Here is a 57671-nt window from a genome sequence, read left to right as displayed (position 1 = left end):
TTCGGGAGTGGACGAACGATACCAAGACGCCGCTACGATCATTCGCCGTTTGCTCTGATAGCCAGGTTGGGAAGCGCAGGATTGCCAAAGACGATGTTGCTGAAATTAGCACCCTCGATCTCGCATTCCCGGCTACCACGAGTGCGTCCGTTTTGGCGGATGGCGTGGCGGATCCCGCCCCTGATCAAATGACTGTTGTGTTTGCGACATACCAGTCGATTCAAACAGTATCTGACGCGCAATCTAAATGTGGCATGGGACGCTTCGATCTCATCATTTGCGATGAGGCTCATCGAACGACTGGAGCGACACTAGACGGACAAGAGGAAAGCAATTTCGTTCGTGTTCATCGTGATGATGTCGTCGGCGGTAACAAGCGGCTGTATATGACCGCGACCCCGCGGATCTACGGCGACGGCGCGAAGGCGAAGGCGAATGACACAGGCGTCACGCTCGCAACGATGGATGATGAGAGCATCTTTGGTCCAACGTTGTTTTATCGCGGTTTCGGATGGGCGGTGCAAGAAGGACTTCTGACAGACTACAAGGTCATTGTCTTGACCATGGATGAGGGGCTGGTAGCTCGCTCGCTTCAGAAGAGGATCGAAGACCCAACGACCGGTCTGATTTTGGATGACGCAACACGCATCCTTGGCTGCTACAAAGCGCTTAGTAAGATGGATATTCAGGCTGACCTCGGGGCTGATACGCAACCCATGCGTCGAGCTTTGGCATTTTGCCGCGATATTGCATCTTCTAAGCTCGTCAGAGATGAATTCTCTGCTGTGGTCGACGAATATCGTGCGTCGTCTGAGGTCCAAAGCCGAGACGCTGACGTGTCGAGCCACGAATTGAATTGTGAAATCAACCATGTCGATGGCACATTCAATGCCAAGTCGCGAAACGAGCTGCTCGATTGGCTGAAGGCCGAAGCTCCAGATCAGACATGCCGTATCCTTACTAATGCTCGGTGCCTGTCGGAAGGAGTGGATGTTCCGTCTCTTGATGCCATAATGTTCTTGCATCCCCGCAAGTCTCAAATCGACGTAGTTCAGTCTGTTGGCCGTGTTATGCGACGAGCACCAGATAAGCGCATGGGCTACGTCATTCTACCGGTAGGAGTTCCGGCTGATAAAACCCCCGAAGAGGCCCTCAGCGATAATGATAAGTATCGGGTGGTTTGGCAGATCCTGAACGCGCTCCGTGCCCATGATGAGCGCTTCGACGCAACAATCAATCAGATGTCGCTGGGACAGGACGTCTCTGACAAGATCGAGATTATTGGCCTCGATAGCAAAGAACTTCAATCTGTAACCGCCACCGTCGAGAAGCTTCCTACCAAGACCGCTGCAAAGCGATCTGGCATCGGAGGGCAGGGTGGCGATCGACTTGATGATGATTTCTACCTTGAGGAAGAGCACCAGCCCGAGCTGCCTGGCATCATACTCGATGACTTCAGCCGCGCCATCATGGCTAAGATCGTCAAAAAATGCGGTGATCGTGAATACTGGGATAGATGGGCGGCAAGCCTCCGAGATATTGCCATAGCGCACATCACTCGGCTCGAGGCGATCCTGTCGGTGCCGGCTAGCCCACCTCGAGTTGCCTTCGATAGTTTTCTGGCGGAGATCCGCGATGATCTGAACAGCGGCATCACCGAACAAGAAGCGATTGAGATGCTGGCTCAGCACATCATCACGCGACCTGTTTTCGATGCCCTGTTCGAGGGGCACGCCTTCACTCAAGAGAACCCTGTTTCCCGCGCTATCCAAGGTGTTCTAAACGAACTTGAGGGCGCGCATCTCGAGAAGGAGAGTCGCGACCTTGATGAGTTCTACCATAGCGTCCGCCTCAAAGCGCAGGGGATTACTAATCCTGCGGCCAAGCAGGAGCTGGTCCGCCAACTCTATGACAACTTCTTCGGCGTTGCCTTCAAAGGCACGCGTGACAAGCTGGGCATCGTCTATACGCCGATCGAGATCGTTGATTTCATCATCCGCTCTGTCAACGACGTGCTGGAGGACGAATTCGGTCAGACGCTCGGCTCCAAAGGCGTTCACATCATAGATCCCTTCACAGGCACCGGGACATTCATTACACGCCTGCTGCAATCAGGCTTGATTCAGGCTGAAGAGCTTGAGCACAAGTTTCGTTACGAATTGCATGCGAATGAGATTGTTCTGCTAGCTTACTACATCGCGGCAATTAACATCGAAGCTGTCTACCACGGCCTTAGTGGCAGCGAATACACACCGTTCAATGGCATCCTATTAACTGATACCTTTGCTATGGCGGAAGGACACGACGAGCTGGCTTTGGTTATGCCCGATAACTCGGAGCGTCGGCGTCGCCAACAAAAACTGGATATTCGCGTCATCATGGGCAATCCGCCCTACGCTGTGTCGCAGCACATTGGTTATCCGCATCTTGATGGACGAATCAGCGAAACCTTTGCTGCTCGGTCCACCGCGACCAACAAAAACGCCCTCTATGACAGTTACATCCGCGCTATCCGTTGGGGTGCAGACCGGGTTGGTGATAGTGGCGTATTAGCTTATGTCACCAATGGCGGATGGGTTGACGCCAACACGGCGGACGGAATGCGCAAATCGCTTAGCGAGGAATTTTCATCCATCTACATATTCCATCTTCGGGGAAACCAGCGGACCAGTGGCGAGACCTCGAAACGCGAGGGCGGAAAAATCTTCGGGTCTGGCAGCAGAGCCCCGATCGTTATCACCTTGTTCGTCAAGAACCCGAAGGCTAAGCAGCAGGGCCAGATTTTCTTCCACGACATCGGCGATTATTTATCACGCGAGGAGAAGCTGAAAATCGTAGCCGAATTCCGGAGTATCCGCGGCATAGCTGACAAAAAAGGCTGGCAGACGATTGTGCCGGACGATCATGGTGATTGGCTGAAACAGCGCGATGACAGCGTTTCAGGTTATATCAGCATGGGGGACAAGAAAGATAAGAATGCTCTCGTATTATTTGAGACGTTCTCTCGTGGAATCGAAACCGCTAGAGATGCTTGGTGTTTTAACTCTTCAGAAAAACGCCTTGCGGCGAACATCAATCGCAGTGTGGATTATTATAATGCTAAGCTTGAGGAATACATTGAGGATAATGCAATTGATTCCTCAACAAAACCGGAAAAATTTGTAGTTGACGCGCCGCGTGAAATATCTTGGACAGCAAATTTGCGAAAAGATTTCGCAAATCAATTTCCATTATATTTTAGTGAAGGCAGAATTGTATCTGCTATATACAGGCCGTTTTTCCGCCAGCGACTATTTTTTAGCAGAAGTCTCAATAATAGACTTGGAAAATGGCTATCATTTTTTCCAGACCCGAGTGTAACTAATCGGATCATTGCAATTAAGACGCGGCCAGCAGGTGGCCAGTTTGCGCTAATGGTAGGCGATATTTTTGAACTGCAGACAGATGGAGGTGTTCAATGCTTTCCGTTGGCACTCTACGATCGCGCAAATACGGGAGGAACTGGTGACCTCTTTTCGGTCGAGGACACAGCTGCACTTGATGTGACCGTGCGGCACGGCATTACCGACGATGGCCTTGCACACTTTAAAGCCGCTTATCCTGGTGAGGCGATAACTAAAGATGACATCTTCTACTACACTTATGGTTTGCTCCACTCAGAAGATTTCCGCCGTCGATTCTCTGATAACCTGACAAAAGAGCTGCCACGCATTCCTTGCGTTAAACGCGCCACAGATTTCTGGTCATTTGTCAGTGCTGGCCGCCGCTTAGGCGATCTTCACATCGACTATGAAAACGTTGAGCCGTTTGCCGTCACCTTGAAGCAGGGCGACCTTGCGCTAGCAACCGTTTCGGATCCGGTAAAGTTCTTCCGGGTGGAAAAGATGGCATTCGGCAAAGGGAAGGACCGCTCGGTCATCCATTATAATTCGAACATCACATTAATCAGCGTTCCCTTGGAAGCCTACGACTACGTTGTAAACGGCAAGCCTGCGATCGACTGGGTGATGGAACGGCAGGCGGAACGGCGCGATCCTGTCAGTGGTATCGTCAACGATGCCAACGACTACGCCAACGAAACCGTAGGAGATCCGCGCTATCCATTTGACCTCTTATGTCGAGTGATTACGGTCAGCTTGGAAACGATGAAAATCGTAAGGTCTCTACCGCCGCTGGAGATCTGAGGAGCATTCATCGTGAGCGATATCAAGCTATTTCAATTCGAAGCTAACCGAGTCACCGAGCTGCCGGGCACCGCTGTGCAGGTCGAAAGGTCGCTCCAGCTTATGTTCGAGGCAAATCTTGAGGCTCTGCTTGGTGTGCGCTTTCTGGCTAGCGAACATTCGACCGGTCCCGTGCATGGCGGGCGGATCGATACGCTGGGCGTCGATGAGGACAATTCGCCTGTCATCATTGAATACAAGCGCTCGGTGAATGAGAACGTCATCAATCAGGGACTGTTCTATCTCGATTGGCTGCTTGATCACCGCAAGGAGTTTCAATGGCTGGTGATGGAGCGGCTGGGTCAAGATGTCGCGAACACGGTCGACTGGTCTGCACCTCGCTTGCTTTGTATCGCCGGTGACTTCACACGGTATGACGAGCATGCTGTGAAGCAGATTGCTCGCAATATCGAACTGATCCGCTACCGGCGATTTGGCGAGACGCTGTTGATGATGGAACTGGTGCATGCACCGAAGACCGCAAAGGTAGCCTCGACGAAGACAGAAGTGAAAGCCAGCGATAACCCAGAACAGGCCAATGAGATTGGCGCTGATCCCTATCTCAGCCAAAGGATGAGTTATAGGTTATCCCAATCGTCATCTGGATTGCGCGATATCTACGACGCGGTCCATCAGTTCGTTGTCGGTCTCGGGGACGACGTTCAGGTTAAAGAGCTCAAGCTATATACCGCTTTCAAGCGGCTGAAGAATTTCGTTTGCATGGAGATTTATCCGCAAAGCCGAACGGTGACGTTGTTCCTGAAGTTGGACCCCAATCAGATGGATCTTGAAGAGGGCTTTACGCGTGATGTTCGCAACGTCGGCCATTTCGGAACAGGTGATCTTCAAGTGACGCTGAAATCGATGGTGGATTTCGAGAAGGCACAGCCTCTGCTGCGTCAGGCGTATGAACTAGGATAATTTCGCTGCCCAACATAACTACTTCCATCGTTGGTTTCGATTCAGCATGGACTGATAACCCTAAAGCTCCCGGAGCATTATGTGTCATTCGTCAGAATGAGGATGGCGCGCATTTGTATCTCCCGCCTCGACTTACCTCGTTTGCAGATGCGCTGGATGTTATCCGAAGCGAGAGCCGTGATGCACAGAAGTGTGTGGTCGCTCTGGATCAGCCGACAATCGTTCCGAACCTGTCCGGCTCGCGTCCAGTAGATAAGGTGGCTGGATCGCTAATTTCTTGGATCGGTGGTGGAGTTCAACCTGCCAGCCGCTCGAAGATTGGTATGTTTGATGATGGCGCTCCGATCTGGAGATTCAAACAGGCGTTGGGTGCGATAGAAGATCCCGAGCAGGCGCGAACCGCCTTGAGCGGCACCTTTTTACTCGAAGTCTTCCCGGCGCTGGCGCTGGCCGCAATTGAAAGTGTCTTCTGCTCAAGGCTTGCAGCGCCAAAATATAACCCGGCCAACCGAAAGCGTTTCAAACTCGCGGATTGGCAAGCAGTCGTTGAGGCAGTCCGTCGCTTTGGTTTGTCAGCCCCCTTGCGCCACGTGGAGGAATGGTGCTCGTTCGCGGCAAGACACGAGACGCCGAGCAAAAGCGATCAAGACAAGCTTGACGCATTGATCTGTGGTTTGATCGGGCTGCATTGGCTGGTCGCACCTCGTGACCAATCGATGATGATCGGCGATTTACAGCATGGCTATATGATCTCGCCTGCGGTCGGTGGCGTTCATGAGCGGCTGATTGCGGCTGCAAAGCTTAGAGGTGTTCCTCTCTCGTGATCCGGCACGCCTCGGCCACAACGCCAGTGCCGAAGACTTAAATTGCCAGCCTGATTTTTCGCCGCTATGAGACAGCCCGCGCACATTGCGCCGACCAGCAAAGCGGAGAGGTGGCTGAGTGGTCGAAAGCACCGCACTCGAAATGCGGCATACGGGCAACCGTATCGTGGGTTCGAATCCCACCCTCTCCGCCATATTCGCCATTGGATCGTGATATCTGCTAGCCCTGTGAGTTTTTGTCTTTACCGGCTCACTGCTCGCAGAGGATAAACACGCTCGAACATTCGAGAATGTGGCTTGGCAGACAATGAATGGTTTCCCGCACTGTTTTTCTGGACGGATGGCGAAAACCGGCGTGTGTGATCAAGCGAAGCACGGAGGACACACCTTCAAAGGCTGCGCCCGATATCGCATGAGTTTGCAACATCGAACAGAGCTCACGCTCTTACCTCAAATACCATATTGAAAGGGGTTTCCGTTGCTCGGTGAAAGTGCGTAAATCCTGCATCGAGCGCAACCCTGCGAAGCCGTAACTCTCCAGCCTGTGCGCCGAGCCCAAGTCCGACCTCTTGAGAAAGCGAGGCCGGCGTGCAGATCATCGTTGACGCTCCGTAATAGACACGACCCACCGGGTTGAGATTGTCCTTGAGTTGATCATGCGCGAAGGGTTCAACGATCATCCATGTTCCGCCCGTCGCAAGTGTTTCCCTGACATGCCGCCCTGCACCGACCGGATCTCCCATGTCGTGAAGGCAGTCGAACATCGCAATGAGGTCATAGTCACGACCCGGGAAAGCAGCAGCGGGTGACTGCTCGAAAGTTACCCGTTCCGCCACTCCTGCACTCTCGGCGGTCGCTCTTGCCCTCTCGATCGATGGTCCATGGTAGTCGAACCCGATGAACCGCGAGGCCGGATATGCCTGCGCCATCAGAATGGTCGATGCGCCGTGGCCGCATCCGATGTCCGCAACACTGGCCCCAGCCTTGAGTTTTGCCTCTACGCCATCGAGAGCTGGGATCCAGTCGGCAACGAGGTAGCTGTTGTAACCGGGACGGAAAAACCGTTCAGTCCCTCGGAAGAGGCAATTGCTGTGCTCATGCCAACCGACCCCCTTACCCGTTCGAAACGCGTCGGCAATCTTCGGTTCATCCATCCACATGGATTGAACGACTTCGAACGCTCCGACGAAAAAGGCAGGGCTATTTTCTTCGGCGAAAACCATGGCCTGTTCAGGCGATAGGCTGAAGCGATCCGTTCGCTCGTCGTAGCAGATATAGTCGGCAGCAGCCTGGGCACTTAGCCACTCCCTCAGATATCGCTCCTTCACACCTGTTTTAGCCGCCAGTTCAGCCGCCTGGACAGGCTCACCATCCGCCATTGCCCTGAAAATACCCACGTGGTCACCCAGCACGACCAGCGCTCCCGTCACGGCTGCACCGACATCACCAACAAGGCGGCTGACCAATGTGTCGAGTTTCTGCATATCCGGTTCACGCATCGAAGCCTCCCAGTTGCAAAGCGCCCACTTAAATTAGCACATCAACACATATAAATCCAATCAAACGCAGTCCATTCAGACTGCTCGACACGTCTTCGAAAAAGGATTCTGGATCGGCCCTTTATTTTCCAAGATCTGTTACGTTGAGGAATGCGGCAATGAGAGAATTTAATGAAAATTTCGCCCTTTAGGCATGACTTGCGCCGGATCGGTCCCTTGTGGATCTATGGGATCGGAAATCTGATTAAGGGGCAAGCCAATGGAATGCGCCTTGGGTCTCCACGATCCACCGCCGGACTTGATAGCCTCATCGGATCTTGGGTCTCTAAAATGTCTGGCTTCCTTCTGCAGCAGGCCCAGCATCGGCGTCATATCCTCGATATGCTCGACGACCGTATGAATGACCCCGCTCTGGCTTTGCAGCCTCCCCCGGATCTTCACCAATCGTGCGCCCATGACAACGGAACGATATTTTTCAAAAGTCTTCGGCCAGACAATCGCATTGGCAACACCCGTTTCATCTTCGAGCGTTATGAAGATTACGCCTTTTGCCGATCCGGGGCGCTGTCTCACCAACACGATGCCGCCGATCGTTACCCGCTGGCCATTTCGGATGTTGAGAAGATCAACGCTTGGCACAATGCCCATAGAGCGGAATTCCTCGCGCAGGAAGGAGACCGGATGAGCTTTGAGGGAAAGTGACAGATGACGATAATCTTCGATCACCTCTTCTCCCGGTAGCATCAAGGGCAAGTGAGCCTGAGGCTCCGGTCGAAGATCCGCAGGCCCGGCTATCTCAAACAAGTTAGAATTGTTGAGAGCGGCTTTCACATCCAGCCCCCTCACCGCCCATAATGCCTGACGGCGGCTCAAGCCGATCGAACCGAAACCATCGGCATCGGCAAGCCGCTCGAGGCTGGCCTTATCCAGTCCGGACCGGAGCCAGAGGTCATGAACGCTCCGGTAACCCTCATCGCGATTGGTAGTGAGCTTGTCGCGCATGTCATCTTCGCTCAAACCTTTGACCTGGCGAAAGCCAAGCCTTATTCCGTAGCGGGTCTTGATGACATCCCGCATGCTTGCATGACGCAGGTTTACCCTGGCCGGATCAAATGGTACCGCTTCCAGAGTGCAGTCCCATTCCGAGTGATTGATATCGACCGGAAAAACGCTCACGCCATGTTCACGCGCATCCCGGATCAGCTGCGCCGGGGCATAGAAGCCCATGGGCTGTGAATTCAGCAAAGCTGCACAGAAGACATCCGGATAATAGGTCTTGATCCACGAAGATGCATAGACGAGGAGAGCGAAGGATGCTGCATGACTTTCCGGAAATCCGTATTCGGCAAACCCCTTGATTTGCTCAAAGCACTGCTTCGCGAACTCCTCCCTGTAATCGTTTTTTCGCATGCCCGCGATAAAATCGCGTTCGAATTCACTGACACGTCCCGAACGTTTGAAGGTCGCCATTGATCGGCGTAGTTGATCTGCTTTCTCCGGCGGAAAACCGGCTGCCTTGATGGCGATTTGCATAGCTTGTTCCTGAAAGAGCGGCACACCCAGCGTCCGTTCCAGAACCTCTTTCAACTCAGGTCGCTCATAGCGGATTTCTTTGCCGGCATTCCTCATCTCTCGGCGCTTGAGATAAGGGTGAACCATGTTGCCCTGAATAGGACCGGGTCGAACGATCGCCACTTCGACGACAAGATCGTAGAATTTTGCGGGTCTGAGCCTGGGTAACATGCTCATCTGCGCCCGGCTTTCGATCTGAAAGACACCAATCGTATCGGCCCGGCAGATCATATCATAAACGTTCGGATCCTGCTTCTTTTGAAGCCCGTCCAATGTCTCATATAAATCGTAACGTTCTCGCAAAAACGAAAATGCCTTTTTCAGGCAGGTCAGCATGCCCAGCGCCAGAACATCGATCTTCAAAAGGTGAAGCGTATCGAGATCGTCCTTGTCCCATTCGATCATGTAGCGGCCCGGCATTGCCGTTTTCATGATCGGCACCACTTCGTCGAGCCTGTCGCGCGTAATGAGAAACCCGCCAACATGCTGGGTAAGGTGTCGCGGGAATCCCATCAGTTCCCGTGCATGGGCTATGACCTTTTTCGTCAGGGGATCAGTAACATCGAGACCGGCTACCTTGGCATCACGCTCCGATAGCCCATCCTCCGACCAACCCCAGACTGTACTCGAAAGTGCGGCCTGAACATCTTCCGACAATCCGAAGGCCTTGGCGACTTCACGGCCGGCCATACGGGTTCGGTAGCTCGTCACCGCAGCGGTCAGCCCGGCATGGCGATAACCGTAATGGCTGTAAATATACTGGATGACCTCTTCGCGCCGACCATGTTCGAAATCGACATCGATATCCGGCGGCTCGTTCCGCTCCGTTGAAATGAAGCGCTCGAAAAGCAGGGTGGTGAAAGTCGGGTCAACTTCAGTAATCTCCAGACAGTAGCAGACCGTCGAATTGGCCGCAGATCCGCGCCCCTGACACAGGATTTTCAGCTCATATCGAGCATGCCACACGATATGGCGGACAGTCAGGAAATAGGGCTCGTATTTCATCTCCTTGATGAGATCGAGCTCGTAACGAATCTGCCCGGAAACCTTTTCCGGTATCTTCTGCCCATAACGACGTGTCGCCCCCTCCCAAGTCAGCCGCTCGAGTGTTTCCGAAACGGTTTCTCCCGGCACGCTTTCGTCCGGATAATTATGCTCCAGTTCCTTTAGTGAGAAACTCAGCTGGCCGAAAAATATAGCCGTGTTCTCCACCGCATCTGGATAGGCATGGAAGAGCCGCGCCATCTCGTATGCTGGTTTGAGATGGCGATCTCCATGCGGTGCAAGCCGAAATCCTGCTTCCTGTATCGTCACATGATGACGAATTGCGGTCACCACATCTGCTAACGAGCGCCGATAGGGCAGGCTAAAGATCGGAAGGTTTGTCGCAATCAGCGGCACGCGGTTTTGCCGCGCTATCCGGGAAAAGACAGCAAAAACGAAGGGATCGCGCCCGTCATAGGTTAGCGACAAAGCAAGGTAGATATTCTTGCGGAATCTTTTTCGATACGAACCAAGCCGCTCATCGAGATCCGCCAGATAGGCCTTGTCTTCGGCGCGGGAAAAATCCGGCACGAGCGCCAGCATCATCTCGTCACACCATTCCAGAAGATCCCATTCTTCCAGAATGCAGGCCCCCTTCTGCGCTCTCAGATTGCCGGTACTGAGCAGCCGGCAAAGATTGGCCCAGCCCTTCCGGTTCTTCGGGTAAGCAAGAATATCCGGTGTAGCGTCTGCAAAACCGAGCCTGGCGCCGGGGTGAAACCGGCAGGGCTCGATGGCTTCGTCCTCACCAGCCTCCCTGCCCTTTTCCTTCTGCCGCTCGAAAACTGCGGTCATCTCCCTGAACTGGTTATAGGCTCGCACCACGCCGGCAACGGAATTGCGATCGGCAATTCCCAATCCGGAAAGTCCAAGCATGCTGGCGGACACGATCATCTCTTCGGGCCTCGCCGCACCTTCGAGAAAGGAGAAATTCGTCTTGGCGCCGATCTCGAAAAATCTGGGTTCATCCATCATGCGAAGACCCCATGGATACACCATGTGGGAGGCGGGTCATCTCCGTAACGACCAAGCCGAAAGACCCAAAAAAGTCGCCCAAACTCGCTTTCGAGACGAAAATAATCGCGTTCCTTTGCGTTCTTATCGTCGAGCCACCATTCCGCTGCGATCCGCTCCGGCCCCTCGGCTCGGGTGACAATGTGCATGACATGTCGCCAGCGGAATTTCTGCGGTGGCCCATCGGGGACGAGGGCTGCAAAAGCCTCGACAGGCTCCGGGCTGCGCAAAAGCCGCAAGGGGCGATTGGCTTGCGGCAGGAATGGCATAGCTTCGCCACGCTCAGGCGGCCTTTCCACTGCTGCAATCGCCGGAAGGAAGATTTCGGCACGTTCCGGAATGTGGCTTTGCCGATGCTGATAGACTTGGAGGCAACCTGCGCCGAACCGGGCGGACACCCTGTCGATGAAATCAGCAAGCGATGTCTCCCGCCCTCCTTCTCCCGAAAAATCCGCCTGAAGCTCATCGAAGACATCATGCTGCAGCACGTTGAGACGCAAAAGTTCGAAACCGAAACCTGCATCCAGATCGTCATGAATGGCATTGAGGCGCTCCGAAAACAGGCCGGAGATCCGCTTCGGATCTCTCAACGGACGCGAAGCGCCTGCCGAAATCCGAAACACCCGCCCGTCGACGCGGAAGAGAACAAGTTCGAACACCTTGCCGCCGGCACCGCGATTTTCCAGGCTCAGTTTGAGAGAGGATGCAATCTCGGCTGTCATGCCGAGAATATCCTCCTCCGTCTGGATCGGCTCACCCAACCGGCGCTCGGTGGAAAGCGGCACCACCGGGCGTCGTGGCGATATAGCTTCCTCGTTCGTTCCCAGTGCCTGATCGAGCCGCATCAGCAACTGCGCACCAAACCGGCGGGCAAGCGGTGCCCTTGGCATGGACATCAGATTTGCAACGCGTTTCAGGCCAAGCTTCAAAAGTGAAGCAACCGTTTTTTCATCGAGACGAAGCGCGTGCACGGGCAAGGCGCCCAGCGCGGACGCCATACCCTCCCTTGCGATCACTCCGCCGTGCCCAAACCGGCTGATCGCGCTGGACAGGCCCGGCGTGCTCGAAATCGATCCACGCACGTCGAAACCCATCTGAAAAAGCCGAGCAAGAATATCTCGAAGCATCGCATCCTCTCCTCCGAAAAGATGGGTGCAGCCGGTAATATCGAGGAACAGCCCGTCCTTTCCGTCCAGGGCAACAAGCGGTGTGTAACGATCGCACCAATCGGCAATCGCTTCCAGAAGGGCAAAATCGGCTCTTTCATCCTCGTCGAAGACATCAATGTCTGGATACATGGCCCGCGCTTCGGCAAGCCCCTGCCCTCGCTTCAGGCTGCGTGTCCGCGCCACTTCATCGATTGCAACCAGCCGCGATGCGTTATCGCGCCTGCCGGCACAGATGATCGGAGGATGGTCAGGACGCTCTTTCGAACGCCACGACATCCCCCAGAGCTTTCTGGCGATCCTGTCGGTCGGCAGATACCGAAAGTGAAGCGCCAGAATGCGCTGGCCACTTGTGGAAAGAAGATTTGCCTGGATTTCGGGCGAGTTGAAATTGGCGGTCATGAAGGTTCCACTCCAGACGAAAGCTGAGAGGGGCCGGATTTCGGCTCTTCTCCAGGGTGATGTTGAAAACTGGATGCCCGATGCTGCCGCCAAGCATGCTGCCATCCGGGAGGGGTCGCTCCAGAGCCGGAGCCGGCTCGACAAGGAGACGCACGGAAGCACTGCTGGCCTCCTCGCCCCCTGCATGCCGCAGCAGGAAAAGCGGCCGCCCTGCCGCCTTTGCCCGGAGACTGAGCCTGCGGCTTTCAGCCAAGCCAAAGGATTTGGGATTTGCATGAACTTCAAGGATCGTCGCTATAAACGCCTTGCTTTCAAGCGCCCCCTCCGCAAGCCACAGGGCATCCTCCAGCCTGCGAGGCGATGCATGAAATATCGTCCGGGAATCGATGCCGAACTGCCTGATGCCTCCGGCATAAGGAATACCCATTTCGCCAGCGGTAAACCCGTCAGCAATCCATAACATCGGACCTGTAGCGGCTTTGCGCGCCTTCATCAGCCCGACAAGCGAAAGGGAAAAACCGGTTGCCGCGCCAGCATCGGAAAATGATCCGGAACGGATTTCGGTAATGCAATCGAGCGGCAGACCACCGCTCAATGCATCATCGAGAGCCGCGATATCGAAGGACAATTTCTCTTCACCACCCAATCGGGCGGCAAAATTCTCCATCTTCGCCGCCGCCATTGCCGGCAGGCTTCTGCCTTCCAATCTGGCGATCTGTTCGCGCAGGGCAAATAGCTTCTCCTGCGCCGCGGCTGCATGGGCCATGGCGTCAGCTCTCCATCCTAAATGTTCACTTTATGTTCTCATAGATTCCAGAGCCCGGCAGGAGAGTCAATCGTCACCGGACAGGAATCTTTTCCTCATTTGCTATAGCGATGATTCTTATCTCGAAAAAAAGGATCATCGGCCTTATATGTCTCTCACAAAGGGAGAACCAATGGCTCGCATTGACCAAACAGACGACTGGCAGGATCGCCATGCGCCAACGATAAGCACGTTCGAGTCGCTTGCGATCGATGCCTATGGTCATCTTCCGGAAGAATTCAGGGCCCTCACCACCAATCTCACCATTGAGATCGAAGATTTCCCGGACGACGACGTTTTCGAGGACATGGCGCTGGAAACGCCGTTCGATCTGCTTGGCCTTTTCGAAGGGCGTGGAATTTCCGAACGGTTTACCGTGGAAACGGGAGAGCTTCCGAACCGGATCCGGCTCTACCGCCGCCCGATCCTGGACTACTGGGCTGAAAACGAGGAAACCCTGGGTGATATCATCACCCATGTGCTGATCCATGAAATCGGCCACCACTTCGGTCTGAGCGACGAAGACATGGAGCGGATCGAGGCCAGCGCCGAGAATGCCACCCAGCGCTGACCCGCGGCATCCTATTGTTCGCCGAGCTTTATATCCGGATGATAATCCTTGCCCTCTACGGTCTTCGTCACCGCCTGACCACACTGCATGATCCCGGTTGCAGCGTTGAAGGCATAGGTCGGCGAACCGTAAAGTTCCCATCCCTTGTTCAGGGCGGCCGTTACCTTGTGGCAGAATGAGGCATCGTCCGGAGCGGTCAGCAGTCGATAAAGTTTCATTGGGACTTCTTTCTTGCAAAAATCATGGCGGCCTGCGCCAGAAGTGTCTTAGCCTCCTCGAAGTGAAGGCGCTCGATCATTTTTCCATCAAGGTTGATAACGTTGAGGCCTTGCGCCTCCGGCCTTTCGAAAGCCGAAACGATCGCCTCCGCTTGGGCGATGGCCTGCGGATCCGGCCCGAAATGCCGGTTGGCAATGTCGATCTGCGCCGGGTGAATGAGCATTTTTCCTGAAAAGCCCATTGCCCTGCCCTGCGCACATTCGGCGGCAAATCCGGCATCGTCCTTGAAATCGTTGAACACGCTGTCGATCACATCGACGCCATGGGCGCGGCCGGCAAGCACGATCTGCATCAGCCATGGCACGAGATAAGCACGCCCCGGCTGAGGCAGAACCCCGGTCTCCTTACGCAGGTCATTCGAGCCGACCACAAGACATTTCGGGCCGTTCTCGGCCACCGCAATCGACGCGGCATTCAGAACACCTTTCGGGGTCTCGATCATCGCCCACAAAGCGATCGATCTCGCCGGAGCAAACCGGGTAAGCATATCGCCCACCGCAGCGATTTCGTCGGCATGTTCGACCTTGGGAAGAGCAACCGCATCCGGCAGGATCTGCGCAACCAGTTTCAGATCATCTTCCCCGAATCCGCTTTCGAGCGGATTGATGCGGACGATCCGTTCCTGTTGCGACTGGCATTGTTGCGAGAAAGCATTCGCGAGATTGTCGCGTGCTTCCGCCTTTTTCTCGGGCGCAACGGAATCTTCGAGGTCGTAGATCACGCCATCGCAATCAAGGCCCGGCGCTTTTTCCAAGGCACGCTTATTGTCGGCAGGAACGCTGAGAAGCGAACGACGAACCGGCGCGATATGATTTTTCAAGAACTCCATCGCCTTCTTTTGCCAATATTTTGCGATCCCGGCAATCAAACCCGCATGAGCCTCTTGCAAGCCGGGATGACAAGGCCCACATTTTCACACGAAGAAAGGTTTGGACATGCAAAACATTCGGTCCTTTTTCGTTATCGTCACGGCAATTGCCCTGCTCGCTGCAGCAGCTCTTTTGACTGCATCGCTGACGATTGCATTCATGGGAACGCTTGCCATTCTTTCCATCGGAAAGATGCTCTCGAACAAACTGAAACCTGTGCCGGTTCGTGCCAAGAGCAGGCAGAGTGAGATGCGCGTCTGGAACGACGGTCGCGGTACCATCATCGACATGTAAGTCCTTAAATCAGCCGGTCATGGTGCGCCGCCGAACGGCGTACCGATTGGTACTGAATCGGACTTCAAATTCTCCTGAAAATACTTTATGGCAGCGCTATAAAGTCTTCGTGGAGGCCGATCATGGAAAAATTCGAAAAGCTGACGGGCGTTGCCGCCCCCCTTCCGGTTGTCAATGTCGACACCGACATGATCATTCCGAAGGACTATCTAAAGACGATCAAGCGCACTGGTCTTGGAAAGGGCCTGTTCGCCGAGGCTCGTTATCGCGAGGATGGTTCCGAGAACCCTGATTTCGTATTGAATAAACCGGCTTATCGCGATGCCAAAATCATCGTTGCCGGCGACAATTTCGGCTGTGGTTCGTCCCGCGAACACGCTCCCTGGGCATTGCTGGATTTCGGCATTCGCTGCGTAATCTCCACCAGCTTCGCCGACATTTTCTACAATAACTGTTTCAAGAACGGCATCCTGCCGATCGTCGTCAGCCCCGAAGATCTGGAGAAGCTGATGGATGACGCAGAGCGTGGCTCGAATGCCATCCTGACGGTCGATCTTGAAGCCCAGGAAATTACCGGCCCGGATGGTGGCCGTCTTCATTTCGATATCGACGCCGGTCGTCGCCAGATCCTTCTCGAAGGGTTGGATGACATTGCCTCGACGCTGAAAAGCGATGCTGCAATCGCGAGCTTTGAGACGAAGAACCGCAGCGATCGTCCTTGGCTCTAATGGATAAGGCCCCTTGTCCTGCGGCAGGCTCGGATAAGGGGTTTTCCAGGCGCAGCAATGCTGCGTGAGGGATTGTGAGCCTGCAGAACCTGCAAGGACAGCAGACGAATGGCAAAGAACCTCTTCCTTCTTCCCGGTGACGGTATCGGCCCTGAAGCCATGGGCGAAGTGCGCAAGATCATCGCCTACATGAATGATGCAATGAAGGCCGATTTCTCGCTCGACGAAGGCCTTGTCGGCGGTAGCGCCTATGATGCACACGGCGTTGCGATTTCCGAAGAGGACATGGCCAAGGCAATGGCGGCGGATGCCGTTCTGTTCGGCGCCGTCGGTGGCCCGAAATGGGATACGGTTCCCTATGAGGTTCGCCCCGAAGCCGGCCTCCTGCGTCTGCGCAAGGATATGGAGCTTTTCGCCAACCTGCGCCCGGCAATCTGCTACCCGGCACTGGCCTCCGCTTCGTCGCTGAAACCGGAACTCGTCGAAGGCCTCGACATCCTCATCGTTCGCGAACTGACCGGCGGCGTTTATTTCGGTGAGCCGAAAGAAATCATCGATCTCGGCAACGGCCAGAAACGCGGCATCGACACGCAGATTTACGACACTTACGAGATCGAACGTATCGCCGGTGTTGCCTTCGAGCTTGCCCGCACGCGCAAGAATACCGTTTGCTCGATGGAAAAGCGCAATGTCATGAAGTCCGGCGTTCTGTGGAACCAGGTCGTGACCGAAACCCACAAGCGCTCCTATTCGGACGTCAAGCTGGAGCATATGCTGGCCGATGCCGGCGGCATGCAGCTGGTGCGCGCCCCAAAACAGTTTGACGTCATTGTCACCGACAATCTCTTCGGCGATATGCTGTCGGATGTGGCCGCCATGCTGACCGGCTCGCTCGGCATGCTGCCTTCCGCCTCGCTTGGTGCAGCGGATGCCAAGACCGGCCAGCGCAAGGCCATGTATGAACCCGTGCACGGTTCGGCACCGGACATCGCCGGAAAGGGAATCGCGAACCCGATCGCGATGATCGCCTCCTTCGCCATGTGCCTGCGTTATTCGTTCAACATGATTGCGGAAGCCGATCATCTCGAGAAGGCGATCGCCACGGTTCTCGACAAGGGCATCCGCACCGGCGACATCATGGGGGAAGGTTGCCGCCAGGTCGGCACGACCGAGATGGGCGACGCAATTCTCAAGGAATTTCAGGCACTTTCGGCCTAACCCGCGAAAAATAACGAAAGAGCCCGGCACGATGTGCCGGGCCCTTTTTTATGCTGATCCGCCTCAGTTCGCCAGATCGACGTCCCGCTTCTCGCGGACGAAGAGGGCACCGATAACGACCGTCATCAGCGCGAATAGGACGGGATACCAAAGACCCGCGAAGATATCGCCGGTAGAGGCGACGATCGCGAAGGATGTGGCCGGTAGCAAGCCACCGAACCAGCCGTTACCAATGTGGTAAGGCAGCGACATCGCCGTATAGCGGATGCGGGTCGGGAAGAACTCGACAAGTGCAGCAGCGATCGGGCCGTAGACGATGGTCACGTAGATGACCATGACCGTCAGGATTGCGATGATTTTCAGCGACTGACCGTTGGCAAGCGCAGCGAAGAACCCGTCGACCTTGACCTTTGCCGGGTCATTGGCTGCCGGATAGCCGGCCGCCACCATGGCAGGACCGAGCGCTGCACTGAAAGCCGGAGCATCCGTGAAGACGATCGGGGTACCGCCGTTGATGATGAGCTGGGCCGGCGAACCGACAGGTGCGCTCACCTGTGTATAGCGGAAGGCCTGCTGCGACATGGTTCGGCGCATCACGTCGCAAGGTGTCGTGAAGGTGCGAATCCCGACCGGGTCGAACAGCGAGCCGCAAGTAGCGGGATCAGCCGATACCTCTGCCTTCACTGTCTCGATAGCGTTGGCATAGGTCGGATTGGCAGCCGTTGTTAGCGCACTGAACAGCGGAAAGTAAGTCGCTGCCGCAAGGATGCAGCCCGCCAGGATCACCGGTTTGCGTCCGATCCGGTCAGAGAGCGAACCGAACACCAGGAAGAAGGGGGTAGCGATGATCAGCGCCCAGGCGATCAGCACGTTGGCAGTGAGAAGATCGACCTTCAGCACGGTCTGCAGGAAGAACAGGGCATAGAACTGCCCCGTATACCAGACGACCGCCTGACCGATCACGAGGCCGAACAGCGCGATTAGCACGATCTTGCCGTTGTTCCAGGTGCCGAAAGCTTCAGAAAGCGGCGCCTTCGACTGGGTTCCTTCTTCCTTCATCTTTTTGAAGAGCGGTGATTCATGCATCTGCAGACGAATGTAGATCGAGATGATCAGCAGGATGATCGACAGGAGGAAGGGAATGCGCCATCCGCCTTGAAGGCCGAATAAGATCGGCTGCGTCGTCTGGAATGCCTCCTCACCGAGATTCATGCGCAAGGTCACGATCACGAACAGTGACAGAAGCAGGCCCAATGTGGCCGTGGTCTGGATCCAGGCAGTGTAGAAACCGCGCCTGTTGCGCGGCGAATGCTCGGCAACATAGACCACCGCACCGCCATATTCGCCACCCAGCGCCAGGCCTTGTGCCATGCGAAGCAGCACAAGAATGATGGGGGCAATGACACCGATCTGGTCATAGCTCGGCAGAAGACCGACAGCGAAGGTCGATAGACCCATGATCAAGATGGTGAGAAGAAATGTGTATTTTCGGCCAACCAGGTCACCGAGGCGACCGAAGACCAGGGCGCCGAACGGCCGGACCAGGAAGCCTGCGGCAAATGTCAGGAGTGCGAAAATCGCCTGCGTAGCCGGTGGGAATTGCGAGAAGAACTGCTTGCCGATAATCGCAGCCAGCGTTCCGTAAAGATAGAAATCGTACCACTCGAACACAGTACCGAGCGAGGAGGCGATGATCACCTTCCTCTCTTCGGGCGTCATCGGCTTTGTTCTGCTATCAGCCGCCGTTGCGACATTTGCCATTGTCGTCCTCCCACAAGGTGAAACCACGCGCCCTAGTAACTGTTTTGGCCTTTCCTCCTTTGCCAAAACAACCGTAACGCGATGCTCTCAGATTGACAGAAATCAGGACATCCGGTGAGTGATGCTTTGGGATTATGACTTTCGTCTAAAGAGCGGCTTTCAAGCGAGGCCGCATGGATGCTCCACGCAGCTTGACTCCATTCCAAAATGTTCTAAACACATGCGCGAACGGGAAAACGCCCAAATGATCGCCTGCGACTTTGACATCGCTGCATCTTGCCTGCCGGCTGATCAAGCCGGACAGCGTTTTTTCGCTTTCTCCAAAACCATGGCCAAAACGACGACGAAAACCGTCTGACGTCTCTGGCCGCCGCTCTCTCCCCGGTAAGGCCGGGGACAAGGAACACCGTGCCAAATGGCTCGGCTTCCCCCTCACAAGACCGAGGAGAGACAGAAAGAGAGCATAGACATGGGTTTCAAGATTGCAGTCGCCGGTGCTACCGGCAATGTCGGCCGGGAAATGCTTAACATCCTGGCAGAGCGCGGCTTTCCGGCTTCTGAGGTTGTTGCGCTGGCTTCTGCCCGTTCACAGGGCACCGAGGTCTCCTTCGGCGACAAGACGCTCAAGGTTTCCAACCTGGAAAACTACGATTTTTCGACGACCGACATCTGCCTGATGTCCGCCGGCGGCGATGTTTCCAAGAAGTGGTCGCCGAAGATCGGAGCGCAGGGCTGCGTCGTCATTGATAACTCGTCCGCATGGCGTTATGATGCCGAAGTGCCGCTCATCGTTCCAGAAGTAAACCCGGATGCGGTCTCTGGCTTCACCAAGAAGAACATCATCGCAAACCCGAATTGCTCGACTGCCCAGCTCGTCGTGGCACTGAAGCCGCTGCATGATTTCGCCAAGATCAAGCGCGTCGTCGTCTCCACCTACCAGTCGGTCTCCGGCGCCGGCAAGGAAGGCATGGACGAACTCTTCACCCAGACGCGTGCCGTCTTCGTTGCCGATCCGATCGAATCGAAGAAGTTCACCAAGCGCATCGCCTTTAACGTCATCCCGCATATCGATGTCTTCATGGAAGACGGATATACGAAGGAAGAGTGGAAGGTTCTCGCCGAGACCAAGAAGATGCTCGACCCGAAGATCAAGGTAACCTGCACCGCAGTTCGCGTTCCGGTCTTCATCGGTCACTCCGAATCGGTCAACATCGAGTTCGAAAACGAGATCACTGCCGATCAGGCGCGTGACATCCTGCGCGAAGCACCAGGCTGCCTCGTCATCGACAAGCATGAGAATGGTGGCTACATCACACCGGTCGAATCCGCCGGCGAAGATGCGACCTACATCTCCCGTATTCGCGAGGATGCAACGGTTGAGAACGGCCTCAACATCTGGGTCGTCTCCGATAACCTGCGCAAGGGCGCTGCCTTGAACGCCATCCAGATCGCAGAATTGCTGGTCAACCGTGGCCTCATCAAGCCGCGCCAGGCTGCAGCCTGAAAAATCAGAAATTGTTAAGCATATCGATTTAGAAAATCCCGCCATTGGGCGGGGTTTTCTTTTCGTAAGGATGTCCTCACGAACTATTCATGGTGCCGGGGCGGTGTTTTCTTGCAACCGGCCGCGTTTGCAATGAATAGTGGGGTAGGGATGCACCGCCGCTGAACGGCAAACACGGATTAAAGCATGAAAAAGCTTCTACTCGCAGGACTGGCCTTCACTACATTGGCTATTGCAGGCCCAGCTGCTGCGCAGCAATGCGGCAATGATTCATCCGGCTTCGATCGCTGGGTGCAGGATTTCAAGAGCGTTGCTCCTTCAAACGGTATCAGCCCGGCTGTGCTTGATCGTGCGTTCGCCAACGTTTCCTACAATCGCCCGACCATCAGCGCCGATCGTGGCCAGAAGAGCTTCAAGCTTTCCTTCGACGAATTCCTGAAAAGGCGTGGCGCCACGACCATCATCTCGCAAGGCAAGAAGATGAAGGCGGCCAATGCGGGGCTCTTCGACCGCCTCGAACGCCGTTATGGCGTGCCCGCCGGTCCGATCATCGCCATCTGGGGCATGGAAACCGGCTTTGGCCGTTTCATGGGCAACCAGCACACACTGTCCGCCGTGGCAACGCTTGCTTATGATTGCCGTCGCTCGGATTATTTCACCGAACAGCTCTATGCTGCGCTCAAACTTGTCGCCCGCGGCGATCTGAGCACGACCGCCAAGGGCGCCGCCCATGGCGAAATCGGCCAGACCCAGTTCCTTCCACTCAACGTCATTCGTTACGGTGCCGATGGTGATGGCGACGGCCATATCGATATGGTTGGCTCGCGTGCCGATGCGCTTGCATCCACCGCGAACTTCCTGAAGGGCCATGGCTGGGTGAACGGCGCCGGCTACCAGCCAGGCGAACCGAGCTTCGTAGCCATCCAGGGCTGGAATGCAGCAACGGTCTATCAGCGCGCCATCGCCTATATGGGCGCGCAGATCGACGGTAAATAAGCATCAGGGGGCTGGCGCTTCGTCCTCCTGGAGGGGCGCCAGTTCTGCTTCGAGATCCGGGCGCATGAAGTCGCCCTTCTCATTCATCACCCAAAGTTCTCCACTCGATATGTCGAACCAGGCGCCGTGAACCGAGAGTTCACCCTTTTCGGTCAAAGTCTTGATAAACGGGAAACTCGCCAGATTGGCGATCGAATTGCGGATGGAGACCCGCTCGAGCGCCGTCTGACGCTCCGACGCCGTCATCAGGTCATTGCTCTGGATCTGTGAGGCCGCAGGCCTGACAAGACCGATCCACTTGCCGATGAAATCGCCCGGGGAAAGCGGCTCGAGCGTCGGATCCAGCGCCGCCTGAATGCCACCGCAGCGGCCATGGCCCATGACAACGATATCGCGGATCTTCAACACCTGGATTGCATATTCAAGCGCAGCTGACGTGCCATGGAACTGGCTGTCCGGCTCGTAGGGCGGCACCATGTTGGCGATGTTGCGAACCACGAAAAGCTCACCCGGACCACAGTCGAAAATCGTTTCCGGCGCGGCGCGTGAGTCACAACAGGCAATCAGCAGCGTGTGAGGCTTCTGCCCGTTTTCGGCAAGAACACGGTAACGCTCGCGCTCATCGGTGTAGCGGCCGCTCATGAAGTTGCGGTAACCCGCAAGCAGTTTGGCTGGGAAATAGGTCATGAGGGCTACGAATATTATGCCTTTGAACCAAGATCAACGGCCCGTTACGCGCAATCCGGTTGCTCACTCGCTTTGGCCTCATAGTATTTTGAATTGGACCTATTTGCAGATCCTATGAAGATATGAGGCGATGAAGGGCTATATTCATGATCACATGCTGAAAAAATCGAGTTTATTGTCGTGGCAACAATTCTTTGCCAATTCCTGTCAAGATTGGTGAGCAAAACAGTGCTAACTGCTCCGCCGTGGACGGATTCGCGCCGTTCTCTGCAGCATTCAGCCAGAAAAGGGAGAGATCATGGTCTGGAAGAATAGCCCCAAGCGCAGCAAGCAGATGGATGGGGCGCGATCATTCGCGAGCGAAGCCGGCAAGGACTTTCTCGATCCAGCCATTCTGTTCGGACGTGCAAGCGACGACGATCTTTCAAGCTACACACCGGAAATGCTCGGGATCGCTGCAGCCCATGCTGCAGCCCGCGTCAAGGCGTGGAACCGCGTCCGTGCCGATATCACCGTCACCCAGATACCCGGCATCGAACCCGACGGGATACCCGTCTGGGTTTTGACCGTAATCGACCGGAACATGCCGTTCCTGTTCGATTCCGTGATGGGCGAAGTAACAGCCAGCCACCGTGGTATCGTCATGGCCGTGCACCCGATCTTGACGATCGAACCGGGCAAGGAGCCGGTACTGCGCAGCAATGACGAGCCGACCGACCCAGCGCATCAGGTCAGCCTCATCCAGCTGCATATCGCTCAGTTGAACGAGGAGCAGGCCAATCTCCTGATCGAGCGCATCCGCTTCATCCTCGATCAGGTGCATCTGTCGATCACCGATTGGTCCGCCATGCTCGACACCATGGATGGCGCCGCCAAGCAGCTTTTGAATGCCAAGCCCCGCAAGGGCGCCAATCGCGAAGAGGCATTGGCCTTCCTCGATTGGCTACGGGACGACAATTTTACCTTCCTCGGAATGCGTGAATACGTCTACTCCGGCAAGGGATCCAAGGCGACAGTGGAACGCGGCAAGGGCAGGGGCCTCGGCATGCTCTCCGATCCGGATGTGCTGGTTTTGCGCCAAGGCAAGGATCAGGTAACGACCACACCGGAAATTCTCGAATTTCTCGATGGGCCACAGTTTCTCATTGTCACCAAGGCCAACGTAAAATCCGTCGTCCATCGTCGCGCCTATATGGATTATATCGGTGTGAAACGCTTTGATGAGAACGGTCACGTCGTCGGGGAACTGCGGATTGTCGGCCTCTTCACCGCAACCGCCTATACCCAGTCCGTGCGTGAAATTCCGCTGCTGAGAACAAAGGTCGAAGGCATCGACCAGCATTTCGGTTTCGATCCCTATAGTCATTCCGGCCGGATGCTGGAAAACACGCTCGAATCCTATCCGCGTGATGATCTTTTCCAGATCGATACGGACCTTCTGGCGAAATTCTGCGAACAGATCATGGAGCTGAGCGAAAGGCCGCGTGTTCGCGCTCTCGCCCGCATCGATCATTTCGACCGCTTCGTCTCGACCATCGTTTACGTGCCGCGCGAGGACTATAATTCACTGGTCCGGGAAAAGGTCGGTGCCTATCTGGCGCGCGTATTCGAGGGCCACGTATCGGCCTATTATCCCGCTTTCCCAGAAGGCGGTGTGGCACGCGTACATTTCATCATCGGGCGCCGCGGCGGCAAGACGCCCCGCATAAGCCAGGCGAAGCTCGAGGAAACAATCCGCCTGATCTCCACGCCATGGGAAGAGCAGTTCTCGCTTCTGGCCGAAAACGGCCCCCGGCTTTCTGTAACCAATGCCTTCCAGGAAGCCTTCACGCCGGAAGAAACCTTTGCCGACCTGCCGGACATCGCCGCCTGCGCTTCCGGCGAAACCATCCGTATCGAATTCTACAAGCGCCCGACGGATGAAGCCAACAGCGTCTCGCTGAAGATCTTCCATGGCGACCACCACCTCTCGCTGTCGCGCCGGGTGCCGCTTCTGGAAAACCTCGGCTTCCGGGTGGTCAGCGAGCAGACTTTCGAAATCCACGTCGGTCCGGATGCTAAACTGATCGTCCTGCATGACATGGAATTGCAGCTCCGAGATGGACGCGAGATCGACCTTTCACAGGAAGGTCCGCTGTTGGAAGAGGCGTTTCTTCTGGCATTCGAAGGATCGGTCGACAATGACGGCTTCAACCGCCTTGTTCTGCTGGCCGGCCTCTCTGCCCGCGAAACCACTGTTCTGCGTGCCTATGCCCGTTATCTGCGCCAGACCGGCATCGTTTATTCCCAGGCCTATATCGCCGATACGCTGGTAAAATATCCCGAAGCGGCAGCGACCATCTTCAAGCTTTTCCAGACCAGTTTCGACCCGGATCTCGCTGAAAAGGCACGGACGAAGAAGCTGATACAGCTTCATGGCGCCATCGAGATCAGCCTTTCGGCCGTGCCCAGCCTCGACGAGGACCGGACGCTGCGGCGCTTCGTCAACGCCATCGATGCGACGCTGCGCACCAACTATTTCCAGCGTGATGAAAACGGCGCACCAAAGAGAATGCTGGCCTTCAAGTTCGATCCCGAGCTTCTCGACGGCCTGCCGCAGCCTCGTCCCTTCCGCGAAATGTTCGCTTACGGCACCGAGGTCGAAGGCGTGCACCTCCGCTTCGGCAAGGTTGCTCGCGGTGGCCTGCGCTGGTCGGATCGTGGCGAGGATTACCGGACCGAAGTGCTTGGCCTCGTCAAGGCCCAGCAGGTGAAAAACGCCGTTATCGTACCGGTTGGCGCCAAGGGCGGATTCTTCCCGAAAATGCTGCCCGCCGGTGGCTCGCGTGACGAAGTCTTCAATGCCGGCAAGGAAGCCTACAAGACCTATATCCGCACGCTCCTTTCGATCACTGACAACATCATCGAGGGCGAGATCGTCGGACCGAAGGACACGATCCGCATCGATGGCGACGACCCCTATTTTGTTGTCGCCGCCGACAAGGGCACTGCAACCTTCTCCGACACTGCCAACGGGCTGGCGCAGGAAGCCGGCTTCTGGCTCGATGACGCATTCGCTTCCGGCGGATCGGCAGGTTACGATCACAAGAAGATGGGCATTACCGCCCGCGGTGCATGGGAAGCGGTCAAGCGACACTTCCGTGAAATGGATGTCGATATCCAGACGACCCCGTTCAACGTTATCGGCGTCGGCGACATGTCCGGCGACGTCTTCGGCAACGGCATGCTGCTCTCGCCAAAAATCCGCCTGATCGCAGCCTTCGATCACCGCGATATCTTCATCGACCCCGATCCGGATATCCAAAAATCCTTCAAGGAGCGCAGTCGCATGTTCACCCTGCCGCGCTCCAGCTGGCAGGATTATGATCGCAGCACGCTGTCCGAAGGTGCGATGATCATTTCGCGCTCGGAAAAATCGGTAAAGCTGACCAAACAGGCGGCATCGGCGATCGGGCTCGACAAGACGGCGGCCACGCCATTCGAAATCATGACGGCGATCCTCAAGAGCGAAGCCGATCTCCTCTGGTTCGGCGGCATCGGCACCTATATCCGGGCGGCAGCCGAAACGGATACGGAAGTCGGCGATCGCGCCAATGACCCGATCCGCGTCACGGCGGGCGAAGTGCACGCCAAGGTGATCGGCGAGGGCGCCAATCTCGGTGTCACCCAAAAGGGCCGCATTGCCTATTCGCTCGCGGGCGGGCGCTGCAATTCAGATGCGATCGACAATTCCGCCGGCGTCAATTCCTCAGACGTCGAGGTCAATATCAAGATCGCGCTCAATGCCGCCATGCAGGACGGCCGTCTGCCGCGTGACAAGCGTAACAAGCTTCTGGCGTCGATGACCGATGAAGTGGCGGAACTGGTGCTTCGCAACAACTATCTCCAGCCTCTGTCGATCTCGCTGATCGAACGCAGGGGCATAGGTAACCGCGAACAGCTCTCCCGTATGATGTCCGTGCTGGAAGGCCAGGGCAAGCTCAACCGCAAGGTGGAAACCCTGCCGGATGACGCAGAACTCGCCGAACGTTATGCGGCAGGCAAGCCGCTGACCCGCCCGGAAATCGGCGTTCTGCTCTCCTATTCGAAGATCGTTCTCTTCGATGCGCTTCTCGAAAGCGCCATTCCGGACGACCCGTATTTTGCGGCGATCCTGAAAGCCTATTTCCCGGCCAGGATGCAAAAACCCTATGCCGGCGATATCGAAAACCATCGCCTGCATCGCGAAATCGTTGCGACTGCTCTTGCAAACGAAGCGGTCAACCGCGGCGGTCCCGGCTTCATCCAGATGATGAGCGACATGACCGGCGCAACGGCCGCGAATGTCGTCAAGGCGATCTTCCTCATCCGTGACGGCTTCGACCTGCCGCGTCTCTGGGCCGAGGTTGATGCGCTGGACAATCGCATTCCCGGATCGGTTCAGAACGATCTGCATGCGCAGATCAACCGCATCATCACCATAGGCACCTATCTCGCGCTTCAGACGCAGATCAGCGCGGCTCCCCTGACCGAGGCCGTTGCAAGGCTGAAGTCTGCAATCAAGGGCCTGCATGGCACAATGACCGAGGAAGTGATTGCCGAAACGGCGCCGCTTGCAGCTGAACTTGAGGCTCAGGGCGCTCCGGCAAGCCTGATCGCCGAGATCCGCACGCTGTCCGCTCTCGTCATCGCTCCGGAAATCATGCTGATTGCCGACCGAACCGGCGAGAGCATGGCGCGCGCCGCCGAAAGCTATTTCGGCGTCACCAAGACCTTCCGTGTCAACCGTCTGATCGTTGCCGGTGAAAGGATCAGCACGTCGGACCACTACGAGAGCCTTGCGCTCTCCCGTGGTCTGCAGCAGCTTGCCTCCGCGCGGCGTGACATCGTCATTACGGCGCTCACGGAACATCGGAAGGACAAGAAGCCGGTACAGGCCTGGATTGCCGCCGATCGCGTGCGTGTGAACCGCATAGGAGCCGAACTGATGGCACTCAGCGATAGCGGCGACCTGACCTTGCCCAAGATCTCCGTCGCGGCCGGCCTGCTTGGAGACCTCGCGCACGGTCGTCTAGCATAGAGCAATTCCAGCAAAAGTGGAAACCGGTTTTGCGTCCGGAATTGCGGTGAAATAAAGAGATAGAGTAATTTCGCTTTTCAAAGAAAGGCGGAAGTACTCCAGCGCGAGGGACTGGATGGGAGGTCACGACATCGATAAAGCGCCGGCGAAAACGAGCCGGCGCGGTATCTGGGGCTGGATGCTGTTCGACTGGGCGGCGCAACCCTTCTTCACCGTTGTCACGACCTTCATCTTCGGCCCCTATTTCGTCGCGCGTCTGACCGACAACCCGATCTCGGCCCAGGCGGCATGGAGCAACATGGCGACGGTCTCTTCGATCGTCATCGCCATCCTGTCGCCGGTTCTCGGCTCGATCGCCGATCAGTCCGGTGCACGCAAGCCGTGGATCGCAAGCTTTGCCGCCGTGAAGATCGCGTGTCTGCTGATGTTGTGGTTCGCCGCACCCGGCTCCCCGCTGATCCTGCCGATCACCCTGATGATCTTCGCCTCGATCGCGGCGGAATTCTCCATCGTCTTCAACGATTCCATGATGCCGCGCCTCGTCTCCAGGGATGAGGTCGGCAGGATTTCCAACATCGCCTGGGGTCTCGGCTATCTCGGTGGCATGATCGTGTTGATCGCCGTCGTGACGCTGCTTGCCGCAAATCCCGAAACCGGCCTGACGCTGATCGGCATCCCCCCGCTTCTCGGCCTTGATCCGGCGCTCGGCGAGGATGCCCGCATTACCGGCCCGATTGCAGCGATCTGGTATCTTGTTTTCATTCTGCCGATGTTCCTCTTCACACCTGATGCGAAAAAGGGCCTACCCTTGGCAGCCGCCGTCTGCTCCGGCTTGGCAGAGCTGCGCGGCACGCTTGGCGAGTTGCGTCGGCGTCGGAGCATCACCCGCTTCCTGATCGCCCGCATGCTCTATCAGGATGGCGTCAACGGCCTGCTCATCCTCGGCGGCGTTTTCGCCGCCGGCATGTTCGGTTGGGCGACGATCGAGATCGGCCTTTACGGCATCATCCTCAACGTTGTCGCCATCTTCGGCTGCATGGCTGCAGGTGCGCTGGACAGGGTGTTAGGCTCCAAGACCGTCGTGCTGATCAGCCTTGTCCTGTTGCTCATAGCAACGCTCGGCATCATCTCCACCAATCCGGGTAGTGTGTTTTTCGGGATGATTCCATTGTCGCTGGAAGACAGCCAGGGCTGGTTCGGCACCGCGGCGGAAAAGGCCTATGTCCTGTTCGGCCTGTTGATCGGCATTGCCTTCGGCCCGGTACAGGCCTCGTCGCGCTCCTATCTGGCGCGGTCGATCGAACTTGATGAAGCCGGGCGCTATTTCGGCATCTATGCACTGTCGGGACGGGCGACGAGCTTTCTCGCCACCCTGTCCTTCTCCATCGTCACCTATGCCACGGGCTCCGCCCATCTTGGCATGGCAACGCTGCTGATCTTCCTCGTGGCGGGGCTGGCGCTGCTGATTGCAACACCATACCCGGCCGACAAAGCCGGAGAGACTCCGGCTAAGTAAGTTGCCACCTTAGTGCCGGAAGTGACGCATGCCGGTGAAGACCATGGCGACGTTATGCTCGTCGGCAGCGGCAATAACTTCCGCATCGCGCATCGAACCGCCCGGCTGGATGACGGCGGTAGCACCGGCCGAAATCGCCGAAAGCAGGCCGTCCGCGAACGGGAAGAAGGCTTCCGAAGCAACCGCCGAACCCTTGGTCATCGGCTCTGCCCAACCCATCGCCCTGGCCGCATCCTCAGCTTTCAGGCCGGCGATCCGGGCGGAATCGATACGGCTCATCTGGCCAGCGCCGATACCCGCCGTCTGGCCTTGCTTGGCATAGACGATGGCGTTCGACTTGACGTGCTTGGCCACCTTGTAGGCAAACTTCAGGTCTTCCATCTCGGTCGCCGTCGGGGCGCGCTTGGTGACGACCTTCAGCTCGACATCCTCGATCACGCCGCTATCGCGGCTCTGGACCAGAAGGCCGCCGGCAACCGTTTTTGCGGTAATGCCGCGCGACCGCGGGTCAGGCAGGCCGCCTGTCACGAGCAGGCGCAGGTTCGGCTTTTTGGCAATGATCGCCTTTGCCTCTTCGGACACTTCCGGCGCGATGATGACTTCGGTGAACAGCTTGACGATCTCTTCCGCCGTCTCACCATCGAGAAGCTGGTTGAGCGCAATGATGCCGCCGAAGGCAGAGGTGCTGTCGCAGGCCAGTGCCCGCAGATAAGCGTCCTTCAGCGTCGAGCCGGTGGCAACGCCGCAGGGATTGGCGTGCTTGATGATCGCGCAGGCCGGGCCCTGATCGGCCGCAAACTCACCGATCAGCTCGAAGGCGCCGTCCGTGTCGTTGATGTTATTGTAGGAAAGCTGCTTGCCCTGCAGCAGCTGAGCTGTCGCAACACCCGGACGGTTCTCGCCCGTCACGTAGAAACCGGCGCTCTGATGCGGATTTTCGCCGTAACGCATGGCTTCCTTCAGCACGCCGCCGATCGTCCGGTAAGCCGGCGTCTCGATTTCGAGCGCTTCGGCAAACCAGTTGGAAATCGCCGTGTCATAGGCCGCGGTGCGAGCATAGGCCTTGGCAGCCAGCTTCTGGCGGAAAGCATATTCCGTCTCGCCGCCATTGGCCTTCAGCGCCTCGATCAACGGCGCGTAGTCGGCCGGATCGGTGACGATCGCGACATAGGCATGGTTCTTGGCAGAGGCGCGGATCATCGCCGGGCCACCGATATCGATATTTTCGACCGTCGTCGGATAATCACCGCCAGCGGCGCGCACTTCCTCGAACGGATAAAGGTTGATGACGGCAAGATCGATGCCCTCGATGCCATGCTGCTTCATCGCGGCGACATGCTCCTCATCGTCGCGGATCGAAAGCAGGCCCCCATGGACATTCGGATGCAGCGTCTTTACCCGGCCATCCATGATTTCCGGAAAGCCGGTGACTTCGGAAACATCGGTGACAGCAAGGCCGGCTGCGGCGATCGCTTTGTGGGTGCCGCCGGTCGAGAGCAGCCTGACGCCCTGTTCGGTAAGCGCCTTGGCCAGTTCGATAATACCGGCCTTGTCCGACACGGACAGCAATGCGGTGCGGATTTTCACGCGATCGGGAGCGGGGATTTTTTTGGAAGCAACGGCCATCGGTCTCTCCTGAAAGAGCTTGCCACAAAGGGGCGGGAAGGGGATGGGCCGCGGTTAGCACAGCTGGCGCAAAGAAGAAACGCCTATTCGCTCCGCCGCAACATCCAGCGTATCTCCCGAAGCCCCTGAACCGGCGCTTCGATCGCCAATTGCTGGCTTGGTCTCATACCGGAAACATCGGCGAAGAAGACGTCCTCGTCGATCAGCACGTCGAGCCCTGGTGCCGCAAAAATCCAGGTCTCACCATCTGGAGCGCCCAGAACGATGCTTTCACCATCCCTGCGGAAGAGATTGATCGCCGGATGAATATGGAAACGCACGATCGCCGTCAGGCTATCCTTGCCTTGTCCTTCTTCGGGGATCAGCCGGTCGCATCCCTTGATCTTGTCGCCCGCAGCGCTGAGCGCGATCTCGCGCTCATGGGTATAGCCGAAATTCTCGGCGTAACCGTTGTGCCGGGCACGCAGCCAGTCATTGCCGTGTTTGTCGTCCCAGCGCTCGACATCGATATTCGAAACGCCCGGCATCAGGATAGAGCCGGCGAAAGACGAGTTGATCACCCGGCTGGACGATGTCTCCTCAATGATGACGGTCGAGTGGGCTGCGGTTGAACGGGCAAGATGCTTGTAAAAGCGGTTCGCGAATTTCGGCGAGCCGGAATTGACGATGAAACGATTGCGACCCGATGACATTTCGAACGAGAGGCAACCGGCATGTGCACCCCTTGATGCCACGATCGAACTCGGACATCCTGTGTCGACGATGATTATCGTATTGTCCGCGTTGAGCCGATGATAGTTCATCTGCGGCAAAGCCTTGAACGGCTTTCCGGCGGATTCGTCGTAACGCAGAACGGACATCAGCTCGCTGGCAGAGGTCGAGCCGGCACCGTTGAACAATGCGAGATCGCCATCCTGGTGACGGAAGAAGCGCAAGGCCGGATACATCCGGTCGATCGCCGGAATGAGCTTCTGGGGTACGTCATGACCGAGGTTTATATAGGTCTGTCGGAGCGGCAAAAGGTCGATCAGGATATCGAGGATTGCGCGCGGACTACGCGAAACATGTCCCCCGTCGGCAAGAATCTGCCGATCGAGTTCCCGGTCGAGAAGCAGCGCCTCCCGCTTTATCCCCGTGACGCGCGTCGGTACGGATAGGGATGCCATCGCCAGCGCCGTTCTGACTCTGAGCCGGCTTTCGGCATCCGGGCAACTGCCGGCAATCTTCCGCAGATAGCTGATCTGATAAGCGAGGTTCTTCATGAACCGTCGGTAGAAACCCGCTTCGGCCGCATGCAGAATGATCGTTGAGTGGGAAAGCCAGGCGATCACGCGGGTCGCCACGACATTCGGCTCCCAGCCTATGCCTCGGCGCCTGCGGCCATGGATATTGATCCAGTCCGACACGATATGCCGAGCATGGGCGCAGCCCGCTTCCGTCCTGTCCGCCCGGATATGCCGAAGCCATCCAAAACCGTGCAGGCGCTCCGCAAAAGCCCGCGAAGGCAGTTCCAGTTCGAACGGTGAATCTCCCAGCGTCTCGAGCACTCGCCCAGCCAGGGGGAAACGCCCGTCGAGAATTTCATGCGCGATGAAGGTATCAACCGGACGCAAGTCCGTCGGGGCGACGATCAAACGCTCGGGAACCGATGTCAGGGGAGCAGACAAGGCGACGCGATAAGGCGCGATGCGGAGGCGTAAACGCCGCCGCATTTCCTTCATACCGGAAGCCAGAAGCCTTCGGCGATCGGCGAGCCGCATGGTCACTCTGGTTTCTCCGCCGGAATGGTTGTCGCTAAATCAGCTGAATCAATTTTAGATGGATGAGAACTATGCTGTCGGTATGGTGAATAAAGCCTTACTTGACACACAGCACGCTGGCAAAGAAACCATCCATGCCGCCGGCAAAACCATCCGAAGGCGGGATCATCGCCGGCGTCGTCCTGAAATCGCCCTGAGCCGTGATGGCATTTTCAAGCCCGGGCCAGTTTGCCGGATCAACCGGCATCCGTTTCACAGATGGAGTGTCAGTTAGAACCCGTTCGATCAGCTCTTCGCCCTCCATCGGGTCCAGCGAGCAGTTCGAAAAGACGATCATACCGCCACTTTTCACTAGGGTCACCGCATGTCGCAGCATCTTTTCCTGAAGGGCCGCCAGCTTTTCGATATCCTGCATGCCCTTGGTCCAGAGCACGTCCGGATGCCGGCGTGTCGTGCCGGTGGACGAGCAGGGCGCATCGAGAAGAATGCCGTCGAGCTTTTCAATGGGCGAATATTTGAAGAGGTCGCCTCCAACCAGCTCGGCTGTCATGCCCAGACGTCCAAGGTTTTCCTCCAGACGTGCAAGGCGGTTGGAGGACTGCTCGACAGCCGTCACTTTCGCACCGGCCGCGATCAGCTGCGCAGTCTTGCCCCCCGGCGCAGCGCAGAGATCGGCCACATGCTTGCCCTGCAGGTCTCCGAAAAGTTTTGCCGGGATGCTTGCCGCAACATCCTGAACCCACCATTCACCCTGGTCAAAACCTTCAAGCGCGGTGACGGAGCCCCCGAACTGCCCGAGGCGAACACTTCCGGTCGCCAGAACCCTGCCACCGAGTTTTTCGGCCCATGCCTGCGGATTATCCTTGACCGTCAGGTCGATGGCCGGCGGCGTAAGCTGCGCCTCGGCGATCCGGGTTGCTTCCGCTTCGCCATAGGCGCTCACGAGCCTCGCGCGGAACCAGTCCGGCACCGGCGAAATGGAGGCGGTGGCAGCCAGCACTTCATCCTTTTCTCGCACCAACCGGCGCAAAACGGCATTGACCAGCTTGGCGAAACGACGATTGCGCGGGTCGCGATTGGCCTGTTCGACGGCAATATCGACCGCCGCATGGGACGGCACGTCCAGATGCAGGATCTGCGCCGCAGCAACGATCAGGACATGCTGGAGGGCACGCGCGCCTTCCGGCAGCGGCGTTTCGATCATCGAGGCAATTGCCGCCTCGAGCCGCGGCAGATGGCGAAGCGCAGTGGTCAGGATGGCGCGTGTCAGCGCCCGGTCGGCATCGTTCAGTGCCTTGTAGGCGGGATTGCCATGGGTCAGGTCCAGCATGCCATCGAGCGACGTCTTGCGATCGACAGCGGCCGCAAGCAGCTTCGCGGCCGTTGCCCGAACTTCGAACCCGGGTTTTCTCGGCTCGGTACCTGCACGATCAGGTACCGGCTTCCTGGGCGAGTTTTTGTGCGGTTTTTTGTTTTTTGGCTCGTTCAAGACCAGGGACCTTTGCGCGGTTCATTCGATCCGCGGCCCCAAGGATTGTTTGCACCTGAATTCGGCACTGAGCGCGCGGTGCGCTGGGGTCTACCAGCCGAAAACGATCCCGTCGACCCACCACCGCGAGACTCACTCGCCATTTGCTGGAGAGCGGCGATGCGGTTTTCGGTATTCGGATGCGTCGAGAACAGGTTGTCCATGCGCTCGCCGGAAAGCGGGTTGATGATGAACATATGCGCCGTCGCCGGATTGCGCTCCGCCTCGTAGTTCGGGATCGCATGCGCTGAGCCGGCGATCTTGGCAAGCGCGGAAGCAAGCCACATCGGGTTGCCACAGATTTCTGCACCACGACGGTCGGCCGAATATTCGCGCGTACGGCTGATCGCCATCTGCACCAGCATGGCAGCGAAGGGTGCCACGATCATCGCAACCAGCACGCCGATAAATCCCAACGGGTTGCTGTTATTCTCGCGGTTTCCGCTAAAGAAGAAAGCGAAATTGCCGAGCATGGAAATCGCACCGGCAAACGTCGCGGTGATCGTCATGATCAGCGTGTCACGGTTCTGCACATGCGCCAGTTCATGCGCCATGACACCCGCGACTTCCTCATGCGTCAGACGCTGCAGAAGACCGGTCGAAGCCGCGACTGCGGAGTTTTCAGGGTTACGGCCGGTCGCGAACGCATTCGGCTGAGGGTTGTCATAGATATATACTTTCGGCATCGGCAGGCCGGCATTGGCCGAAAGATCGCGGATCATCCGGTAGAATTCCGGCGCCGTGCGCTCATCCACTTCCTGGGCATGGTAGGCGCTGAGCACCATCTTGTCCGAGTTCCAATAGGAAAACAGATTCATTCCGGCTGCGATCACCAACGCGATCATCATCCCGCCCTTGCCGCCGATCAGAAAACCGACCCCCATGAACAGGGCAGTCATGAAGGCCAGAAGCATGGCGGTGCGCATCACATTCATCGTCATCTCTCCGTTGCCGATTTCATCCCTTAAGCGATCCGAATAATCGCCCAAGGGTTTTCTAGCGGTTATGAACGTCTTATCATGTGGTCAATTCGACCTGATTTTTCAATAAACCTTGCGGTGATGCGGCATATGCAAAGCGCGGACAACGACAACATGGAAAAACTCCCTGAGGATGGCGTAGCGAAAAAGCCGATTTCACCCGCGGCGCAACGCGCCCTGAAGGAAGCAGAAGAACGCCGTCAGGCCGAGACCGAGGCTAATATGCCGGAAGAATTCGGTGGCCGCGGCGGCGCAGATCCAGCCCGCTTTGGCGATTGGGAAATCAACGGCCGCGCCATCGACTTCTGAGCCCGCACTCAAGAGGTAAGATAAAATTCCTATTGACTTCGATCACTGATTGGAATTTATTCCTTTCATGGTCAGGGCGATGTTTTCCATCTCAGTCATTCTGGCGGTCTTCGCGTCCGAGGCGCTGGCACGTGACGAAATCTCCGGCCCGGTCTCCGCAGAAATTCTCCGCGTAATAGACGGAGACACACTGCTGGTCGAAGCCCAGCCATGGCCGCAGCAGAAGATGGAAGTCTATGTCCGCATTCGCGGCATCGATGCACCGGAACTCAAGTCGAAATGTGAAGCGGTGCGAGCGGAGGGGCAGGATGCTCGCCAATCGCTCGAAACCATGGCCGCGCAGTCACCTACCATTCAGCTGATACGAATTTCTGGTGACAAATATTTCGGCCGCATCGTCGCCGATGTCATCCTCTCGGATGGCCATAGCGTGGCGGACAGCCTGCTGCTTACCGGCCTTGTCCGCAGCTATGATGGCGGCCGCAAGCCAAGAGAGACTTGCGGCAGCTGAGGGTTCTCAAATCAAGCGTCGACCTTGTTCTGACGATTTGCGATCAGGTCATCCACCACTGCGGGGTCGGCAAGCGTCGATGTATCCCCAAGTGCTCCGAAATCGTCCTCGGCGATCTTGCGAAGGATACGGCGCATGATCTTGCCGGAACGGGTTTTCGGCAGGCCCGGCGAAAACTGGATCTTGTCGGGCGCTGCAATCGGGCCGATCTCGTTGCGCACATGCTTGGTAAGCTCCTGCCGCAACTCGTCGGTACCGGCATTGCCCGCCATCAGCGTCACGTAGCAGTAAATGCCCTGACCTTTGATGCCATGCGGATACCCGACAACGGCCGCCTCCGACACGAGATGATGCGAGACTAGCGCAGATTCCACTTCCGCCGTACCCAGGCGATGGCCCGACACATTAAGCACGTCATCGACGCGGCCGGTAATCCAGTAATAGCCATCCTCATCGCGCCTGCAGCCGTCGCCGGTGAAATATTTCCCCTTGTAGGTGGAGAAATAGGTCTGAATGAAACGTTCGTGATCGCCGTAGACGGTGCGCATCTGACCCGGCCAGCTATCGGTGATGCAGAGGTTTCCATCGGCAGCCCCTTCGAGAACATTGCCCTCGTTATCGACGAGCTGCGGTTTCACCCCGAAGAACGGCTTGGTGGCCGATCCGGGTTTCAGGTCCGTGGCGCCGGGCAACGGCGTAATCATGTGACCGCCGGTTTCGGTCTGCCACCAGGTATCCACCACCGGGCAGCGCTTTTCGCCGACCACGTTGTAATACCATTCCCAGGCTTCCGGGTTGATCGGCTCGCCGACCGTGCCGAGCAGGCGAAGGCTTTCGCGCGACGAGCGCTTGACGAAATCGTCACCAGCCCCGATCAGTGATCGGATCGCAGTCGGTGCCGTGTAGAAGATGTTGACCTTATGCTTGTCGACGATTTCCCAGAACCGGCCCTGATCGGGAAAATTCGGCACGCCTTCGAACATCAGCGTCGTGGCGCAATTCGCCAGCGGCCCATAGACGAGATAGGAATGCCCAGTGACCCAGCCCACGTCGGCCGTGCACCAATAGATATCGCCATCCTGATAATCGAACGTATATTCATGGGTCATCGCCGCATAGACGAGATAACCGCCTGTCGTGTGCAGAACGCCTTTCGGCTTGCCGGTCGAACCGGACGTGTAGAGGATGAACAGCGGATCTTCCGCCCTCATCTTCGCCGGCTCGCAATGCCCCTTCACGGTGGCGATTTCCTGATGGTACCAGATATCGCGGCCCGGCGCCCAGTTGGTCTTGCCGCCGGTACGGCGCACGACCAGAACCTTGTTCACCGTCACATACTGGCGCGCCGCGATATGGATCGCCTTGTCGGTATTCTCCTTCAGCGGCACCGGCTTTCCGCCTCGCACGCCCTCGTCGCAAGTGATCACGAATGTCGACTGGCAGTCGACGATGCGACCCGCCAGTGCCTCCGGTGAAAACCCGCCGAAGACGACCGAATGCACCGCGCCGATACGTGCGCAGGCCAGCATCGCATAGGCCGCTTCCGGGATCATCGGCATATAGATGGTAACGCGATCGCCCTTCTTGACTCCATGCTTCTTCAGCACGTTCGCCATGCGGCAGACCTGATCATAGAGCTGGTTATAGGTGATCTTCTTGTCGATATAGGGGTTGTCGCCTTCCCAGATGATCGCCGTGCGCTCACCATGGGTTTTCAGGTGGCGGTCAATGCAATTATAGGAAACGTTGGTCAGCCCGTCCTCGAACCACTTGATCGAAACCCGTCCCTTGAAGGACGTGTTCTTCACTTTCGTGTAGGGCTTGAACCAGTCGATCCGGCGGCCATGCTTGCCCCAGAACTTGTCCGGATCCTCGATGCTCTCCTCGTACCATTTTTCATATTTGTCCTTGTCGATGAGCGCTTTAGCCTTGGTGGACTTGAGAACCGGATAGACTTTTTCGGACATGTGATTCCTCCCTCACTTGCACCGTCGACCTGACATACGTCATCGGTGCGACATTTTGGCATTCATAGCAATTGGGGCGGAAGCGGCAATTAGACAAATGGCTGTGAGGGTCTGAAATGCGATCGACAAGGATCCTGTTTCAGAGAATTGCAATTCTGTCCTAATTCGATTATACGGCGATGAATTCCCGGAAATTGTGGTTGATACCCACGGCCCGCGACACCGGCGCGGACGGACAGAGGAACTATACCCATGGCTCAACAATTGCTTATGCCGAAGGCCACCGCAGTATGGCTTGTCGACAATACGGCCCTCTCCTTCGACCAGATCGCGCAGTTCTGCAAACTGCATCCGCTCGAGGTCAAGGCGATCGCCGATGGTGAAGCCGCTCAGGGTATCAAGGGCCTCGACCCGATCGCCACCGGCCAGCTTTCCCGCGACGAAATCGAGCGCGGCGAAAAGGACATCAATCACAAGCTGAAGCTTTCCGAGCCAAAAGTTCGCGTTCCGGAATCCAAGCGCCGCGGTCCGCGCTACACGCCAGTCTCCAAGCGTCAGGACCGTCCAAACGCCATTCTCTGGCTGGTTCGCAACCATCCGGAACTCAAGGACGCCCAGATCTCGCGTCTCGTCGGCACCACCAAGTCGACCATCGAACAGATCCGCGAGCGCACCCACTGGAACGCCGCAAACCTCGCCCCGATGGACCCGGTAACGCTTGGCCTCTGCTCGCAGATCGATCTGGACTTGGAAGTCGAGAAGGCTTCAAAGAACCGTCCGCTGCCGACCGCTGCGGAACTCGGCGCCTCCCTGCAGCCGGCCTCCGAGACCGAAAACCTCGGCTTCGGCGATTACCGCAATGAGCGTGAGGAAGAGAAGGAAATCGACGCAGACGCCGTCTTCGCCAAGCTTTCCTCGCTCAAGTCGACCCGCACCGAAGAGGATGACGAGGACGACCGCTTCTAAGCGTCGCCTTATCACAAAGAATTCAAAAGCCCCGGATCGTCTCCGGGGCTTTTCTTTTTGCTCTATTCGGCCGGTGCCACCGTACTCTTCTCTTCATGAGCGAAGCCGTTTTTCCAAAGCGTTTCCCGCACCACATCGAGCGTTCCCGGATCCTCGATCGTCGCCGGCATAGTCCATGGCATGTCGTCGGCAATCTTCTGCATCGTGCCGCGAAGTATCTTGCCTGATCGGGTCTTGGGCAGTTTCGGCACCACCATCACCGTCTTGAAAGCGGCAACCGGCCCGATCTCATTGCGGACCATGCCGGCCACCTCCGCGGCGATCTCGGAAGTTTCCCGTGAAACATGGTTCTTCAGCACCAGGAAACCGCAGGGGATCTGACCCTTGACCTTGTCCTTGACGCCGATGACCGCACACTCGGCGACATCCGGATGTCTTGCACAGACCTCTTCCATCGAGCCCGTGGACAGCCGGTGGCCGGCGCAATTGATGATATCGTCGGTGCGCGCCATCACGAAAATATAGCCGTCGTCATCGATAATCCCGGCATCTGCCGTCTTGTAGTAACCGGGAAACTCTTCGAGGCAGTTTTCGCGGAACCGCTCGTCGGCATTCCAGAATGTCGGCAGGCAGCCTGGGGGCAGGGGAAGTTTGAGGACGATATTGCCGAGTATGCCTTTTGGCACGGGCATGCCGGCATCATCGACCACATCGATTGCATATCCCGGCAGAACCCGCGTCGGCGAGCCGGGCTTGAACGGCATCAGGCCCAGCCCCACCGGGTTTGCAACGACAGGCCAGCCGGTTTCCGTCTGCCACCAGTGATCGATCACCGGTACCTTCAGCTTTTGCTCAGCCCATTTGAGCGTCTCCGGGTCGAGGCGCTCGCCGGCAAGAAACAGAGCCCGCAATCCCAGCAGATCATGGTTTTCGACCAGTTCGCCTTCGGGATCATCGCGACGGATCGCTCGAAATGCCGTCGGTGCGGTGAAAAAGACTTTGACATCATGCTCAGCAACGACGCGCCAGAATGTCCCGGCATCCGGTGTTCCAACCGGCTTCCCTTCGAAGATAACACTTGTATTGCCGTTCAGAAGCGGCGCGTAAACGATGTAGGAATGACCGACGACCCAGCCGATATCCGATGCTGCCCAGAATACCTCACCGGGTGAGACACCGAAAACATTCGGCATCGTCCATAACAGCGCCACCATATGCCCGCCATTGTCGCGCACCACACCCTTTGGCTGCCCGGTCGTGCCGGATGTGTAAAGAATGTAAAGCGGGTCCGTGGCGTTTACCGGCACGCAAGGCACGTCACGTCCCCGCGCTGCTTCGACCATTGCGGCAAAATCGAGTTCACCCCGTTCAGCATCGAGCGAAACAACGAGTTGGGGGCGCTGCAGTATGAGGCAATTGTCAGGCTTCACCGCTGCCAGTTCGATCGCCTTGTCGACCAGCGGCTTGTAGGCAACCACACGACCGGGCTCCAGCCCACAGCTTGCAGAAATAATTAGTTTCGCTTGCGAATCGTTCAGCCGCGCCGCCAGCTCCTGTGCCGCAAACCCGCCGAAAACGACGGAATGCACCGCGCCGAGACGGGCGCAGGCGAGCATGGAAAACACCGCTTCCGGCACCATCGGCATATAGATGACCACCCGATCACCCTTGCCAATGCCGAGATCTGCAAGCACTGCAGCAATCGCCTTCACTTCGGAAAGAACCTCCGCATAGGTGAAGCTTTTGCGCTCCCCGGTCATGGCGCTGTCGTAAATGAAGGCGGCCTGCTCACCGCGTCCGGCTGCGACATGCCGATCAAGGCAGTTGAAGCAGGTATTCGTCTCGGCCCCGACAAACCAGCGGCCATAGACACCCTGATCCGGGTCAAAAATGCTGTCCGGCGGCCTAAACCAGTCGATTGCCTTGGCGGCCTCCTCCCAGAACCCTTCCGGATCCCACTGCCACGCGCCATAAACGTCGAAATAGCGGCTTTGCATATGCACCTCCCGTTACATGAGCCGAGCCTGATAGAAGCAATCTAGGCTGGTCGGGAGGTGCCGGAAACCCCGACGAAGGGGGTAGGCCTATCGCGCGCCGAAAATGGCCGACCCGACGCGGACGCTCGTTGCACCGAACTCGACGGCCGTCTCGAAATCACCGGACATGCCCATCGAGAGTTTTTCGACGCCGCATTCCCTGGCGAGTTTTTCAAGCAGCGCGAAATGAGGGCCTGGATTTTCTTCCGCCGGCGGAATGCACATCAGGCCTTCGATGGAAAGCCCGAGATCCTTGCGGCAGAATTCGACAAAGGCTTTCGTTTCCTTCGGCGCAATACCCGCCTTCTGCGGTTCGAGCCCGGTATTGACCTGCACATAGAGTTTTGGCGTTTTGCCCTGCTTCGTCATCTCTTCCGCCAGCGCCCGGGCGATTTTCTCGCGATCGACCGTCTCGATCACGTCGAACAGCGCAATCGCGTCGGCAGCCTTGTTGGATTGCAGCGGCCCGATCAAATGCAGTTCGATACCAGCGGTCTCGGCCTTCAGATCCGGCCATTTGCCTTGGCTTTCCTGCACCCGGTTTTCGCCGAACACACGCTGGCCTGCAGCAATCACGGGACGGATCGCGTCGGCATCGAAGGTTTTGGACACGGCGACCAGCGTCGCGGAACCTGCCGGACGTTTGGCATATTTCTCCGCCTTGGCGATCTTGCCCTTCACGTCCTGCAACCGTTCTTCGATGTCCATTGCCCGCATCCTTTTCCGCATTTCTTGTGAGATCAGCGATTAAAGCCCATATGAGGCTCTGCCAAGGGCATTCCGCATCAAAGTTTGACGCCCCGCAAGCCTCAAAAACTTGACGCTTGCGGCCATTCATGGTGAAGGTCTGCCCGTATCTTTTATCTTGATTTCCCGGAATATCATCCAGATGGCGACTGAACGTTACAACCCGCGCGATGCTGAACCCCGTTGGCAGCAGAAATGGAACGAGGCGAAGGTTTTCGAAACCGACAACGCCGACCCGCGGGAAAAATATTACGTCCTCGAGATGTTCCCTTATCCGTCCGGCCGCATCCACATGGGCCATGTGCGCAACTACGCGATGGGCGACGTGGTTGCTCGCTACAAGCGCGCCCGCGGTTTCAACGTTCTGCACCCGATGGGCTGGGACGCGTTCGGCATGCCGGCGGAAAACGCCGCGCGGGACAACAAGACTCATCCGAAATCCTGGACCTACCAGAACATCGAATCGATGAAGAAGCAGCTGAAGGCAATGGGCCTGTCGCTGGACTGGTCCCGTGAATTCGCCACCTGCGACGTCGAATATTACCAGCAGCAGCAGCACCTCTTCCTCGACATGATGGAAAAGGGCCTGGTCTATCGCAAGCAGTCGAAGGTCAACTGGGACCCGGTCGACCAGACGGTTCTGGCCAACGAGCAGGTGATCGACGGCCGCGGCTGGCGCTCCGGTGCGCTGGTCGAACAGCGCGAGCTGGTTCAGTGGTTTTTCAAGATCACCGATTTCAGCCAGGACCTGCTGGACGAGCTGGATCATCTCGATCAATGGCCTGAAAAGGTCCGCCTGATGCAGAAGAACTGGATCGGCCGTTCCGAAGGCATGGCCGTGCGCTGGGAAATCGTATCTTCCACCGCTCCCGCCGGCGAAACCGAAGTCACCGTCTACACAACCCGCCCTGACACATTGTTCGGGGCATCCTTCTTGGCGATTGCTGCCGACCATCCGCTGGCCAAGGCCGCAGCGGTAAGGAATCCGGCTATCGAATCCTTCGCTGAAGAATGCCGCCGTCAGGGCACCTCGCTCGCAGCGCTCGAAACGGCCGAGAAGAAGGGCATCGACACCGGCATCCGCGTGAAACATCCGCTCGATCCTTCTTGGGAACTGCCGGTCTATGTCGCGAACTTCGTTCTGATGGAATACGGCACGGGCGCTATCTTCGGCTGCCCGTCGGGTGACCAGCGCGACCTGGATTTTGCTCGCAGATACGATCTCCCGGTCGTCCCGGTCGTCATGCCGGCCGATGGCGATGCAGCAACGTTCGAGGTTGGCGAAACTGCTTATGTCGATGACGGCGTGATGATCAATTCGCGCTTCCTCGACGGCCAGACGACGGAAGAAGCCTTCCAGATTGTCGCTGACAAGCTGTCGCAGCAAGTGCTGGCAGACGCGCCCCAGGGCGAGCGCAAAGTCAATTTCCGCCTGCGTGACTGGGGTATTTCCCGCCAGCGCTACTGGGGCTGCCCGATCCCGGTCATCCATTGCGAGGTATGCGGCGTAGTTCCTGTGCCGAAGAAGGACCTGCCGGTGCAATTGCCCGACGACGTAACCTTCGACCTGCCGGGCAACCCACTCGACCGTCACGCCACCTGGCGCCACGTCTCTTGCCCGCAATGCGGACACGATGCCCGTCGCGAGACGGACACGATGGACACGTTCGTCGATTCCAGCTGGTATTTCACCCGCTTCACCGCTCCGTGGCTGAACGAGCCGACCGATCCGAAGGTTGCCAACCACTGGCTGCCGGTCGATCAGTATATCGGCGGCATCGAACACGCGATCCTGCACCTGCTCTATTCCCGCTTCTTCACCCGCGCCATGCGCGAGACCGGCCATGTCGCGGTCAAGGAGCCCTTCAAGGGCCTCTTCACCCAGGGCATGGTCGTGCATGAAACCTATCGCTTGGGCGCGGAAGGCCAGAAGGGCGAATGGATCGCCCCGGCCGACATCAAGATTGAGGAAACCGACGGCAAGCGCACGGCAACGCTGTTGAGGAACGGCGAAGAAGTTACCATCGGCTCGATCGAGAAGATGTCGAAGTCCAAGAAGAATGTCGTCGATCCCGACGATATCATAGCATCTTACGGCGCTGACACGGCCCGCTTCTTCGTACTCTCCGACAGCCCGCCCGATCGCGACGTGATCTGGTCGGAAGCAGGCGTTGAAGGCGCGCATCGCTTCACCCAGCGCCTCTGGCGTCTGATCTCGGAAGCCGCCGACAATCTGAAGACCGTTTCACCGGCTCCTGCCAAGGACGGTGACGGCCTGGCGATCTCACAGCTTGCCCACAAAACACTGCAGGCGGTTCAGGGTGATCTGGACAAGCTCTCCTTCAACAAGGCCGTGGCGCGCATCTATGAGCTCGTAAACGCCCTTGCAGCCCCACTGACCGATGTTGCTGCGGGCAAGGGTGACGAGGCCTATCGCGCTGCCGTTCGCAACGCTGCGGAAATCCTGATCCAGATCGTCGCACCGATGACACCACATCTGGCCGAGGAATGCTGGACCGTACTTGGCAATGGCGAAATGGTATCGAAAACGGCTTGGCCGAACTTCGATGAAGCGCTGGTTGTCGAGAACGATGTCACACTGCCTGTCCAGATCAATGGCAAGAAGCGTGGCGAATTGACAATCGCGCGCGACGCGGATCAAAGTACTGTTGAAGCTGCAGTTTTGGCGCTGGACGTGGTGAAAGCTGCGCTCGAAGGCCGCGCGCCGAAGAAGATCATCGTTGTCCCACAGAGGATCGTGAACATTGTTGCCTGACCGCTCATCTTTGCCACGTCGTAGCGCCCTCCTTCTGGGGCTGGCGCTCTGCGCTGGCCTGGCAGGCTGCCAGGTTCGGCCGCTTTATTCGCAGGCCGGTGGCACGGCCCCCAAGCTCGCATCCGTGGGCTTTTCCGAGCCGAAGAACCGCGTTGAGCAGGTCGTTCGCAACGAGTTGGTGTTCCTGGCTGCCGGCGGTGCCGGCGAGCCTCTGAATCCGGCTTATACTGTCACCCTGCATGTTTCCAGCACGGCATCGAACGTTCTCGACGATGACGGACTGGCGGAGGCCAGCGTTCCCGTTGCCGGCCGTGTCCAGGTAACCGGCTCCTACACGCTGACCCGTAGCGTCGACGGCCAAGTTCTCAAGCGCAGTGAACATTCCAGTGTTGCGCTGATCGACGTGTCTCGCCAGAGCTTCGCCAAACTGCGCGCCATCAGGGATGGTGAAAACCGCGCAGCGCGCGAACTGGCAGAGTTCATCCGCGCGGATGTCGCGATCGTCCTTGCCAAAGAGCCACCGCTGCAGCAACCCGCATGGCAGAAATAAAGTCGCACGAGTTCGATCGCTTTGTTGAAAAGGGCGCCGAGCTCTATCGCTTCTACGTCATCTACGGACCAGATCGCGGACTTGTATCGGAACGAGCAAACCTCATTGCCAAGCACACTGGGGTTTCACTCGACGACCCGTTCGCGCTGTTGAAGCTCGACGTATCCGACCTTCAAGGTGATCCTGGACGGCTTCTGGACGAAGTCAATGCATTGGGACTTTTCGGCGGCGAGAAGCTCATTTGGCTGCGTGGCGTGAACAATGAAAAGCCTGTCCTGGATGCCGTCCAGACCATTCTGGGACAGGGCGCGCCTGCCAATACGCTGCTCATCGAGGCAGGCGACCTGAAAAAGGGAAGCGGTCTACGAAAGATCGTCGAACCATCCCGAACTGTCGCGGTGATTCCCTGTTATGCCGACGATGCACGCGCACTCAACGCCCTGATCGATACCGAACTGGCAAGCGATTCACTGACGATCACCAATGAAGCTAGGCGGCAGCTGATCGACCAGCTGGGCGGCGACCGGGTAGCCTCGCGCAATGAGATCCGCAAGCTTGCGCTTTATTGTCGTGGAATGGGCAGGATCGAGGAACACCATGTCGATGAGATCATCGGGGATGCCAGCAGTGTGTCCGCAGACGACGCTGTCGATGCGATATTGACCGGCGACCTTCCGGCCTTTCATCGCGCATTCCAGAAGATCCTCACCTCCAAGACACCGCTATTCCTTATCCTGCAATCGTGCCTGAAGCAGTTTCAATTGCTTGATGCGATGAAGATCGAGATGGAGGAGAAGCGAACGCCGGCCGGCCAGGTTATGGCAACCCTCGGCCGCCATATCCATTTCAAGCGCAAACCTGTCTTTGAAAAGGCGCTCAGGGTCTGGAAGCCCGAAGCGGCGAGCCGCGAAGCCACACGCATCCAATCCGCCGTACTGATGTCCCGTCAAAGACAAAGCCTTGAGCCGAGCATCGTATTTCATGCTCTGCTTGGCGCCGCACTTCAGGCATCCAGACAGTAAAAAGCTGCGCAAAAACAAAGCTTTGCGCAGCGTACGGAAGACAACCAAGCTATCTCTGTGTGCCTCAGCGACGCTCCAGCAGGCGGCAGATTTCTTCAAGCTGCTCAAGAGTCTTGTAGGAGATCCTGATCTGGCCCGGGCCACCTCTGTGGTTGATTTTCACCTCCAGCCCAAGGGAATCCGTCAACGTCCGCTCCAGGGCAACCGTATCCGAATCTTTTTCCGGCTTCGTCGCAGCCTGCGGTTCCGACTGCGAACGGATATCGTTCTGCGCCAGACGCTCTGCATCACGAACCGACATGCCCTTTGCGACAACCGCCTTTGCAAGCGCTGTTGGGTCGGATGTCGGGATCAGTGCGCGCGCATGACCGGCGGAAAGCGTGCCGGAAGACAGCATGTCCCGAACGGGGGAGGGCAGTTTCAGAAGACGCAGGCTGTTCGCCACATGGCTTCGACTTTTCCCGATAATGTCACCAAGATCGTTCTGTGTATATCCGTGCTCGGCGATAAGCTGCTCATAACCCAGCGCTTCTTCCAGCGGATTGAGGTCCGACCGCTGAACGTTTTCAACGATTGCGATTTCAAGCGCCGTCCTGTCATCGACATTGCGCACGATAACCGGCACTTCCACCAGACCGGCAAGCTGGGAAGCACGCCAGCGGCGTTCACCCGCGATGATCTCGAACTGGCCGTCTGGCAGCGTCCGCGTGACGATCGGCTGAACGATCCCGTGCTGACGGATCGAACTTGCCAGATCCTGCAATTCGCTTTCGTCGAAATGACGGCGCGGGTTGCGCGGGTTGCGCGTGATGTTCTCGATCGGCACCATCCGGTCAGGACTGACATTGACCGGCGCATTGCCCGTCGGCATAGGCTGATCCATCTCGCCGATCAGCGCTGCCAGACCGCGCCCTAGGCGGCGCTTCGATACATCGTCGTTCATACGCTTTACCCTATCTACTACGTCTATGCTGCGACTTTGCGCATTCTCTCGCGCTGAATGACTTCCGAGGCGAGCTGCAGATATGCCTGACTGCCTGCGCATTTCAGATCATAAAGGATAGCCGGCTTACCATATGACGGTGCCTCCGACACGCGAACATTGCGCGGGATCAGCGTCTGATAAACCTTCTCTCCGAGATAGGTGCGAACATCGTTGACAACCTGCTGCGCGAGATTGTTACGCGCATCGAACATGGTCAAAACGATACCCTGAATGTCGAGCGCCGGATTGACGGTACGACGAACCTGATCGACTGTCTCAAGCAATTGGCTCAATCCCTCAAGCGCGAAAAATTCGCATTGCAAAGGAACAAGGACCGAATCTGCCGCAGCCATCGCGTTCATCGTCAGCAAATTGAACGAAGGCGGGCAATCAAGCAGAATGTAATTGAATTTCTCTGCACCACTTGAAACCAGAGCTTTTTTCAGCCGGAACGCCCGGTCCTGCGCCTGGGAAATTTCCATCTCAAAGCCAAGCAGGTCCATCGTCGACGGTACAATCGACAGGTTGGGAACGGCAGTATCAACCGCAGCTTCACCAACCGAGGCGTCGCCAACAAGAATATCGTAGGACGACACCTTACGGTCACGGCGATCAATACCGAGGCCAGTACTTGCATTTCCCTGGGGATCCAAATCAACAATCAGAACGTTCTGGCCGATAGCGGCCAGTGCAGTCGCAAGATTTATGGCCGTCGTCGTTTTACCGACGCCGCCTTTTTGATTTGCAATTGTGATGATACGACGCTTATCAAACATCTGGCACCCGCTTTACGGTTATGTCCGCTGCAGATTGCCGATCTCTAGGATAACCGAATCCGCTTGGATTGAACTCTGGTGTTTTACCAAATCAAAGCGCCATCTACCATGTGCTTTCTTCAATTCGGATTCGTAATCTCGACCTTTATGGAAGAAAGCTGTTGATGGCCTGTCGAGAAGCCACGGCGAAGCATATTCCAAAAGCTTGTCGAGATCAGCCAGCGCACGAGCGGAAACGAAATCACATTGAGGAATAAGCGTGGGAGCGTCTTCGATACGTACCGAATGAATAGTGCCCCTGGCCCCGGTTGAAGCGAGAGCGACGCGCAAGAACGCCGCCTTTTTCTGGTTGCTTTCAACAAGATGTACCCAGCCATCCTGATGCTCGGACAACAGAATCGCGGTGATAATACCTGGAAATCCGCCACCTGAACCGAGATCAACCCATGTTCCCACTCTGTCAGCCAGCCTGAATATTTGCGCACTATCGGCTATATGACGCTGCCACATATCCTCTTGCGTCGAAGGAGCGACCAGATTGATTGTCTTGGCCCATTTTTGAAACAAGTCGGCAAATTGCTGAAGCCGATCTTGCGTTTCACGTGAAACATCGGAAATCAAGATGCCTGCCTCATATTTCTTTCTGCTTTCCTCACCAATGCCAGAAGCAACGTAACAGCAGCCGGCGTCATTCCTTCAATCTTTGCTGCCTGCGCTATGGTACGAGGCTGAGCACGGCTCAGCTTCAATTTCAGCTCGTTGGACAGACCTGATACAGTGTCAAAATCGAAATGATCAGGGATTGCTAATGCCTCGTCTCGTTGGGCAGAGCGTATGTCATTCGCCTGCCGCTCCATATAGACGGCATAACCCGCTTCAATCTCGAGAGCCTCGGCAACCTTGGGCAACAGTCCCGACAGCTCTCCCCATATACGCGCTAGGCGGGCAATTTCCATATCGGGATGGGATAATATTTCATAAGCGCTTCGGCGCTGACCATCCTTGTTAAGATGCAATCCATGTTGCGCGGCCTCATTCGGCGTGAGGCTGAGCGACCGAAGCTGATTCCGCCCGGAATTGAGTGCTTCCACATAGGTCGAGAACCTCTCCGCCCGATCCCTGCCAACTAGGCCAAGTTCAATTCCGAGGCCTGTCAGACGCATATCGGCATTATCCGCGCGAAGCGAAAGTCGGAACTCGGCTCTTGAGGTAAACATGCGGTATGGTTCGGTCACGCCACGATTGATGAGATCGTCGATCATCACGCCGATATAGGAATCAGTCCGGCTGAAAATATGCGGTTCACTCCCTTGAGAACGTCTCGCCGCATTCAGTCCACCGACAAGACCCTGGGCGCCGGCTTCTTCATAACCCGTCGTGCCATTGATCTGCCCGACCAGAAACAGGCCCTTCACCGACTTCGTTTCAAGCCATGGCTGCAGCTCTCTCGGATCTATATGGTCGTATTCTATCGCATAGGCCGGGTGCAGGATCGTCACTTGTTCCAGCCCAGGAATGGTGCGTACGAAAGCTTCCTGGATATCCTCAGGCAATGAGGTCGAAATGCCGTTTGGATAAACCGTAAAATCGTCGAGACCTTCCGGCTCGAGGAAGATCTGGTGGCCATCGCGTTCCCCAAATCGGACGATCTTATCCTCAATCGAAGGGCAGTAACGCGGGCCGACGCCTTCGATCTGCCCGGAATACATAGCCGACAAATGGATATTATCGGCAATGATTCTATGGGTCTTAGGTGTCGTTCTGGTGACGCCACATGCGATCTGGTGATTGGTGATCCGGTCGGTCATGAAAGAGAATGGCGTCGGAACATCGTCAGCTTCCTGACGATCAATCGACGCCCAATCGATCGTGCGTCCATCAAGCCGGGCAGGGGTTCCGGTTTTCAAGCGACCAAGTGCAAATCCTTGTCGCTTCAATGTCTCCGAAAGACCAACCGACGGCGCCTCTCCGGTACGACCGGCCGGGATCTTCTTCTGACCGATATGGATCAACCCCCGCAGGAAGGTACCTGTGGCAAGGACAACTGAAGCGCAGGAAATACGACGCCCGTCCGCAAGCAGAAGAGTTTTTACAGCACCATCCTGTCCTATCTCGATATCGAATGCGTCTCCTTCGACGACAGTTAGATTGGCATGATTTTCGATTTCGCGCTGCATCGCCTCGCGATAAAGCCGGCGGTCAGCCTGTGTGCGCGGTCCTCGTACAGCCGGGCCCTTCTTGCGGTTGAGAAGACGAAACTGGATGCCTGCAGCGTCCGCAACGCGTCCCATCAATCCATCAAGCGCATCGATTTCGCGAACGAGATGACCTTTGCCCAATCCGCCAATCGCGGGGTTGCAGGACATGACACCGATCGTTTCGCGCTTGTGTGTTACCAGTGCAACGGAGGCTCCAACGCGGGCAGCTGCACTTGCAGCTTCGCATCCGGCATGCCCGCCACCAACGACGACCACATCAAAGGTCAGTTCAGCCATGGAAGCCTCTATGTTTCACGTGAATCATTTGCCAATGCAGAATTTCGAGAAGATCACATCGAGGAGATCTTCGACATCGACGCGACCGGTAATCCTGCCGAGCTCATCTCCGGCCGCCCGCAACGCATCGGCCTTTAACTCAAGTCGAGGCTCATCTAATGCATTTTCGATGAATTTGGAAGCAAAGGCAATATGTTCGCGATGCCTGTCATTGCTCGCCGGCAGCCCGCCATTCCAGCTGTCTCGTGCCTTATCCACGATAGCGCGATGGATTTCGTCCAGGCCTTCACCGGTTACAGACGAAATACGTACTGCCTCGACTTTATCCCTCTTGGAGAGATCCGCTTTCGTTTCCACTTCGAGATATGGAACACCGTAATCTTTGTACACGATATCTGTAGGGGATCCCGCTTCCTTGAGATACAGGATCATATCTGCCGACCGAGCGGCCGACTTGGCACGTTCGATACCTTCGCGCTCGACGACGTCCTCTGCTTCTCTAATACCCGCCGTGTCGTAAAGTCGAACCAGATAACCTTCCATGTCCAGCTCTACCGTCAGCACATCGCGCGTGGTCCCCGCTATATCGGTCACGATTGCGACCTCGCGTTTTGCCATCGCGTTCAGCAGGCTGGACTTGCCGGCATTCGGAGCCCCGATAATCGCTACCTTGAACCCATTGCGAATAATCTCGGCGGATCTCGCCGAGACGGACGCAACGGACATCTCAGCCACGAGCGCGGCGAGATCACCGCCTATCATATCCGCAACAGAGCCCGGTACATCGTCCTCGTCCGCGAAGTCGAGTTCCGCCTCGATCATCGCTCTCGCATGGGTCAGACGTTCCGCCCACCCACCATATTTGGCTGATAGGGCACCCATTCCGGTCTGAAGCGCCAGTTTTCTTTGCATCTCCGTTTCAGCGGATACCAGATCGGACAAGCCTTCGACTTCTACCAGGTCGAGCCGCCCGTGTTCAAAAGCGCGGCGGGCAAATTCACCGGCTTCGGCAGACCGCAAACCCAGTTCCTTCAGTGTCCCCGCAACAGCGTTTACTACCGCACGGCTTCCATGAACCTGCAATTCGGCACAATCCTCGCCGGTAAAGGAGTGCGGCGCTTCAAAATATAGGACCAGGCCCTGATCGAGCATCTCACCGTTTCGGTTGCGAATCGTTCGGAGGCTTGCCTGTCGGGGCAGAGGGGCCGAGCCGGCAATCTCGTTGATTACTGCTTTCGTCGCCGGACCACTTATGCGTATGACAGCAACGCCGGCCGGTGGCTGACCGCTGGAAAGCGCGAAGATTGTTGCCTGTGTCATGTCTTCGTTCCAATCCACAAAAGACAAAGGCGCCCGATGTCGGGCGCCTGCAAATTCGTCGAAGAATCCGGCTAAGGATTACGTATTCATTGAATCGAAGAAGTCCGCATTGTTCTTCGTCTGCTTCAGCTTGTCGATCAGGAACTCGATCGCATCGGTGGTTCCCATCGGAGCAAGGATACGGCGAAGAACGAAGATCTTCTGCAGATCCTGACGTGGGACGAGCAGGTCTTCCTTACGCGTACCGGACTTGAGAATATCCATGGCCGGGAAGATACGCTTGTCGGCAACTTTGCGGTCAAGCACGATTTCCGAGTTACCGGTACCCTTGAATTCTTCGAAGATGACTTCATCCATGCGGCTGCCTGTATCGATAAGCGCGGTCGCGATGATCGTCAGCGAACCGCCTTCCTCGATATTACGGGCTGCACCAAAGAAGCGCTTCGGCCGCTGCAGCGCGTTTGCATCCACACCACCGGTCAGAACCTTGCCGGAAGACGGGACGACCGTGTTGTAGGCGCGGCCGAGACGGGTGATGGAATCGAGCAGAATGACGACGTCACGACCATGTTCGACCAGGCGCTTGGCCTTTTCGATGACCATTTCAGCGACCTGCACGTGGCGAACTGCCGGTTCGTCGAAGGTCGAGGAAACGACTTCGCCCTTCACCGAGCGCTGCATGTCCGTCACCTCTTCCGGACGTTCGTCGATGAGAAGAACGATCAGATAGCATTCCGGATGATTGGCGGTAATCGAATGGGCAATGTTCTGCAGAAGAACCGTCTTACCGGTACGCGGCGGCGCAACGATCAGGCCACGCTGGCCCTTGCCGAGCGGTGCGACGAGATCGATGACGCGCGCTGAATTATCCTTCGACGTCGGGATATCGAGTTCCATCTTGAACCGCTCATTCGGATAAAGCGGCGTCAGGTTGTCGAAGTGAACCTTGTGACGGATCTTTTCAGGATCGTCGAAATTGATCGTGTTGACTTTCAGCAGCGCGAAATAGCGTTCGCCTTCCTTCGGGCCGCGGATCGGTCCTTCAACGGTATCGCCCGTCTTCAGGGAAAACCGGCGGATCTGCGATGGCGAAATGTAGATATCGTCCGGACCAGGCAGATAGTTCGCATTTGCGGAACGCAGGAAGCCAAAACCGTCCTGAAGAACCTCGACCACGCCTTCACCGATGATTTCAACATCCTGGCTGGCAAGAACCTTGAGAATTGCAAACATCAACTCCTGCTTGCGCATCGTGCTGGCATTTTCGACCTCCAGCGACTCTGCGAAGGTCAGCAAATCAGTCGGAGATTTGCTCTTAAGTTCTTGAAGCTTCATTTCAGCCATGAAGAGGGGACCACTTGAGAAAATATAAGGGAATTGGGCGTGTCGGTGGAATTCGCTTCCGCGGATGAAGTCCGGGGACAACGTCGGTTACACGCATGCCACGATATGGAGGTGTCGCGAAAATAGCGATTCCCTCCGCGTGCCGCAAGAGGCTTATTCAGAAAAAGGCAAGCCCTTTCTCAGAACGGCTTTACGATAACGAGGATTACGATCGCAATCATCAGCACGGTCGGCACTTCATTCCATATCCGCCAATGCCTTGCGGCACGTCTGGGCTTGTCTGCGGCAAAATCGCGAACCGCGCGACCAAACAGCACATGAACCCAGGTAAGCGCCACGACCATGGCAATCTTCCCGTGAAGCCAGCCACCCTGAAATCCGTAAACGTCCCAGGCAAGATAAAGCCCCAGCATCCAGCTTACCATCATCGCCGGATTCATGATGACCTTCAGCAACCGCCTTTCCATCATCTTGAAAGTTTCCGATCGCTCGGAACCGATCGGTGCATCCGTGTGATAGATGAACAGCCGCGGCAGATAGAGAAGCCCTGCCATCCATGACATCACGGCGATGACATGAAATGCTTTCACATACAGGATGAAATCATCCGGCCGTAAAACGTAGGTCAGGCCCAGGATGAGGAGAAATATCGCAAGTGCGATGAAGGCACGCGTCTTGGCCTTACCGCCCGCACCTTCGTTTCCGGCTTCCTCGCGGTGCGGCGCCATCAACCCAGCCCTCTAACGCGATTGACCAGTTTCGCGACATTGTCCGGATCAGCTTCCGGCGTGATACCGTGGCCGAGATTAAAGATCAGCGGCCCATTTCCCAGAACCTGCAGGATCGCGTCGATACCGTCATCAAGCGATTGGCCGCCGGCCACGACCCGCATCGGATCGAGATTACCCTGGACAGGCCCATCTTTCTGCAGTTCCGCGGCAAACGACAGCGGCACGCTCCAGTCCAGCCCGATCGCATCTGCCCCGGTCTTTTGCCGGTATTGGCGCAGGTTCATTCCCGCGCCCTTGGCAAAGGCGATGATGCGTGCATTCGGCCGCTTGCTGCGCACGATCTCGATCATCCGTGCAACCGGCTTCACCGCAAAGGCTTCGAATTCCGCTTCGCCGAGAACACCGGCCCATGAATCGAAGATCTGCACCGCATCCGCACCGGCATCGATCTGGGCAATCAGATATTCGGCGGAAATTTCCGCAAGAAACACCAGCAGATGTTCGAGCGCCTGCCGGTTGCGATAACCGAAGAGACGGGCAGGAGCCTGATCGGGCGTACCGTGGCCGGCAATCATGTAGGTCGCGACGGTCCAGGGAGCACCGCAGAAGCCGAGAAGAGCAGTTTCCGATGGCAATTCCTGCCTCAGCCGCTTTACCGTCTCCAGGACGGGAGACAGATGCGCAAGAGTGTCATCCGCTTTAAGCGAATAGATGCTGGCCTCATCGATCGGATCCATCTGTGGCCCTTCGCCGGGCGTAAATCGCACGTTCCTGTCCAAAGCATCGGGAATGACCAGGATGTCGGAAAAGAGAATGGCCGCATCGAACGAATAACGCCTGATCGGCTGGAGCGTGACCTCGACAGCCAGATCAGGCGTGTAACAGAGATCGAGGAACCCACCGGCCTTCTGCCGCGTTGCACGATACTCGGGAAGATAACGTCCAGCCTGTCTCATAAGCCAAAGCGGAGGGGGCGTCACCGTTTTCCCCTCCAACACGTCGACGATCTTCCTTTTCACCGGCACCAGCATCTATCCCTTATAAAAAGAATCCAATTTCTATTGGTTTCTATTTCTTAGAGTCGGTGTGTATCAAGGATTAAAGTCAAACCCCAGATTAACCGAAATTTTGCTAATATCCGCCGAGCGATATAAAAAGCATTTCTCGGAATTTTTGAATTCTGGGAAAAATCATAAATTCAATAAAAGATTCAATAATATGACCGGCGTGTTGGGTAGTTTTTATCTGTAGACAACATGTGGATAAGTTTGGCAGATATGACAATTGTCCACGCAAATCACATCCTCGCGTTCCATCAATCCAACTGATCGCAGATTGTGGAAAAAGTGGCGGTTTTCCCGAGGCCTGTCCCTCCCGCCTCTGAACATGGTCGCCTGTCCCAAGTTATCAACATACGGTAGAGAATAACGTGGAGAACCGGAAAAACTTCTTCCACTTGCATTTGGTTTCTGACTCCACCGGCGAGACTCTGATCTCTGCCGGACGGGCGGTCGCAGCCCAATTCCAGAACAGCTATGCGCTTGAGCACGTCTATCCGCTGATTAGGAACCGCAAACAGCTGGTGGCAGTGCTTGACGCTGTCGATGCGGAACCCGGCATCGTCCTCTATACGATCGTGGACCAGGATCTGGCATCGCTGATCGACCTTCGTTGCCGCGAAATGGGCGTTCCTTCCGTGAATGTGCTGGAGCCGGTTCTAGCTGTTTTCCAGACCTATCTGGGTGCGCCGTCGCGTCGCCGCGTTGGCGCGCAGCATGCTTTGAACGAGGAATATTTCGCCAGGATCGAGGCGCTGAACTTCACCATGGATCACGATGACGGCCAGATGCCCGAGACCTATGATGAAGCTGACGTTGTCCTGATCGGCATCAGCCGAACCTCCAAGACGCCGACCAGCATCTATCTTGCAAATCGCGGGATCAAGACGGCAAACATCCCGATTGTGCCGGGAGTCGAGTTGCCGGACGCTCTTTATAGTGCCACTCGTCCATTGATCGTTGGACTGATCGCCACCACCGACCGGATCTCCCAGATCCGGGAAAACCGGGAACTCGGCAATTCTCAGGGGCTTGATCGGAACACCTACACGGATCGCGCCAGCATCAATGAAGAGCTTAAATATGCCCGGGCACTTTGCGGGCGAAACAATTGGCCGATCATCGATGTTTCTCGCCGTTCGATCGAGGAGACTGCCGCGGCTATTCTTGCCCTGCGACCGAGGCTCAGGTAATCCCGAACTGTTTTTCGCCCGAACTGTTTGTCGGAGATGATACCTGAAGTGACACTTGTCCTTGCCTCCTCAAGTCCCTTTCGCCGAATGCTGCTCAAAAATGCCGGCCTGACATTCGAATCGCGCGCCGCCGATATCGATGAACGACAGATAGAGGCCTCTGAAAAACACATTGGCCCCGAAGTTGTTGCCGGGATCTTGGCCAGGGCGAAGGCGCAGGATGTATCGCGTTATTTTCCTGATGCGCTCGTAATTGGCTCCGACCAAACGATGTCGCTTGGAGATCGCGTCTATCACAAGGCAAGGAGCCGCGCCGAGGCCCGCGATAACCTGCTCTCCCTCTCAGATCGGACCCACAGGCTTAACAGTGCTGTGGCCATTGTAAAAAACGGAACTCTGGTCTGGGAGCATATTGCCTATGCCGAGCTGACAGTCCGCGAACTGACCGAGGGGTATGTCGATCGGTATCTCGATAGAATTGGCGACAAGGCATTTTCGAGTGTCGGCGGCTACCAGCTGGAAGGAGAGGGCATCCATCTCTTTTCCGCCATTCAGGGTGACTATTTCACCATTCTCGGCCTCCCCATGCTTCCGCTTCTGGAAGAACTCCGTCGCCTGGGAGCGATTGATGGCTGATAGACGCGAAAAATCACCGCCTGCTGCATTTGTGACCGGCTGGCCGATCAAGCACTCCCGCTCTCCAATCATTCATAGGCACTGGCTGAAACAATACGGCTTGCCGGGCACCTATGATGCGGTCGCTGTTTCCGAAAAGGATTTCGCCGCTTTTATAGAGGGGGTGAAAAACGGTAGCCTGGGCTTCTCCGGCGGCAATGTCACGATCCCGCACAAGGAAACGGCTTTCGCTCTCAGCGACCGGCCGGATGAGCTGGCGAAGGAACTCGGTGCAGCCAATACGCTCTGGCTGCAGGACGGTCAGCTTCATGCGACGAATACGGATGGATACGGTTTTGCAGCCAATCTCGACGGACATCATCCGGGCTGGGACAAGGTCAATCGCGCCGTTATTCTCGGTGCGGGCGGCGCAAGCCGTGCCGTCGTTCAGGCTGTCCGTAATCGTGGCATCAACGAAATCCACATCGTCAATCGTACCATGTCACGTGCGAAGGAGCTTGCCGATCGCTTCGGTCCGAAAATTCATGCGCATGGATTACCCGCCCTGGAAGAGGTCATGGCTGGTGCCGGCTTGTTTGTGAACACGACATCGCTTGGCATGGATGGAGCAGAATCCGTTTCCTTCGACTTTTCGGGTCTGAAGTCAGGTGCAATGGTGACGGATATCGTTTACGTCCCGCTTGAAACGCCTATTCTTCGGCAGGCGCGCGAGCAGGGTTATCCGACGACCGATGGATTGGGGATGCTGCTGCATCAGGCGGTGCCCGGTTTCGAAAGATGGTTTGGTCGTCGCCCGGTGGTCGACAGTGCTCTACGACAACTCATCATTCAGGATATTCAGGCGGCGGCATGATTGTTATCGGATTGACCGGATCGATCGGCATGGGAAAGACGACCACTGCCGGCATGTTCAGGGATGCGGGTATCCCGGTCAACGATTCCGATGCTGTCGTGCATGACCTTTATAGAACGGATGCAGTTAAACCGGTAGGCGAAGCTTTTCCCGGCTCAATTCGTGAAGGCGCCATCGACAGGGTGGAACTGGCCCGGCAACTTTCACTCGATCCCGGTGGTTTTAGCCGGCTTGAAGCAGTTGTGCACCCGCTGGTGAGAGACAGGGAAAAGCAGTTTCTCGCAAGGCAGAGATTGGCAGGGGCTGATCTCGTCCTCCTCGACATTCCTCTGCTTTTCGAAACCGGCGCTGAGAAACGCGTCGATGTGGTTGTGGTCGCGACCTGTGATCCACAGATACAGCGGCAGCGCGTTCTTGCCAGACCAGGCATGACGGAAGAAAAGTTCAAGCTCATCCTGAACCGTCAGCTGCCTGATTCGCAGAAACGCGATCGTGCGGATTTTCTGGTCGATACGGGCTGCGGCCTCGACCAGGCAAAAAAGCGAGTAGA

Annotated in this window: 44 protein-coding genes and 1 tRNA gene (2 of these 45 cut by a window edge); 22 read left to right on the top strand and 23 right to left on the bottom strand. The window is 56.8% G+C overall.

Features of this window, described 5'->3' with window-relative positions; translation table 11 throughout:
- The 4 genes from JZX87_RS23925 to JZX87_RS23910 form a co-directional block, all read left to right on the top strand.
- Nucleotides 1-4184, top strand: partial view of a DEAD/DEAH box helicase gene (locus tag JZX87_RS23925; RefSeq protein WP_206828418.1) — the 3' portion only. The gene continues 694 nt to the left of window position 1, outside the view; the window shows 4184 of its 4878 coding nt (coding positions 695-4878); the start codon falls outside the window, past its left edge; its stop codon occupies nucleotides 4182-4184.
- A gap of 12 nt (nucleotides 4185-4196) precedes the next feature.
- Nucleotides 4197-5144: a DUF5655 domain-containing protein gene (locus JZX87_RS23920; protein WP_206828417.1), complete on the top strand. Its 948-nt coding sequence runs from the start codon at nucleotides 4197-4199 to the stop codon at nucleotides 5142-5144.
- Nucleotides 5144-5968 (top strand): DUF429 domain-containing protein, encoded by an 825-nt coding sequence (locus JZX87_RS23915; RefSeq protein ID WP_502711336.1) that lies wholly within the window; start codon nucleotides 5144-5146, stop codon nucleotides 5966-5968. Before JZX87_RS23920 ends, JZX87_RS23915 begins: the two co-directional genes overlap by 1 nt.
- 104 nt (nucleotides 5969-6072) lie before the next feature.
- Nucleotides 6073-6162: transfer RNA gene (locus JZX87_RS23910), tRNA-Ser, on the top strand.
- A 243-nt stretch (nucleotides 6163-6405) separates the two neighbouring features.
- On the opposite strand, the gene JZX87_RS23905 is transcribed toward JZX87_RS23910, so the two are convergent.
- The 4 genes from JZX87_RS23905 to JZX87_RS31495 all read right to left on the bottom strand — a co-directional run bounded on the left by JZX87_RS23905 (nucleotide 6406) and on the right by JZX87_RS31495 (nucleotide 13431).
- Nucleotides 6406-7467 carry a class I SAM-dependent methyltransferase gene (locus JZX87_RS23905; protein ID WP_206828415.1) on the bottom strand — a complete coding sequence of 354 codons (1062 nt, stop codon included), beginning with the start codon at nucleotides 7465-7467 and terminating at the stop codon, nucleotides 6406-6408.
- Between the two features lie 168 nt (nucleotides 7468-7635).
- On the bottom strand, nucleotides 7636-11058 hold the full coding sequence (locus JZX87_RS23900) for an error-prone DNA polymerase (protein ID WP_206828414.1): 3423 nt from the start codon (nucleotides 11056-11058) through the stop codon (nucleotides 7636-7638).
- Entirely contained in the window at nucleotides 11055-12542 is a 1488-nt protein-coding gene (locus JZX87_RS23895) for a Y-family DNA polymerase (protein WP_286195022.1), read from the bottom strand. The genes JZX87_RS23900 and JZX87_RS23895 overlap by 4 nt, the downstream gene beginning before the upstream one ends.
- On the bottom strand, nucleotides 12514-13431 hold the full coding sequence (locus JZX87_RS31495; protein WP_286195019.1) for an ImuA family protein: 918 nt from the start codon (nucleotides 13429-13431) through the stop codon (nucleotides 12514-12516). Before JZX87_RS31495 ends, JZX87_RS23895 begins: the two co-directional genes overlap by 29 nt.
- Before the next feature lie 172 nt (nucleotides 13432-13603).
- Here JZX87_RS31495 and JZX87_RS23890 point away from each other — a divergent pair, with 172 nt between their 5' ends.
- Nucleotides 13604-14041 carry a metallopeptidase family protein gene (locus JZX87_RS23890; RefSeq protein ID WP_206828410.1) on the top strand — a complete coding sequence of 146 codons (438 nt, stop codon included), beginning with the start codon at nucleotides 13604-13606 and terminating at the stop codon, nucleotides 14039-14041.
- 11 nt (nucleotides 14042-14052) lie between these two features.
- On the opposite strand, the gene JZX87_RS23885 is transcribed toward JZX87_RS23890, so the two are convergent.
- Entirely contained in the window at nucleotides 14053-14259 is a 207-nt protein-coding gene (locus JZX87_RS23885) for a DUF1737 domain-containing protein (RefSeq protein WP_148143787.1), read from the bottom strand.
- On the bottom strand, nucleotides 14256-15149 hold the full coding sequence (locus JZX87_RS23880) for an HpcH/HpaI aldolase/citrate lyase family protein (RefSeq protein ID WP_206828409.1): 894 nt from the start codon (nucleotides 15147-15149) through the stop codon (nucleotides 14256-14258). The genes JZX87_RS23885 and JZX87_RS23880 overlap by 4 nt, the downstream gene beginning before the upstream one ends.
- A 106-nt stretch (nucleotides 15150-15255) precedes the next feature.
- Between JZX87_RS23880 and JZX87_RS23875 the strand changes: the two genes are divergently transcribed.
- The 3 genes from JZX87_RS23875 (at nucleotide 15256) to leuB (ending at nucleotide 17429) form a co-directional block, all read left to right on the top strand.
- Nucleotides 15256-15483: a hypothetical protein gene (locus tag JZX87_RS23875; protein WP_206828407.1), complete on the top strand. Its 228-nt coding sequence runs from the start codon at nucleotides 15256-15258 to the stop codon at nucleotides 15481-15483.
- Between the two features lie 122 nt (nucleotides 15484-15605).
- The gene (leuD, locus tag JZX87_RS23870; RefSeq protein ID WP_148143790.1) at nucleotides 15606-16211 is read left to right on the top strand and encodes a 3-isopropylmalate dehydratase small subunit; all 606 of its coding nucleotides are present in this window, start codon (nucleotides 15606-15608) and stop codon (nucleotides 16209-16211) included.
- Nucleotides 16212-16319: 108 nt separating this feature from the next.
- A complete protein-coding gene (leuB, locus tag JZX87_RS23865; RefSeq protein ID WP_206828405.1) occupies nucleotides 16320-17429 on the top strand; it encodes a 3-isopropylmalate dehydrogenase in 1110 nt (369 codons plus the stop codon).
- 63 nt (nucleotides 17430-17492) lie between these two features.
- Here the strand turns inward: leuB and JZX87_RS23860 are convergent, their stop codons facing one another.
- Entirely contained in the window at nucleotides 17493-19190 is a 1698-nt protein-coding gene (locus tag JZX87_RS23860; protein WP_206828403.1) for an MFS transporter, read from the bottom strand.
- A 469-nt stretch (nucleotides 19191-19659) separates the two neighbouring features.
- Between JZX87_RS23860 and JZX87_RS23855 the strand changes: the two genes are divergently transcribed.
- Entirely contained in the window at nucleotides 19660-20694 is a 1035-nt protein-coding gene (locus tag JZX87_RS23855; RefSeq protein WP_148143793.1) for an aspartate-semialdehyde dehydrogenase, read from the top strand.
- A gap of 186 nt (nucleotides 20695-20880) precedes the next feature.
- The gene (locus JZX87_RS23850; protein WP_183829580.1) at nucleotides 20881-21690 is read left to right on the top strand and encodes a lytic murein transglycosylase; all 810 of its coding nucleotides are present in this window, start codon (nucleotides 20881-20883) and stop codon (nucleotides 21688-21690) included.
- Nucleotides 21691-21693: 3 nt separating this feature from the next.
- Here the strand turns inward: JZX87_RS23850 and JZX87_RS23845 are convergent, their stop codons facing one another.
- On the bottom strand, nucleotides 21694-22377 hold the full coding sequence (locus tag JZX87_RS23845) for a carbonic anhydrase (protein WP_206828401.1): 684 nt from the start codon (nucleotides 22375-22377) through the stop codon (nucleotides 21694-21696).
- Nucleotides 22378-22675: 298 nt separating this feature from the next.
- Here JZX87_RS23845 and JZX87_RS23840 point away from each other — a divergent pair, with 298 nt between their 5' ends.
- Nucleotides 22676-27436 (top strand): NAD-glutamate dehydrogenase, encoded by a 4761-nt coding sequence (locus JZX87_RS23840; RefSeq protein WP_206828399.1) that lies wholly within the window; start codon nucleotides 22676-22678, stop codon nucleotides 27434-27436.
- Nucleotides 27437-27551: 115 nt separating this feature from the next.
- Nucleotides 27552-28952 (top strand): MFS transporter, encoded by a 1401-nt coding sequence (locus JZX87_RS23835; protein WP_206828398.1) that lies wholly within the window; start codon nucleotides 27552-27554, stop codon nucleotides 28950-28952.
- A 9-nt stretch (nucleotides 28953-28961) separates the two neighbouring features.
- Here the strand turns inward: JZX87_RS23835 and purH are convergent, their stop codons facing one another.
- The 4 genes from purH to htpX form a co-directional block, all read right to left on the bottom strand.
- Nucleotides 28962-30578: a bifunctional phosphoribosylaminoimidazolecarboxamide formyltransferase/IMP cyclohydrolase gene (gene purH, locus JZX87_RS23830; RefSeq protein ID WP_206828397.1), complete on the bottom strand. Its 1617-nt coding sequence runs from the start codon at nucleotides 30576-30578 to the stop codon at nucleotides 28962-28964.
- A gap of 83 nt (nucleotides 30579-30661) precedes the next feature.
- A complete protein-coding gene (locus tag JZX87_RS23825; protein WP_206828426.1) occupies nucleotides 30662-32338 on the bottom strand; it encodes a heparinase II/III family protein in 1677 nt (558 codons plus the stop codon).
- A gap of 97 nt (nucleotides 32339-32435) precedes the next feature.
- On the bottom strand, nucleotides 32436-33827 hold the full coding sequence (locus JZX87_RS23820) for an RsmB/NOP family class I SAM-dependent RNA methyltransferase (RefSeq protein WP_206828396.1): 1392 nt from the start codon (nucleotides 33825-33827) through the stop codon (nucleotides 32436-32438).
- On the bottom strand, nucleotides 33824-34801 hold the full coding sequence (htpX, locus tag JZX87_RS23815) for a zinc metalloprotease HtpX (RefSeq protein WP_206828394.1): 978 nt from the start codon (nucleotides 34799-34801) through the stop codon (nucleotides 33824-33826). Before htpX ends, JZX87_RS23820 begins: the two co-directional genes overlap by 4 nt.
- 135 nt (nucleotides 34802-34936) lie before the next feature.
- Between htpX and JZX87_RS23810 the strand changes: the two genes are divergently transcribed.
- Together JZX87_RS23810 and JZX87_RS23805 are read left to right on the top strand one after the other, a co-directional pair.
- The gene (locus JZX87_RS23810) at nucleotides 34937-35155 is read left to right on the top strand and encodes a DUF1674 domain-containing protein (protein WP_206828392.1); all 219 of its coding nucleotides are present in this window, start codon (nucleotides 34937-34939) and stop codon (nucleotides 35153-35155) included.
- 79 nt (nucleotides 35156-35234) lie between these two features.
- Nucleotides 35235-35666, top strand: coding sequence for a thermonuclease family protein (locus JZX87_RS23805; protein WP_206828390.1), 432 nt, complete (start codon nucleotides 35235-35237; stop codon nucleotides 35664-35666).
- Between the two features lie 11 nt (nucleotides 35667-35677).
- Here JZX87_RS23805 and acs read toward each other — a convergent pair whose 3' ends face one another.
- Nucleotides 35678-37633 carry an acetate--CoA ligase gene (gene acs / locus JZX87_RS23800; protein WP_206828388.1) on the bottom strand — a complete coding sequence of 652 codons (1956 nt, stop codon included), beginning with the start codon at nucleotides 37631-37633 and terminating at the stop codon, nucleotides 35678-35680.
- A 252-nt stretch (nucleotides 37634-37885) separates the two neighbouring features.
- Here acs and JZX87_RS23795 point away from each other — a divergent pair, with 252 nt between their 5' ends.
- A complete protein-coding gene (locus JZX87_RS23795; protein ID WP_206828386.1) occupies nucleotides 37886-38599 on the top strand; it encodes a DUF1013 domain-containing protein in 714 nt (237 codons plus the stop codon).
- 62 nt (nucleotides 38600-38661) lie between these two features.
- Here the strand turns inward: JZX87_RS23795 and JZX87_RS23790 are convergent, their stop codons facing one another.
- Both JZX87_RS23790 and JZX87_RS23785 read right to left on the bottom strand, forming a co-directional pair.
- Nucleotides 38662-40596: an AMP-binding protein gene (locus tag JZX87_RS23790; protein WP_206828383.1), complete on the bottom strand. Its 1935-nt coding sequence runs from the start codon at nucleotides 40594-40596 to the stop codon at nucleotides 38662-38664.
- Between the two features lie 87 nt (nucleotides 40597-40683).
- A complete protein-coding gene (locus tag JZX87_RS23785; RefSeq protein ID WP_183829790.1) occupies nucleotides 40684-41343 on the bottom strand; it encodes a YggS family pyridoxal phosphate-dependent enzyme in 660 nt (219 codons plus the stop codon).
- A gap of 181 nt (nucleotides 41344-41524) precedes the next feature.
- On the opposite strand from JZX87_RS23785, the gene leuS reads away from it, so the two are divergent.
- Genes leuS through holA form a run of 3 tightly spaced genes read left to right on the top strand, consistent with a single transcriptional unit; the run spans nucleotide 41525 to nucleotide 45730 of the window.
- The gene (gene leuS / locus JZX87_RS23780) at nucleotides 41525-44158 is read left to right on the top strand and encodes a leucine--tRNA ligase (protein ID WP_183829787.1); all 2634 of its coding nucleotides are present in this window, start codon (nucleotides 41525-41527) and stop codon (nucleotides 44156-44158) included.
- The gene (locus JZX87_RS23775; RefSeq protein WP_246436464.1) at nucleotides 44151-44708 is read left to right on the top strand and encodes a hypothetical protein; all 558 of its coding nucleotides are present in this window, start codon (nucleotides 44151-44153) and stop codon (nucleotides 44706-44708) included. The genes leuS and JZX87_RS23775 overlap by 8 nt, the downstream gene beginning before the upstream one ends.
- Nucleotides 44696-45730, top strand: coding sequence for a DNA polymerase III subunit delta (holA, locus tag JZX87_RS23770; protein WP_206828381.1), 1035 nt, complete (start codon nucleotides 44696-44698; stop codon nucleotides 45728-45730). The genes JZX87_RS23775 and holA overlap by 13 nt, the downstream gene beginning before the upstream one ends.
- A gap of 64 nt (nucleotides 45731-45794) precedes the next feature.
- Here the strand turns inward: holA and JZX87_RS23765 are convergent, their stop codons facing one another.
- The 8 genes from JZX87_RS23765 to hemE form a co-directional block, all read right to left on the bottom strand.
- The gene (locus tag JZX87_RS23765) at nucleotides 45795-46673 is read right to left on the bottom strand and encodes a ParB/RepB/Spo0J family partition protein (protein WP_206828380.1); all 879 of its coding nucleotides are present in this window, start codon (nucleotides 46671-46673) and stop codon (nucleotides 45795-45797) included.
- A 23-nt stretch (nucleotides 46674-46696) separates the two neighbouring features.
- Nucleotides 46697-47491, bottom strand: a complete 795-nt coding sequence (locus tag JZX87_RS23760; protein WP_206828378.1) for a ParA family protein — start codon at nucleotides 47489-47491, stop codon at nucleotides 46697-46699.
- 18 nt (nucleotides 47492-47509) lie between these two features.
- A complete protein-coding gene (gene rsmG / locus JZX87_RS23755) occupies nucleotides 47510-48112 on the bottom strand; it encodes a 16S rRNA (guanine(527)-N(7))-methyltransferase RsmG (RefSeq protein WP_210349102.1) in 603 nt (200 codons plus the stop codon).
- Complete coding sequence (mnmG, locus tag JZX87_RS23750; RefSeq protein ID WP_206828376.1) at nucleotides 48109-49986, bottom strand: tRNA uridine-5-carboxymethylaminomethyl(34) synthesis enzyme MnmG; 1878 nt, start codon at nucleotides 49984-49986, stop codon at nucleotides 48109-48111. The genes rsmG and mnmG overlap by 4 nt, the downstream gene beginning before the upstream one ends.
- Nucleotides 49987-50010: 24 nt before the next feature.
- Nucleotides 50011-51306 carry a tRNA uridine-5-carboxymethylaminomethyl(34) synthesis GTPase MnmE gene (mnmE, locus tag JZX87_RS23745; protein WP_206828374.1) on the bottom strand — a complete coding sequence of 432 codons (1296 nt, stop codon included), beginning with the start codon at nucleotides 51304-51306 and terminating at the stop codon, nucleotides 50011-50013.
- A 78-nt stretch (nucleotides 51307-51384) separates the two neighbouring features.
- Complete coding sequence (rho, locus tag JZX87_RS23740) at nucleotides 51385-52650, bottom strand: transcription termination factor Rho (RefSeq protein WP_112506460.1); 1266 nt, start codon at nucleotides 52648-52650, stop codon at nucleotides 51385-51387.
- A 179-nt stretch (nucleotides 52651-52829) separates the two neighbouring features.
- Nucleotides 52830-53378 (bottom strand): protoporphyrinogen oxidase HemJ, encoded by a 549-nt coding sequence (gene hemJ, locus JZX87_RS23735; protein WP_148143814.1) that lies wholly within the window; start codon nucleotides 53376-53378, stop codon nucleotides 52830-52832.
- The gene (gene hemE, locus JZX87_RS23730; protein WP_502711335.1) at nucleotides 53378-54406 is read right to left on the bottom strand and encodes a uroporphyrinogen decarboxylase; all 1029 of its coding nucleotides are present in this window, start codon (nucleotides 54404-54406) and stop codon (nucleotides 53378-53380) included. Before hemE ends, hemJ begins: the two co-directional genes overlap by 1 nt.
- A gap of 404 nt (nucleotides 54407-54810) precedes the next feature.
- Between hemE and JZX87_RS23725 the strand changes: the two genes are divergently transcribed.
- The 4 genes in view from JZX87_RS23725 to coaE are tightly spaced (at most 48 nt apart) and all read left to right on the top strand, a layout consistent with a single transcriptional unit that may run on beyond the window.
- Entirely contained in the window at nucleotides 54811-55632 is an 822-nt protein-coding gene (locus JZX87_RS23725) for a pyruvate, water dikinase regulatory protein (RefSeq protein WP_148143815.1), read from the top strand.
- A gap of 48 nt (nucleotides 55633-55680) precedes the next feature.
- On the top strand, nucleotides 55681-56268 hold the full coding sequence (locus tag JZX87_RS23720; RefSeq protein WP_502711334.1) for a Maf-like protein: 588 nt from the start codon (nucleotides 55681-55683) through the stop codon (nucleotides 56266-56268).
- Nucleotides 56261-57121 carry a shikimate dehydrogenase gene (locus JZX87_RS23715; protein ID WP_206828371.1) on the top strand — a complete coding sequence of 287 codons (861 nt, stop codon included), beginning with the start codon at nucleotides 56261-56263 and terminating at the stop codon, nucleotides 57119-57121. Before JZX87_RS23720 ends, JZX87_RS23715 begins: the two co-directional genes overlap by 8 nt.
- On the top strand, nucleotides 57118-57671 hold the 5' portion of the coding sequence (gene coaE, locus JZX87_RS23710) for a dephospho-CoA kinase (protein WP_206828369.1). It continues 52 nt past the right edge of the window; only the first 554 of its 606 coding nucleotides appear in the window; its start codon is at nucleotides 57118-57120; its stop codon lies off the right edge, out of view. The genes JZX87_RS23715 and coaE overlap by 4 nt, the downstream gene beginning before the upstream one ends.

This window comes from Agrobacterium sp. Ap1 (genome assembly GCF_017313375.1).
In the GTDB taxonomy this organism is placed as follows: Bacteria; Pseudomonadota; Alphaproteobacteria; order Rhizobiales; family Rhizobiaceae; genus Neorhizobium; species Neorhizobium cellulosilyticum.
This window is presented reverse-complemented; position numbering and strand designations above follow the sequence as displayed.

What these genes read in the sequence shown, in the direction of transcription:
- JZX87_RS23905 (WP_206828415.1), bottom strand. Translation starts at nt 7,467, where the DNA reads ATGCGTGAACCGGATATGCAGAAACTCGACACATTGGTCAGCCGCCTT.
- JZX87_RS23900 (WP_206828414.1), bottom strand. Translation starts at nt 11,058, where the DNA reads ATGATGGATGAACCCAGATTTTTCGAGATCGGCGCCAAGACGAATTTC.
- JZX87_RS23895 (WP_286195022.1), bottom strand. Translation starts at nt 12,542, where the DNA reads ATGTCGTGGCGTTCGAAAGAGCGTCCTGACCATCCTCCGATCATCTGT.
- JZX87_RS31495 (WP_286195019.1), bottom strand. Translation starts at nt 13,431, where the DNA reads ATGGCCCATGCAGCCGCGGCGCAGGAGAAGCTATTTGCCCTGCGCGAA.
- JZX87_RS23890 (WP_206828410.1), top strand. Translation starts at nt 13,604, where the DNA reads ATGGCTCGCATTGACCAAACAGACGACTGGCAGGATCGCCATGCGCCA.
- JZX87_RS23885 (WP_148143787.1), bottom strand. Translation starts at nt 14,259, where the DNA reads ATGAAACTTTATCGACTGCTGACCGCTCCGGACGATGCCTCATTCTGC.
- JZX87_RS23880 (WP_206828409.1), bottom strand. Translation starts at nt 15,149, where the DNA reads ATGGAGTTCTTGAAAAATCATATCGCGCCGGTTCGTCGTTCGCTTCTC.
- JZX87_RS23875 (WP_206828407.1), top strand. Translation starts at nt 15,256, where the DNA reads ATGCAAAACATTCGGTCCTTTTTCGTTATCGTCACGGCAATTGCCCTG.
- leuD (WP_148143790.1), top strand. Translation starts at nt 15,606, where the DNA reads ATGGAAAAATTCGAAAAGCTGACGGGCGTTGCCGCCCCCCTTCCGGTT.
- leuB (WP_206828405.1), top strand. Translation starts at nt 16,320, where the DNA reads ATGGCAAAGAACCTCTTCCTTCTTCCCGGTGACGGTATCGGCCCTGAA.
- JZX87_RS23860 (WP_206828403.1), bottom strand. Translation starts at nt 19,190, where the DNA reads ATGGCAAATGTCGCAACGGCGGCTGATAGCAGAACAAAGCCGATGACG.
- JZX87_RS23855 (WP_148143793.1), top strand. Translation starts at nt 19,660, where the DNA reads ATGGGTTTCAAGATTGCAGTCGCCGGTGCTACCGGCAATGTCGGCCGG.
- JZX87_RS23850 (WP_183829580.1), top strand. Translation starts at nt 20,881, where the DNA reads ATGAAAAAGCTTCTACTCGCAGGACTGGCCTTCACTACATTGGCTATT.
- JZX87_RS23845 (WP_206828401.1), bottom strand. Translation starts at nt 22,377, where the DNA reads ATGACCTATTTCCCAGCCAAACTGCTTGCGGGTTACCGCAACTTCATG.
- JZX87_RS23840 (WP_206828399.1), top strand. Translation starts at nt 22,676, where the DNA reads ATGGTCTGGAAGAATAGCCCCAAGCGCAGCAAGCAGATGGATGGGGCG.
- JZX87_RS23835 (WP_206828398.1), top strand. Translation starts at nt 27,552, where the DNA reads ATGGGAGGTCACGACATCGATAAAGCGCCGGCGAAAACGAGCCGGCGC.
- purH (WP_206828397.1), bottom strand. Translation starts at nt 30,578, where the DNA reads ATGGCCGTTGCTTCCAAAAAAATCCCCGCTCCCGATCGCGTGAAAATC.
- JZX87_RS23825 (WP_206828426.1), bottom strand. Translation starts at nt 32,338, where the DNA reads ATGCGGCTCGCCGATCGCCGAAGGCTTCTGGCTTCCGGTATGAAGGAA.
- htpX (WP_206828394.1), bottom strand. Translation starts at nt 34,801, where the DNA reads ATGAATGTGATGCGCACCGCCATGCTTCTGGCCTTCATGACTGCCCTG.
- JZX87_RS23810 (WP_206828392.1), top strand. Translation starts at nt 34,937, where the DNA reads ATGCAAAGCGCGGACAACGACAACATGGAAAAACTCCCTGAGGATGGC.
- JZX87_RS23805 (WP_206828390.1), top strand. Translation starts at nt 35,235, where the DNA reads ATGTTTTCCATCTCAGTCATTCTGGCGGTCTTCGCGTCCGAGGCGCTG.
- acs (WP_206828388.1), bottom strand. Translation starts at nt 37,633, where the DNA reads ATGTCCGAAAAAGTCTATCCGGTTCTCAAGTCCACCAAGGCTAAAGCG.
- JZX87_RS23795 (WP_206828386.1), top strand. Translation starts at nt 37,886, where the DNA reads ATGGCTCAACAATTGCTTATGCCGAAGGCCACCGCAGTATGGCTTGTC.
- JZX87_RS23790 (WP_206828383.1), bottom strand. Translation starts at nt 40,596, where the DNA reads ATGCAAAGCCGCTATTTCGACGTTTATGGCGCGTGGCAGTGGGATCCG.
- JZX87_RS23785 (WP_183829790.1), bottom strand. Translation starts at nt 41,343, where the DNA reads ATGGACATCGAAGAACGGTTGCAGGACGTGAAGGGCAAGATCGCCAAG.
- leuS (WP_183829787.1), top strand. Translation starts at nt 41,525, where the DNA reads ATGGCGACTGAACGTTACAACCCGCGCGATGCTGAACCCCGTTGGCAG.
- holA (WP_206828381.1), top strand. Translation starts at nt 44,696, where the DNA reads ATGGCAGAAATAAAGTCGCACGAGTTCGATCGCTTTGTTGAAAAGGGC.
- JZX87_RS23765 (WP_206828380.1), bottom strand. Translation starts at nt 46,673, where the DNA reads ATGAACGACGATGTATCGAAGCGCCGCCTAGGGCGCGGTCTGGCAGCG.
- JZX87_RS23760 (WP_206828378.1), bottom strand. Translation starts at nt 47,491, where the DNA reads ATGTTTGATAAGCGTCGTATCATCACAATTGCAAATCAAAAAGGCGGC.
- mnmG (WP_206828376.1), bottom strand. Translation starts at nt 49,986, where the DNA reads ATGGCTGAACTGACCTTTGATGTGGTCGTCGTTGGTGGCGGGCATGCC.
- mnmE (WP_206828374.1), bottom strand. Translation starts at nt 51,306, where the DNA reads ATGACACAGGCAACAATCTTCGCGCTTTCCAGCGGTCAGCCACCGGCC.
- rho (WP_112506460.1), bottom strand. Translation starts at nt 52,650, where the DNA reads ATGGCTGAAATGAAGCTTCAAGAACTTAAGAGCAAATCTCCGACTGAT.
- hemJ (WP_148143814.1), bottom strand. Translation starts at nt 53,378, where the DNA reads ATGGCGCCGCACCGCGAGGAAGCCGGAAACGAAGGTGCGGGCGGTAAG.
- JZX87_RS23715 (WP_206828371.1), top strand. Translation starts at nt 56,261, where the DNA reads ATGGCTGATAGACGCGAAAAATCACCGCCTGCTGCATTTGTGACCGGC.